Below are 57671 nucleotides of genomic sequence, written 5' to 3'. Positions count from 1 at the left end.
ATAAACTCTTCACCAAAGAGTTTCACTGCTTCACTTCCCACTCCTGCTGCACCCAATGTGTGTGCAAAGGTATTGAGCGTTAAAATAGCTCCAATAGAGATATTAATCTGCTCTTTTTGTCTGTACATCAAAGCACCCAATTTTTCATTTTTGCTTTTGACCACTTCAATATGTGAAGCCGTGATACTTAGAAGCACCGCTTCAAGAATGGAACATAAAAAAGAGACTCCCACAGCAATGAGAAAATAAATAAACATCAGCATGCCATTTCCTCTGTATTCTTTCTATCATTATATAAGAGTATATTGAACTTTGCATTAAATATTAACTTTAAAATGTAAGCTTTCAAAAAGTCTGCTTGTGTAATAATTGTATATACAACTAGAAGAGAGCTTTATGAATTATGCATTAAGAAAATCCATCGGTTATAGTTTGAGTAAATGTGCCAATACCATCAATCAAAATTTGAATAAGCTTTTACTCCCTTACGGTATTGCCATAGAACAACGAGCAACATTGGAAATCATCAAGTATGAAAAAGATGTCACTCAAACCATAATTGCGGACATGTTACGTAAAGACAAAACAACGATTTGTCGAACGCTTAATGCTTTAGAAAAGAAAGGTTTCATTACAAAAAGTGATTCTGAAAATGATAAACGAAGTAAGACCATCCAGTTAACTTCTAAAGGTGAAGAGATTTTACAGCAAACACACGCAACCATTTCAGCCTTTAGACAACAACTTAGCAACAAACTTTCACCTGAAGAAATAACGGCTCTTTTTAACTCCCTTGATAAACTCTCTTCTTAGTTGTATTATTTTTACTGAAGGCATGATTTGAAAAAATCCATCAATCATATCTATTTGATCATACTCTTATCGATTTTATCTGCTGTGGCACCCATGTCCATTGATACATATATTCCTTCCATTCCTAATATGGCGCAAGATTTTGCAGTAGGCATTGAAAAAGTGGAACTCACACTCTCTATTTTTCTTATCGGGTTTGCGTTAGGTCAAATCTTTGGAGGCGTGGTCTCAGATAGAATTGGGCGACGAAAAAGTTCACTTATTGGACTGCTTGGTTTTGCCTTTTTCAGCTTTATCATTGTCTTTTCTACCAATATTTACGAACTTTGGTTGTATCGATTTATTGAAGCCTTTTTTGGTGGTTTAATTGTAGTCAATGCCAATGCCGTTGTACGAGACATTTTTCATGGTCAAGAAGCCGCTAAAATCTTCTCACTTATTGGAAGCATACGAAGCATTGCACCGCTTGTAGCACCTGCAATTGGTGCCTTTATTATTCACTTTTTTCCGTGGGAAGGTATTTTTATCTTTTTAGGATTATATGCCTTAATTGTGGCATTAATGATCTACAAAGATTTACAAGAGAGCTACACTTATGTCAAAACCAAAGCGTTGGAGTCGTATAAAATAGTCTTTAAAAACAGAAATGCCATGCTAATCATGCTGGTTTTAGGATTGGGGTTTTCAGGGATGTTCATACTCATTGCAAAATCCTCATTTATTTATATTGAGTATTATGGCATTTCAACGGATATGTTCCCTTTTTTCTTTGGCTTTAGTATTGTGGTCTTGATGGTGATGATTCAGTTCAATATCAAACTGCTCAAACAGTATACCGCACGAACCTTAGTACAGTTTGCTTTGAGTATTCAACTGATTTTAGCGGCATGTTTTATCGCCGTTTCACACGATATTTCCCTGCCATTGGCAATGTTTTTTATTTCCCTTTATATGGGACTTACAGGCTTTATTTATGGAAATTGTACGGCTTTGGCCATGGAAGATTTTTCTAAAAATGCAGGCGTGGCATCCTCTGTAATTGGAGTGGTGCAGTTTGGAATAGGGGCGTTGATTTCTGCAGTGGTGCTTCTGTTTCACACCCCCACACTCACCCCTATTGCCATCAGTATTTTTCTTATTTCACTGATAGGACTCTTCTTGCTTCATTTTTATAAGAAGTAATTACTTTTTGTTGTCCATATATGTTCGGCAATCAATGCAATACACCGCATGTGGTTTGACACGTAAACGTGCAAGCGTGATTTCGCTATCACACATCTCACACAGACCATCGTATGCCCCGCTTGCAATTTTAGCTAACGCTCGGTTAATCGCTGCAAGTTCTGCCATTTGTTGTTTTTGAATATTCACATCCGTGACATAATCTCGACTTGCTGCTGCAAAATCTGCTTCGTCGTTTAAGTCCATTTCACTTAAAGACTCGTACTCACCATTGATTCTTTCTAAGACCGATTCAATTTTTTGTTTATTTGCTAATAAAAGTTCTTTTATTTCTTCAACGTGTTTAACACTTAATCCTCGTTTTTTCATAGTCAACCTTAAAAAAATTTGTGGGATTATACTTAAACGCAACTAAGTTGCAGTTTAAATGTGTCATAAATTTTACATTCTATGCACATAATCGTGATTTTGTTTGGGTATACTAAAATAAAAAGGAGTCTCTTTATGTTACGAATACTAGTGATAATTTCATTTTTTATTACCCTTCTGCTCTCAAAAGATTTAAACAATCCCGCAAAGATTTATACGAAAAAATGTTTGATGTGTCATGCAGTTAATGCCCCAGAAAATGAGCGAGAGCAAGCCCTTATGGCGGCACCTTATATCACACTTGCAATGAAAAGCGTGAGTTATGGAGTGGATGCCATTGAAGAGCCTAAAAATAATAAAGAATTACGTAAATTGGTGATTGAACATATTGAAGATTATATCTTTAACCCAAGCCAAGATAAAAGTTACTGTGAGCAGATTATTTTTGATCAGTTCAGAAATATGCCCTCTTTAAAAGGGTTTATTTCACAAAAAGAGGCCCAGCTCGTTGCTCCATGGATTTACGACAACTTTGCACCTGAAAAATACAAAGTAGAAGAATAACTTTACTCTAAAAGTTGTTTGGCCAAACTCTCTAAAGCAAGGTCTTGTTGAAATATATTAAACGTCAACAGCATCATGCCCATGTTCGCATGGGCATTGGAAAGCAGTTCAAAAAGTTCTTCTTCTTTAAATGAACTCTCAATGACATTTCCAGTTTCATTGAACTGTCGTCCGATTTGCTCCATGCCGCCATGTGTCATGCTGTTTAAAAGTGTGGCATTCTCTTCTAACACGGTATAAAAGGTATCATCGCCAATGACTTCATCGATGGCTTTGGCTAAAATATATTGAGATTTAAAACTGAACTCTTTGTTGCGATTAAAGGCTTCCACCTCATCATCGGTTGCGGCAACTCCCAACCATGTTCCACGATACAACGCCTCTAACATAGGTCGTCCTAAAGCAAATGCCGAACTGTACAATCCGTTTGCTATAAGCACGCGAATGGCTTTGTGGTGTTGCTGTACCAAAGATAAATAACCTGCAACGATGCTCTCTCGTTCACTGTTACATGTACGACCTGCAAGGACATGGGTGATTTCATCTTCAATTTGTTTTGATGTCTCTATGTATGTGGTGATGTTCATATGTTTCCTCAGTTTATAAAGTGTATTTTATACGCTTTCAAATATACTATCACTTAAAGGCACTGTGTTGAATATAGAAGAGCGATTTATTTTAAAAGCGATTGAAGAGAGAAACTACATCTCTTTTATGTACGAAAACAGGAGTTTCCAACGTCTGAAACCCTTGAAACTGCACAATCATATTGTTCACACAGACAAGGGTACATTTGAAAAAGCAAAACTCAAAAAACTTACGGTTTTAAAGGAGCGGTTTTAATTTTCTATCAACAAGAGTGTTTTTCTTTGTCAAACATATTGTTCCATTTTTGATGGTTTATATATTAAGAGGTCTGAGAGAGGAAAAGTGTGACAGAAACTTAAATTTTAACCTTATTCTAAATTATTTACATTGAAAAGCTTAATTAAATTAATAGCTGCAAAAAAGTATTTAAGTTTTATTACATCACATTTAAAAACATATTAATATTTAATCTTTAATAAATTTATTTTTTAATATTATTGAATTCATCTAAGTATTAGGAAATAGAATGACTGAATTTGAAAAGAATGAAATTTTAAAAAAAGCAAAACAATGGTTTAAAAATACTATCATTAAAAAACATATTAAAAATATGAATAAATTATCTAAAGAAAATGAATTTAATATAAACCCTTTTTTATTAACCTATCTTTCAAATTTTCTGGAAGGTGACAGTGAACCTAAAAGTATAGCAAAGGCACTTATATATCCAAGAGTATTAGGAACATCAATAAATACATCTTTTGGTACAAATATTCAAGAGTTTACATCTACTGCATTATCTTCATTAGGGAGTGCCGTATCAGGTATAGATATAGAGTTTATAGATCAGATAGATGGAAAAAAGAAATATTGTCAACTTAAGTCGGGTCCCAATACTATAAATAAAGATGATATTAAAACCATTATTGATCATTTTCAATCAGTAAGAAACTTATCAAGAACAAATAATCTCAATATTGGTTTTGACGATTTAATTGTAGGTATTATTTATGGTGAACAATCCGAACTTAATGCTCATTATAAAAAAATCAATGCAAACCATTATAATGTTATTATTGGGGAAGACTTCTGGCATAGACTTACAGGAGATAAAGATTTTTACTTTGATTTAATCAAAGCTATCAATGAAGTCGCAAAAGAAACTAATTATAAAAAAGAGTTAGATAAAATTATTATTAAGCTCTCTCAAACCAATTATATCAAAGAACTTTCAAAAGAACTAAATACTTAAGTATTGCAATTTGAAATATTTTTAATAACTATTAAAAAAAGCCTATATAATCCCACTATAATTTTATTTTAGTTATAATAACCATGTATAATGTTATATAAGGTGGGTATGTGAATCAAAGAATTTTTACTTTAAGTGAAACAGCTGAAATATTAAACGTTGATAAAGAGACTTTACGACGTTGGGATAATTCTGGTAAATTAAAAAGTATAAGAAATCCTATTAATAATTACCGTGAATATAGAAAAGAAGATATTACCATTTTTGAAAAAGGTAAAATTTACTTTAATGAAAATAACCACAATCATGTAAATTCAATTAAGCCATATAAAAGTATTGAGCTATTTGCAGGAGCTGGTGGCTTAGCACTTGGACTTGAAAAAGCTGGTATTCATCATAGCTTACTTAATGAAATTGACAAATATGCAGTACAAACACTAAAAAAGAATAGACCAAGATGGAATATAAAACAAGGGGATATTCAAGATATTTGTTTTAAAAAATACAAAAACAAAATAGATCTTTTAACAGGAGGATTTCCCTGTCAAGCATTTAGTTATGCCGGTAAAAAACTCGGCTTTGAAGACACAAGAGGTACCTTGTTTTTTGAGTTTGCTAGAGCTTTAAAAGAAACTAATGCACCAGTGTTTTTAGCAGAGAATGTAAAAGGTCTACTAAGTCATGAGAAGGGCAAGACTTTAGAAACTATGATTGATGTTCTAGACGAATTGGGTTATCATGTTTTTAAACCCCAAGTTCTAAAAGCTATACACTACAAGGTACCTCAAAAAAGAGAACGTCTAATTATTATAGGAATGAAAAAGGAATATCTAGAACAAGTATCTTATAGTTATCCAGAACCATATGAAAAGATATATACTCTAAAAGATGCTTTAAAAAAAGGTGAACTTTTTGATTGTGATGTACCTCAGTCAGTTGGACAAAAGTATCCAGAGCGAAAAAAAGCGATTTTAGATATGGTACCTCCGGGAGGATATTGGAGAGACTTACCGTTAGATATCCAAAAAGAATATATGCAAAAAAGTTTCTACTTAGGTGGTGGAAAAACAGGAATGGCAAGACGTATTAGTTGGGATGAGCCATCTTTAACTCTTACTTGTTCTCCTGCACAAAAACAAACTGAAAGATGTCACCCCGATGAAACAAGACCGTTTCAAGTAAGAGAGTATGCAAGAATCCAAACTTTTCCAGATGATTGGATTTTTGAAGGTTCACAAAGTCAACAGTATAAGCAAATAGGAAATGCTGTTCCTGTAAATCTAGCTGAAGAAATCGGTTATTCTATTATTAAACTATTAAATGATATTGAAAAATTAAAAAATAGTAAATTTTGTTAAAGTTCAAGGCCAGAGGAGAAATTTAGGGAGGAGTTTACTTACAGTAAATGACTCTCTGAATTTTGACGATAACGCCGAAATTTAGCAAAAGAACTATTTCCCCTTTGCTAGACTAAGTCCAGCTAAATACCCACTCGCCCATGCAAAATGCAGATTATATCCCCCACGCTTTCCTGTTATATCCAGCACCTCCCCCGCAAAGTAAAGTCCACTCACCTTCTTACTCTCATACCTCTTCGCATCCACTTCAGCCACTCTCACACCGCCACCACTCACTTCAGCGTGTTTATACCCTTGAGTTCCTGTGATTTCTAACTTCCAGTGTTGCAGTTGGTTCACCAGTGTACGCATCTGTTTGGCATTAATCTCCCCTGCTTTGATATCTTTATCAAACCCACACACTTCAAGTAAGACTGCCCCCAGTTTATTGGGCAACAATCCACCTAAAACGACACTGGCATGTTCTTGTGTTTGTGCACTCAATACGGTTTGCAGTTTTGAAAGCAGTTCGTTTTTATTGAGTATTGGAAAGAAATTGATCTCTATATCCACAGCTTGATACAAGCTCAGATAGTATGACGCCCATTGTGAAACATCTAAAATGGCAAAGCCCGAAACCCCATATTTGGTGAACAGCACATCACCTGTGAGTGTTTGCTCTTTTTGCCCGTTGATGAGCAGACTCACACCCACCTCTTTTTTCACCCCTTGCAGTTTATGATGATAGTTTGAATCCACATGAAGCCCTACCAAACTCGGGTAAGTGGGATTAATAGTGTGTCCAAAACTTTGTGCAAAACTCAATCCATCTTCACTGGAACGAAGTTGCGGAGCTGCTTGTAAACCAGAAGCAATAAGCACTTTATCAAAAAAAGTGAAGCTTTCATTTTCACTTTTAATGACAAACTTCTCATCTTTTTTATGTATTGAAGTAATCACCGTGTCGTATTGAGTGGTGATATTTAAAGCGTTGATTTTACTTTCAAAGAGATTGACCACCGATTTTGCTTCATTAGAAAGGGGATAAACTTTGCCATCACTTTTAATGTCCAATACCAATCCTAAAGAGGCACAAAAGGTTTTAAAGGCTTTAAAGTGAAACTGCTCCAAAGCATATGAAGCAAAGTTCACATCTTCACCCATATAGTAGTCACATCCATTATGGATATTTGAGATATTGCACCGTCCATTTCCACTTGCAAGTATCTTTTTACCTAAGCTTATATTGCTGTCAAACAGTGTGATGTCTAAAGAAGCATTGAGTTGTTTAGCAGTAATAGCCGCAGTCAAACCTGCTGCACCTGCTCCTATGATTGCAATTTTCAAGTAGTGCCTTTTTGTCTGATAAAAGGATTATAACACTCTTTGAGTAAGGAAGTCGTTAATTCACTTCAATAAAAGACAGCTAGCCACACCGTAGGTTCAGCCGTACTGGTGTACTTTACTCGATGTTTTTTGCGCGCAGGGATATTCACCGCATCGCCAGGGTTTAACTCCATGACTTCATCTTCAAACTCTAAAAAAGCGTGCCCTTTTAAAACCATGACAAACTCATTTTCACTCTGGTCATACCAGAAGTTTTCTGCCGATTTTTGTCCATTTGAGACGATTTTTTCAATACGCACTTTCTCATTGGATAAAATTTTAAAAAAAATTTCATTCTCTGTCAGACGTGGAATATCATTATAAAAACTTATCTTATCCATTTTTATAAATCCTCTTAGAATATTGAATTTATGGAAGTTTTGAGTCAATCAAACCATCACCTCAGTTTTAATTCATACTAATTTAGTATGGTATCTTAAACTACCCTATTTTAAACATGATTAGATTAATCACTATTAATTTACTTGACATTAGTAAAAAAATAGTATACAATTTCATCATATTAACATAATTCATAAAAAAAGGAAACAGGATGCAAAAAGAGACGATTGCAGTTCACGGAGGATATGACAACAAAGAGGGTTGGGGGACAATGAGTGTTCCAATCGCTCAAACGACTGCGTATGCTTTCAGAGATGCAGAGCACGCAGCAAACCTATTTGCATTAAAAGAGTTGGGACCAATCTATTCACGATTGACCAACCCAACCAATGAGGTTTTAGAAAAGAGATTTGCCGAGCTTGAAGGTGGAGCAGCAGCGATTTGTGTGGCTTCAGGACAATCTGCAATTTTTTATGCGATTGCAAATGTAGCTGAGGCAGGAGATAACATTATTATCTCTGACAAACTGTATGGAGGTGCGGTAACACTTTTAGCCCATACCATTAAACGATTTGGAATTACAGCTAAAGTGTTTAAAAGTGCCGATGCTTCTGACTTAGAAGAGTTGATTGACGAAAATACAAAAGCGATTTTCTTTGAGTCACTCTCTAACCCACAAATTGCCATCACTGATGTGGAAAAAGTGGTTGAAATTGCACAAAAACATGGAGTAATTACGGTGTGTGATAACACCGTTGCAACAGCATCACTCTTTAACCCAATTCAATGGGGTGTAGATATTGTTGTACACTCTACAAGTAAATACACAAACGGTCAAGGAACAGCGATTGGTGGAATTGTTGTGGAAAGAGATGGTTTGAATGATTTCTTTAAAGATTCAAAACGATATTACCATTTCAATACACCAGATGAATCATACCATGGATTGGTCTATACAGACCTACCACTTCCATGCTTTTGTTTAAGAATCAGACTGGCTCTTTTACGAGATATTGGTGCAGCTCAGTCACCATTTAACTCTTGGTTACTGCTACAAGGTTTAGAGACCTTGGCACTGAGAATGGAGAAAGTCTCTGACAACACTTTAGTGATTGCAAAATATTTAGAGGCACACCCTAAAGTAAAATCAGTGAACTATCCAGGATTAACAAACAGCAGTGAGTATGCTAAAGCGCAAAAATACTTCAAAGATGGAAAAGCTTCAGGGCTTGTGTCGTTTGAAGCAGAGTCTTACGAAGCAGCGAAAAGTATCATTGATTCAGTGAAACTCTTCTCTGTTGTTGTAAACATTGGGGATTCTAAATCACTCATTACACACCCAGCAAGTACCACTCACTCACAAATTCCTCAAGAAAAGTTGAGTAAAGCGGGTATCAACCCAGCAACAGTGAGATTGAGTATTGGACTTGAAGATACACAAGATTTAATTGCTGATTTAGAGCAAGCCTTCGCATAAGGAACAATTATGCCGTTAATTTCGTCAAAAGGGATGTATGGTCTGAGTGCCATGCAAGAGTTGTATCAAAACAAAACAGATGAACCCATGCAAATCAGAGAGATATCTTCAAACGCAGATATCCCTCAAAACTACTTGGAACAACTCTTAAGTAAACTTCGAAGAGCGAAGTTGGTTAAGAGTATTCGAGGTTCACGGGGTGGGTATATGTTGGCAAAAGATGCTGAAGAGATTTTGGTCAAAGACATTTTAATCGCACTCGAAGATGATATTAAAATTGCCGACACCAAAAGCAGTAACCCTGTTTTGAACATCTTTATCGATGAGACAAAACAGAAAGTTGAGAAGATTTTTAATCTCTCTTTAAAAGATTTAGAAGCATACGAAACAAAGTACAACGAGTACTTACATTACAGTATTTAAATTAATATTAGGAGAATAACATGAAATTCGCAGAAGATTTAACAGGTTTAATTGGGAACACGCCTTTAGTAAAGTTACAAAAAGCAAGTTCAACAGGTGCATTGGTTTTAGGAAAATGTGAATTTATGAACCCAACTCATTCAGTAAAAGACAGAATTGGGTACAACATGATCAACGAAGCGTTAAAAGCAGGATTAATCAGCGAAGATACAACAGTAATTGAGCCAACCAGTGGTAACACAGGGATTGCTTTAGCATCTGTGTGTGCAGCTAAGGGGATAAAACTCATACTTACAATGCCAAGTTCAATGAGTTTAGAGAGACGAAAACTGCTTCAAGCACTCGGAGCTGAACTTGTTTTAACAGAACCAGAAAAAGGAATGAAAGGGGCTGTGGATAAAGCAGATGAGTTAAGCAAAACCATTGATAACTCGTTTGTACCACAACAATTCGCAAATGCTGCGAACCCAGCAATTCACAGAAAAACAACGGCACAAGAGATTCTTTCTGATACCGATAGGAAAGTAGATATCTTAGTAGCTGCAATTGGTACAGGTGGATCCATCACGGGGATTGGTGAAGTATTAAAAGAGCACAACCCAAATATCCAAGTGATTGCAGTTGAGCCTACAGCATCACCAGTATTAAGCGGTGGAAAACCAGGTCCTCACAAAATCCAAGGGATTGGTGCAGGGTTTGTTCCAGATGTATTAAACACCAAAGTATACGATGAAGTGATTCAAGTATCAAATGAAGATGCCATTGCAACTTCAAGAGCATTGGCAAAAGAAGAGGGGATTTTAGTAGGTATCTCTGCAGGTGCAAACGCATTTATTGCAGGTCAAATTGCAGCTAAACCAGAGAACAAAGGTAAAACAATCGTTACTATCCTTTGTGATACAGGTGAGCGATACTTAAGCGCGGGGTTATATGACGAATAAGTCATACCCTTATAACAGATTAAAGGACACAGATGCAAGAAAAAGCTTATCGCTCAGTGGTTAAGACGATTTCTTGGAGAACTTTAGGGACACTGGATACGATTATTATTTCCTATTTTATTACGGGAAATCTTACTATGGCCGCATCCATTGGTTCCATTGAAGTGATTACGAAGATGGTTTTATATTACTTTCATGAAAGAGCATGGAACAGAATTCCTTTAGGAAAAACAGAAGCTCCAGATTATCAGATTTAGGAAAATAGAAGAATGCAGAAAAGATTAGAAGAGTTAAATGCCCAGTTTGAAAATGCACAACCTCAAGAGGTTCTAGAGTACTTTTTAAAAGAGTATAAAGGGAAAATTGCACTTTCAAGCAGCTTTGGTGCTGAAGATCAAGCTCTTACACATATGATGTTAAGCATCGACAAAGAGGCTACGATTTTTACCCTTGACACAGGACGGCTTCCTTATGAAACGTACAGTGTGATGGACTACACCAATTTAAAATATGACATCAAAGTGGATGTCTATTTTCCAAATGCACAAGAGGTCGAAGCTTTATATAAAAAACAAGGTATCAATGGCTTTTATGAGAGTATCGATAACCGCAAAGCCTGTTGTTATGTTCGAAAAATCGAACCACTAAAACGGGCGTTAAAAGGATTGGATGTTTGGATTACAGGATTAAGAGCTTCTCAAAGTATAACACGAGAAGCAATGAAACTTGTAGAGTACGATGAAGATAACCAAGTGATTAAACTCAACGCTTTATTAAAATGGAGTGAAGAGGATGTTTGGGCGTTCATCAAAGCAAACAACGTTCCTTATAACAAACTGCACGACCAAGGGTATCCAAGTATTGGATGTGCACCCTGTACGCGAGCAGTTAAAGAAGGTGAAGATATACGAAGCGGACGATGGTGGTGGGAAAACCCTGAACATAAAGAGTGTGGGTTACACGCTAAATAAAGAAATTGGAGAAATTTTATGATAAGTAATGAACGACTTACCCATTTAAAACAACTGGAAGCAGAGTCAATGCACATCATGAGAGAAGTGATTGCAGAGTTTCAAAACCCAGCAATGCTTTACTCAGTGGGGAAAGACAGCTCAGTGATGTTGCATATTTTACAAAAAGCGTTTTATCCAGCACCTCCTCCTCTTCCATTGGTACACGTAGATACCAAATGGAAGTTTAAAGAGATGATTGAGTTCAGAGACAGACGAGCCAAAGAAGTAGGAATGGAGTTGATTGTTTACTCAAACCCTAAAGGTCTTGAAATGGACATTTCACCCTTTACTCATGGAAGTGCTGTTCATACAGACATCATGAAAACGGAAGGGCTTAAAAACATGCTGGATATGCAGAAGTTTGATGCTGTGTTTGGTGGGGCACGAAGAGATGAAGAGAAGTCTCGAGCCAAAGAGAGAATCTACTCATTCAGAGATGAAAACCACCGATGGGACCCAAAAAACCAACGACCAGAGCTTTGGAACATCTATAACGGGCGACATAAAAAAGGGGAATCAATTCGAGTTTTCCCTTTATCAAACTGGACAGAGCTTGATATTTGGCAATACATCTATTTAGAAGCCATTCCGATTCCTGATCTGTATTTCTCAAAAGAGAGAGAAGTGGTGGAGTACATGGGGACTAAAATCATGGTCGATGATGAGAGAATGCCAGAAGATTTAAGAAAAACAGCAAAAAAAGAGAAAGTACGGTTCAGAACACTGGGATGTTATCCACTCACTGGTGCAGTAAACTCTGAAGCAACCACATTGCCTGAGATTATTCAAGAGATGTTGGTATGTACCACAAGTGAGCGACAAGGACGATTGATTGACAGTGATGGTGAAGCATCAATGGAGAAAAAGAAACAAGAGGGGTATTTTTAATGGCACACCAGTCAGATTTGATTGCTACTAATATAGAAGCATATTTAAAAGAACACGAAAACAAAGAGATCTTACGATTTATCACGTGTGGTTCAGTGGATGATGGGAAAAGTACCCTTATTGGACGACTGCTTTACGATTCAAAGATGATTTTTGAAGACCAATTGGCGTCAATTGAGAAAGACTCGAAAAAGTCAGGTACTACGGGTGATAAGATTGACTTAGCACTGTTAGTGGATGGTTTAGCAAGTGAGAGAGAACAAGGTATTACAATTGATGTAGCCTACCGATTCTTCTCAACTGATAAACGAAAGTTTATCATTGCAGACACTCCAGGGCATGAGCAGTACACAAGAAACATGGCCACAGGTGCAAGTACAGCAGACTTAGCGATTATTCTTATAGATGCGCGACAAGGGGTATTGACTCAAACAAAACGACACTCCTATATTGCGAGTCTGTTAGGGATAAAAAACCTGATTGTTGCGATTAACAAAATGGACTTAGTGGAGTTTAGCCAAGAGCGATTTGAAGAGATTAAAAAAGATTATGAACAAGTGATTCCAAACTTGCCACACAATGAGGACATCAACTTTAGCTATATCCCAATCTCAGCACTTGATGGAGACAACATCATCTCAAATTCACCAAAATGTAGTTGGTATGAGGGTCTTCCATTAATGCAACTCTTAGACACGGTTGAGATTCACCATGATGAGAACGACGACTTCAGATTGCCAGTGCAGTACGTCAACCGACCGCACTTAAACTTCCGAGGTTTCTCTGGTACAATTGCCAGCGGCAAAATCTCTGTGGGTGATGAAATCACTGTTTTACCTTCACGTAAAACTTCTGTGGTAAAATCTATAGTATCCAATGATGTAAAAGATTTACGACCCATTGGAAAAGATGAAACGGTCGAAACCATTGAGACTGCATTTGCTCCAATGGCAACAACGATTACACTTAAAGATGAAATTGATATTTCACGTGGAGATATGATTGTAAAATCAAACTCTATTCCAAAAGTATCAAACAAATTAGAAGTGATGGTCGTATGGATGAACGAAGCACCATTAGAGTTAAACGGTAATTACATCATCAAAAGAGCAACATCAGTAATTAACGGTTCATTTAAATCCATTGAGTTCAAAAAAGACATCAATACGTTTAAAGAGATTGCAACGGATAAGTTAGAGTTAAATGACATTGCAAAATGTACTCTCTCTTTAGACAGACAAATTGCAGTGGATCCATACCATGAAAACCGACACACAGGTAGTTTCATTATCATTGATCGATACAATAATACCACCGTAGGGGCAGGTATGATTGTGGATTCAATCGCAAGCAATGGTGCAGATGAAGAGACGAAAATAAGAGAGTATACGAAAGCAGAGATTGAACTGAATGCGTATATCAGAAATAACTTCCCAGAATGGGGTTGTAAAGAGATTTAAGGCAGATTATTATGGCAAAAGAGACAGCAGCTCAAAGAGTAGAGCGAATTAAAAAAGAAAAAGACGGCTTAAAGGTATTAGAAGATATCTATGTATATGCCGTCTTAGGTGAAGCAATCAACCCTGAAGATATCGACCGTTTCAAGTGGTATGGTCTGTATACTCAAAACAGAAATTTACAAGCTGAAGATGATGAAACATTATACTTCATGCTTCGTGTTAAACTGCCAAATGGAGAGATGAACTTAGAGCAAATCCAAGCAGTGGCGAATATCTCTAAAGAGTTTGCACGAGGTACGGCTGATTTTACCACGCGACAAGATGTACAGTTTCACTACATCACGGTACGTGACCTGCCAGCAATATTTAAACAACTCAATGATGTGGGCTTAAGTACCGTATTTGCTGCGGGAGACGTTCCAAGAAACGTGGTAACGTGTGCAGTCAATGGGATTGACCATGACCAAATCATGGATGTACGACCATTGGTTGAAAAAGTAAATGCCTATTTTGATGGAAACAAAAATCTCTCTAACTTACCAAGAAAGTATAAAGTGGCCATCAGTGGATGTAACAAACACTGTATTTCACATGAGATTCAAGATTTGAGTTTCACTGCAACCAAAGTGTCTGATACAAAAATCTTGTTTGATGTACACGTTGGTGGTGGTTTGGCTTCAAATAAACAAGTGGCGCAACACATTGGTTATGTAACACCATCACAAGTTTTACCAATGGTCAAAGCGGTCACAAAACTCTATAAAGAGTATGGTTTCAGAGATAACCGAAGAAAAGCACGTCTTGGACACGTACTTGCAGAGTGGGGCAAAGAGAAGTTCTTAGAAGTACTTCAAGAGAACATCAACTTTACACTTAAAGAGCAAAAAGTTCAAAACTTCACGCCATATAAACAGCGTGAGCACTTTGGTATTCATGAAAGCACACAAAAAAGCAAAAGCTTTATTGGTGTGGCTATTGATTCAGGACACATTGGGGCAGATGGCTTATTTAAACTTCACGATATTTTAAAATCGTATGGAGCAACCAGCATCAAAGCTACGACAACACAAAACTTTATTGTACAAGATGCGCCAACAGAACAAGCACAAACCTTAGCTGAAGAGTTAAGTAAAGCTGGAATGGTGTATAATCCATCTCCATTTAAAGCTCGGACATTGGCATGTACAGGATTGAATTTCTGTAAGTTTGCCATCAGTGAAACCAAAGGGTTAGCAAAAGAGCTCAGTGACCATTTAGAGAAAACATTCCCTGATTTTGATGAACCTGTATCCATCAGTGTGAATGGTTGTCCAAACTCGTGCGCACACCCGCATATCGTGGATATTGGGCTTATAGGATGTAAACTGAAAGTAGATGGAGAGACCGTTACAGGGTTTGAACTTCTTTTAGGTGGAGACTTAAAAGGGGAGCAAAGCCACTTTGGAGTTAAAACGGGAATAAAATTTGCATCATCTCAAGCATGTGAAGAGGTTGAGAAATTGATTGCAACTTATATCAAAAGCGACTTCACAAATTTTGGAGAGTATGTATTAGCACAAGTCAATGAGTAATAATCTGTTTGCACCGTTTTTTTCACACAATACGAATAAACTGGACTATATTAAATACAATACAATAGGGGACCATAAAACACAATACTTTGATTACACAGCATCAGGGTTGGGTTTTAGACCGATTGAAAACAGAGTCTATAATGTGTTAAAAACCTATGCAAACACTCACTCAAAAGAGGCCTCTATGGCCAACATCACTCACCAACACTACAACATGGCCATTGAGAGTCTGAAAAACTCACTTGAGCTCAATGACGAATTTGCCATCATCCCTACGGGATGTGGTTCAACTGCTGCGATTAAAAAATTTCAAGAACTTTTAGGATTGTATATCCCTCCTGCGACACTTCAACGTTTGAACATGGACATTGATACTTCAAAACTGCCTTTAGTCATTGTAGGTCCTTTTGAACACCACTCAAATGAGGTGAGTTATCGTGAAGCGATGTGTGAAGTGCAACGTATCAAACTCAATGAAGATGGGCTGATGGATTTAATCCAGCTTGAAGAGGTGTTACAAAAGAATCAACACCGTGAAATCATCGCCACTTTTTGTGTCGCTTCAAATGTAACGGGCATCATCACGTGTTACAAAGAGATTTCAACGTTACTTCGAAAATACAACGCAACGGTTTGTTTGGATGCAGCTGCAAGCTCATCTTATATGAACGTGGATTGCAACTATTTTGATGCCATGTTTATCTCCCCTCATAAACTCTTAGGAGGTCCAGGAAGTTGTGGAGTTTTGGTGATTAAAAAATCGCTTGTAGACACCTCACTTGCGCCAAGTTTCTCTGGGGGTGGTACGGTAAAATATGTGAGTCAATCTTCTCAAATCTATGAAGAAGACATCTCTGCAAGGGAAACTGCAGGAACGCCGGGTATTTTACAACTCATTCGAGCGGCATTGGCGTATCAACTGCGAAATGAGATTGGATTTGATTTTATTTTAAAGCGAAAACAAGCGCTGTTAACACAACTACTTGAAGGGTTAAAAACGATTCCAAATATTGTGATTTATGGCAATAAACTGGCTAAAAACATTGGTATTGTTTCATTTAATATTGCCCGACAAGACCCTTATGAGATATGTGAACTGCTTTCACAAAAAGGGATGCAAACACGTGCTGGATGCTCTTGTGCAGGTCCATATGGTCATGATTTATTGGGATTAAAAGATCAAATAGATTTAAAAGATCGTCCAGGATGGGTGAGGGTCTCAATACACTACTCTCAAACCAAAGAGGAAGTGCAAGAGCTCATTGAAGCCATAAGAAGCAGTATTAAATAATACTACTTCTCGACTTCTTGTGTTGAACAGTTCATCTCTCGAAGTCTGTCTAAAAGATTAAATACTTTAAAGGCTGAATCTTCCACATCTTTAGTATAGGTAAATATCTCTTCATTGCTTGCACCTTGTGCATACAAGTCAACTGTTTTTTGAACTTTACTGTGAACATCTTCATGCACTATTAAAAGCTCTTTCCACTCTTGTGTTTGTGCAAATGGCCGCTCTTTATTTTCATCAATCCATTTACCCAAATCACACTCATGATGATTTTTAACGGTGAAATTTTTTCCCACTCCACAATTACAAAAGTTGTTATCTTTAAAAACAATATGATCTGATTTGAGTTTATTGAGTCTGAAAATCATATCGGGTTCACAAATACGTTTTTTCGAAGCTTCACTGAAAGTGGTATTGCTTACGGCTTCTCGAAGTTGCTCTACAAGGTTTTGCGTGTTTTCTGCCATTGTGCTGATGGTTGCAGCCAAGGAGGCATTCTCTTGGGTTGCTTTATCCAGTGAGTTCACAGTATCATTGATTTGAGAGATGGCGGTTTGTTGCTCTTTGGCTGCATTGGCAACCTCTTCAATAAGACCGATGGTTTGATTGATGTTATCATCTAAGGCATTGTATCCTTGAAGCATCTTATCCGTGACCTCTTTAGAGCTGTTGGCTTTAATGGTTGCACTCTCAACAATCTCTTTAATCTCTTTAGCAGCTTCCGCACTTCGTGATGCAAGATTTCGAACCTCTTGTGCAACCACGGCGAAGCCTTTTCCTGCTTCTCCTGCAGTGGCTGCTTCCACCGCAGCATTGAGTGATAAAATATTGGTTTGGAAGGCAATTTGGTCAATCACTGTAATCGCTTCTAAAATAGAGTTGACTTCATCACTGAGTTCATCCATCGCGGTTACCGTTTGATTGGCTAAATTTCGCCCCACTTCGTTGGCTTTCGTGACACTTTGTGCATGATTGGTCATTTTTTGTGCATTATCGCTGCTTTGTTTAATCGTGGAAGCAATCTCTTCAATGGCTGCTGCAGTCTCTTCTAAAGAGACCGCTTGTAAGTTAGATGATTCACTTAATCGTTTTGAAGCATCCGAAAGCTCTTTTGAACTGCTTTCTAACTTGGTGTTTGAGCTGTCAATAAGAGCCATCACTTCAGACATGGTTGCTTGTGTAACTCGAATACCATTAAACAGTGAAGCAATCAGACCCGTCATGCCTTCAATTCTAGGAATGTTAAGATCATATTTTGCATGAGAGAGTTCCACCAATGTTTGAGAAAGCGTTAATAGATTGTTTTTAGTTTTTACAATCATGTCATTAATCACACCAATGAGCATTGCTACTTCTTTAGAGTTGGCCTCTTGTTTAATCTGATCATTAAATAATCCCGAATTGACTTTTTCAATCACCACACGAGCTTCATCAATCACGGTTTTATCTTTTTCCATACCCGCTTTAATACTGCCTAAATACTCATTAAAGCTTTTAACCACATCTCCTATTTCATCATTGTTTTGCACTTCAATATACGATGATTTGGTTCGACTCTCTTTCACACTGTCAATCGCCTCTTTTAAATCATTGATAGGTCCAATAATGAACTTCTTCATCACAAACAGTGAAGCCACTAAGGTAACAATCAATGCTCCAGCTAAAATCATCAATGAAATCACAATCAGTTTTGTGGCCGTATTAATAGCATTGTGTACGACATCATAGGGTTCACCCACCAATGCCATTCCTATGACGTTGCCTTCAAAATCTTTGATGTCCACATACGTATACGTATAGGCTTGTGTATTTAGAATTTTATTGGCTTTAAGCTCTTTAAAGTCAATCGTTTTGGCATCATTTAAAAAAGCTTTGTTCACAAATTTTTGAGAAATCACATACTCTTTTAGTTTATTGGCTTCATCAATTTTAGCAACAGCCAATGAGGCATCCATTAAAAGAAGAAAGCCTTCTTGGTTTTGGTCAAACAATTTTGCAACCGAATTGATTCCTTGCATAAACTCTAATGAACCGACATGTTCATTATTTTCAGAAAATACAGGTACCACAGAACGGATACTAAGCCCAGCTTTTCCTACTTCTAATGTATTTACAACCCCTTGGGAAGCATTGACCTTGACCACACTTTTTCTAAATGAACTTAAATCATCCCCAAATTTTTCAGGCACCCAACTTCTTAAAAAAGAGTGGTTGTTTTTAGTGTGAATGTGTACTTTGATATTTTTAAAAGGCGTGTTGGCTTTCATATTGGCAGAAAGATTAGACAATGCCGCAATGGCCAACTCTCTGTTATTGGTAGCCAAAGCCTCTTTAATATAGTGATCATTGGCTATTGATATAGCATTTGAAATCCCTACGTCCAACTTTGCATTCATTCTATCGTGAGTCATATCTTGTAACTCATGAACGATTGAAGCATACTCTTGCTCAATCAAGTTTTGCTTATAATTGTTTAACAGTAAGTATCCTATAAGTAAGGATACAAATGTCACAGTTAAAGACAAAAATGTAAATTTCTTTGAAATGGTTAATGATTTCATGCGCTCTCCTATCAAGTCATAGCGCAATTATAACTTTTCCAATCTTTAGCTAAAATTTTATTTATACATTATTTTATTATTATATAATTTTGTATGAATTTTTTACTATTCGCAACAATTTTTATATCAGTTTTTATAATAATTACACTTTACATCTCTAAACGATTGGTTAAAAAGCTGCATTTTAAGCAGCGTTATAAAAACTATTTTAACGCTTTTTTAATCCTCAATTTATTGGGGGTTTTTGGTTATATGGTTTTCAGATATTATCCGATTATTCCAAACAGTGTTTATTTTTTATTGAGTATTCCCATAGGGGTCATTTTTCTGTTATTTAGCACAACAGTTATTTATGATATCTTTTCTTTTATCATTGAAAAAGGGATTCCCAATGAAAAACGTCGAACTTTTCTTAAAAAATCTCTGGATTTTTCTTCAGTTGCTCTTGCAGGAAGCATCAATGCCAAAGCAATGTACAACGCCAAACACATTGAACAAGAAAATGTCACTGTTAAAATTAAGAATTTACCGCAATCATATAACTTGGTTCAAATCAGTGATGTCCATATAGGAGGACTGATTGACCAAGATTTTATTGCTTCTTTGGTGCAAAGAATCAATGCACTCAACGCTGAAGTGGTCGTTATCACAGGGGATTTAATTGATACGGATATTCGTTTTGCTCAAAAAGCTGTGGATGAACTTAAAAACATTCAAAGCACTTATGGTACCTATTTCGTCACGGGCAATCACGAGTATTTTCATAAAGTTGATGTGCTCATAGAGTATCTTAAGTCCATTGGTATTTACGTATTAGAAAACGAAACGGTCTATATTGGTCAAGATGACAAAGGATTTAACCTTGCAGGAGTTCATGACCTTTTTGGTTACCGCATGGAACAGTATGAACCCAATATTGAAGCGGCGCTTCAAGAGAGCAATCCTAATGCACCAACCATTCTGTTAGCCCATCAGCCAAAATTTATAAAAGAGGTTCCGAACAGTGTGGATTTAGTACTCAGTGGACACACTCATGGAGGACAACTCATCCCTTTTAATCTTTTAGTGCGTTTAGCGCAACCTTATATCAAAGGCTTGCATCAGCACAATGAACATACTCAAATCTATGTCAATAAAGGAACAGGTTTTTGGGGCCCTCCCATGCGTTTAGGCGCAAGCAGTGAAATCACACATTTTACTTTAGTTCCGGCATAAAAAAAGGAGGCAAATGCCTCCTTGCTCAAAAAATAGGTGCTTAAGTTTTTTATATGAGTATCAGAATTGCTTCTTTCTTCATACCTCCTACTTAGTGATTTACAAAAATAAATGTACTTAAAATCATAACCGTATATATCGTCATTAAGATGTAATAATCGTTTCTGTTCTCTTTTATTCTTTGCATATAACTCTTCTCCTAACCTAAGAGAAGCCATATACTCCTCTTATTTGATTTTTACTATCTTTTTGTGTTTTTCTTCAGAGAGTTTTGGAATAACAATCTCTAAAACGCCATCTTGGCTTGAAGCTTCAATATTTTCAACATCTGCATTTTCTGGCAGATTGAAGCTTCGTGAGAATTTTCCAAATGAGGTTTCCACCTTATAGTAGTCCTCCTCTTTAATTTCTTCTTTTGTTTTTCGTTCACCCGAAATGGTTAAAATATCTTTGTGAATGTCCACTTTAATGTCATCTTTTTTAACTCCAGGAAGATCTACGTCAATGTGATAAGCAAACTCTCCTTCTCTGGTATTAACAATAGGGACAAAACCACTTACCCCATCATCCATTCGGTAAGGATAAAAATTTTTTTCAAATTCTTTCATCTGTTTAAAAGGATCAAATCGTGTCAGTAACATCATCAACTCCTTAGATTTTTATTTTCTTGATATTATCCTTATCAAGTTAATGAAATTATAGCAAATTTTTCTAGCACTTGTCAATACCAAGTGCTAATATTTTCATAAATTTTTCTCATTTTTAATTAAATATTCCTATTTTATAGCTGTTTTCTCTCTTTAACACTCTTACATATAGAGTGCCATATATTTATATTATTGAATATTTTAATCTGCTCTTTTTTGATTTTTATAACATTTTAATAGCATTTGATGGTTTTAACCCAATCGTGTCATATTTTTAGTATAATCAATTGTATAAACAAATCCTCATATAGGAAAGCATATGGCACTCAAAGTAGTTATTTCCCATAAAACGCAATACAGTTACGACAAAAAGGTTTCGATGTCACCCCACATCATCCGACTGCGACCTGCCCCTCACAGCAGAACTCCTATTGAGGCATACTCTTTAAAAATCAAGCCTGAAAATCACTTTATTAATTGGCAACAAGACCCCTTTGGAAACTATTTGGCTCGTTTGGTTTTTCTTGAACAAACAGACCATTTCAGTGTAGATGTTGAAATCATTGCGGATATGATTACCATCAACCCTTTTGATTTTTTTGTGGAGAATGAGGCAAAGGATTTTCCATTTGAATACAAAAAAGATTTACGTAAAGAGCTCGCACCCTATTTAGAAACTGAAGAGGACTCCAAAACGTTACAAGCCTTTGTAAAAACAATTGATACCTCTAAAAAATCAATTATTGACTTTTTAGTGGAGGTCAACCAACACATCCATAATGCTTTAGACTACACCGTACGTCTGGAACCGGGAGTGCAAACACCCCAAGAAACACTTACTCAAAAGCTGGGAAGTTGTCGAGACTTTGCTTGGCTGTTTGTACAAGTTTTAAGACACTTAGGTTTGGCGGCTCGTTTTGTCTCCGGTTACTTAGTACAACTCACTGCCGATATAAAATCTCTGGATGGTCCAAGTGGTCCAAAAGAGGATTTTACAGACCTGCATGCATGGACAGAAGTCTATGTTCCAGGTGCTGGATGGATTGGTTTAGACAGCACCAGCGGATTGTTTGCAGGCGAAGGTCATATTCCATTGGCATGTACTCCTAACTACAGCAGTGCATATGCCATTGAAGGACTTATGGATCCATGTGAAACCACATTTACATATGAAAACAAAGTGACTCGTATCTTTGAATCACCTCGTGTGACCAAACCTTATAAACAAGAGCAGTGGAATGCTATTTATAAACTGGGTTTTAAAGTGGATGAGGATTTAGAAGCACATGATGTGCGACTGACCATGGGTGGAGAACCCACCTTTGTCTCCATTGATGACATGGAATCAGCTCAATGGAACACCAAAGCAGACGGACCTCACAAACGAGAATTGGCCAATAACCTTTCACGACGTATTTTAAACTCCTCAACCAATGGGGGACTGATTCATCACGCCCAAGGAAAATGGTACCCAGAAGAACCACTTCCAAGATGGCAAACGACAATTTACTGGCGAAAAGATGGCAAACCCGTCTGGCAAAATCCTGACCTGCTTGCCAATATGAACAAGAAATATGACTACACATCTAAAGATGCCAAAAAGTTCCTAAGCACATTGGCTTTAATCTTAGGTGTCAGTGATAAAAACATCATCCCAGCTTACGAAGACCCTGTGTATTACATCATGAAAGAGTTTGAAATGCCTTTGGATATTGATCCCATGAAGTATGATTTAAAAGATTCCTTAGAGCGACGAACCATTGCTCAAAAACTGCAACAAGGATTAAACAGTGAAGTGGGTTATGTCTTACCATTAAGTTTTGGCAAGCGCAAATGGATTACCTCACAATGGGAGTTTCGACGAGGGTATCTTTTTTTAAGTGCAGGTAACTCTCCTTTGGGACTTCGACTGCCTTTAGAATCACTCATTGTAAAACCACACGTAGAGATTGAAAAAAGTTTTGAACCCGATTTGTTCAAAGCATATCCTGCTTTAGGGGATTATATCTCGGAAGTACAAACGCGTGCACAAAATCTTGATGATAAAACCACCGAACAGAACTCTTACAGCGCTTTTGTTCGTACGGCTATCAGTGTTGAAGTACGCGATGATAAACTCTGTGTTTTCCTCCCTCCCATTGAGAGCACAGAAGTCTTTTTAGACCTCATAGCCTCCATTGAGCAAACGGCAAAACAGTTAAATCTGTGTGTGATTTTAGAAGGGTATGAACCCCCACAAGACACTCGAACAGATCGTATAAAAGTGACGCCTGACCCAGGTGTCATTGAAGTCAATATTCAACCTGCCACATCATGGAAAGAGCTCAGTGCTAACATGCTACAACTCTATGAAGATGCCCGACTTTCTCGACTTGGAACAGAAAAATTCATGGTGGATGGAAGACATACGGGTACAGGCGGAGGAAACCACGTCACTATTGGAGCAGCCACACCAAGTGACTCAGCACTCTTACGAAACCCTAATTTACTGCGAAGTCTGATTACTTTTTGGCAACACCATCCGGGGCTTTCATATCTTTTTAGTGGGGCATTTATTGGTCCCACTTCACAAGCCCCAAGGGTGGATGAAGGAAGGCAAGAAAATCTTTACGAACTGGAAATTGCCTTCTCACAAATCCCTGAAGGACAAGATGTTCCATTTTGGTTGACCGACCGACTATTCAGACACATGCTCACTGATATCACAGGGAATACCCATCGAAGTGAGTTCTGCATTGATAAACTCTACTCACCTGACAGCAGTTCTGGACGGTTGGGTATTTTAGAACTGCGCGCATTTGATATGCCACCACACTCACATATGGCACTCTTGCAGATGCTGTTGGTTCGAGCTTTGGTCGCCTCTTTTTGGAAGAACCCTTATAAACACAAATTGGTGCGCTGGGGAACACGTCTGCACGATAAATTTTTGTTGGAGCACTATGTCAAAGAGGACATCAAAGAGGTGGTGGATTACCTCAATGAAAATGGCTATGCCTTTAAACTTGACTGGTTTGACCCCTTCTTTGAGTTCAGGTTTCCATTATATGGCATGACGGTAATTGAAAACATGCCCGTTGAAATTCGAGCTGCCATTGAACCTTGGCATGTATTGGGAGAAGAATCAGGAAGTCAAGGAACATCTCGATATGTGGACTCTTCAGTAGAACGACTTCAAATTAAAATCGAAAACTTTAATACAGAACGTTATACTTTAACATGCAATGGGGTACAAATCCCACTTTCTAAAACCAACATAGAAGGGGAATATGTCAGTGGGGTGAGATACAAAGCATGGCAACCGTGGTCGGCACTGCATCCTACCATTGGAGTAGATACACCATTGACTTTTGATATCATCGATAAATGGAATGATCGTTCAATTGGAGGTTTTAATTATTTTGTTTCACATCCGGGAGGACGAAGTTATGACACCTTCCCCGTAAACTCGTATGAAGCAGAAGCACGAAGGATCAACCGATATTGGGATTTTAACCACTCTCAAGGAGAAGTGCTAGAACATGATCCTATTATCAGCAGTTCAACCAATGCACTTTTTGCCAATGGTGCCACACGAGCGATTGAACCAAAAAAAGGTTTCGAAAAGCTATATTTTCATAAAATGCCAAAGAACAAAGAGTACCCACACACTTTAGATTTAAGACAACGATGGATGAAAAATTAATGGATATATTTGAAAGCTGTAAAAAAGACGCCTCTTTTGATGAGATGTTGGATGAAAACAACATCATAAAACCTCACTGGACTGAAGTCACACAAGCCATAGAGAAATCAGGTTTAGAGAAACTCGAACAAAAACAGACCGAGATTGATTGGCGACTTGAAGATAATGGGGTGACGTACAACGTCTACAATGATCCCGAAGGAACCAATCGACGATGGAACTTAGACCCTATTCCTTTTGTATTGTGTGAAGAAGAGTGGGAGGAAGTCACCAAAGGGTTGCAACAACGAGCCAAACTTTTAAGTCTGATTTTCAAAGATTTATACACCGAACAGCGCTTGATTAAAGAGGGCATTATCCCTGCTGAAATCATCTTTGCACACAAAAGTTTTATGCCTGAAGTCTTTAACTTTGAAAATAAAGAGTATTACACCATGCGTTTTTTTGCTTCAGATATCAGTCGAGGACCCGATGGCAAGTTTTGGATCATCAATGACCGTACACAATCCCCTTCAGGTTTAGGTTACGCGATTGAAAATCGTTTGACGATGAACTCTATTATTCCAGAACTCTACCCCGATGTACATATCAAAAAAATTGCCCCATTTTTGGAAGGCTATAAAGAGATGCTGGTCAACACCGCACACAAAACAAGCGATGCTCCACTGATTGCTCTGTTAACGCCAGGCCCTCACAATGAGACCTATTTTGAACACTCGTATTTAAGTTCCTATTTAAATCTTACCCTTGTACAAGGAGAGGATTTGCTCACTAAAAACAACCAGCTGTGGTTGAAAACGCTCAGTGGTTTAAAACGAGTCGACAGCATGATAAGGCGAGTAGACTCTAAATATTGTGACCCTTTAGAACTTGAACACGACTCTCATTTAGGCGTTGCTGGTTTGGTGAATGTATTGCGAAATAACAATCTTTCAATGATCAATCCCATAGGAATTGGCATTTTAGAAAACGTGGGACTGAATCCTTTTATGAAAAACATTGCCAAATTCTTTTTAGATGAAGATTTAATACTTCCTCAAATTGCGACATGGTGGTGTGGTCAGAAAAAAGAGCTTGATTTTGTTCTTGAAAACCTTGATACTTTGTTGATTAAAAAGATTGACCGAACCGATAATATTGAGATCTATTTTGGCAATCAACTCAATCAAGAAGAGAAAAACAGACTCATTGAAAAAATCAACGCCTCTCCTAACTTTTATGTCGGGCAAGAGATCATTGATTTCTCAACCGTACCTTCGTTTGTCGAAAATAAAATTGAACCAAGAAATGCTGTTATACGTGCCTTTTCCTATCTTTCAGAAGAGGGTTATAAAGTCATGCCAAGTGGTTTGGTGCGCGTATCAAAACAGAAAAACTCACTGGTGGTTTCCAACCAAAAAGGGGGTACGAGCAAAGATTTATGGATTTTAGGACAAGACGAGACCATTGCCCCTGCACAAAACATCAAACGGCATGATTTTTTAGACACACGTTTAGAGAACATCTCAACCAAACGAGCAGAAAATCTTTTCTGGTTAGGCCGATACTTAAGTCGAGCCATTACCACCACACGAATGTTGCGCTTCAATCTTAAAAACATGCTCAATCTTCATCGATATGAAGATAAAAATCTGCTCAAAGAGAGCACACAAATTTTAAACATCTGTTTAACGCATCTAACCATGACTTATCCAGGATTTCTAGAAGAAGAAAAAGAGATCAAACCCTTTAATGAAATCAACTCTGTGATACAAGATGTCACAAGAGTTGGAAGCCTCTCATTTACGCTTTCAATGCTTTCAAACACCAATGCCAGTATCAAAAACCTTTTAAGTATTGATTCTTGGCGCGTCTTTGAACGTATTCAACGAAGTTGGTATGCTTATAATAAACGAAAAATCATCACCAACCGAGAACACATCAATGCTTTGGATAAACTGCTGATTTATCTGCTTGCTTATAAAGAACTCATTGATGAGAGCATCTCGAATGACCAAGGACTTTTACTCTATGAGATTGGTTCGAAACTGGAGACCTCTTTACTGCTTATTTCAAAAATGCGTTCACTGTTAACACGCAAATATGATAAACTTTTAGAGTACGATATTTTAGACTCGATGCTCAACTCTTATGAGAGTTATAATGCCTATCGAGCGCACTATAAATCAAGTTTGGATATTGAAAATGTCATTGAATTTTTACTGTTTAACGCCAAATACTCTAAATCTTTATTATGCCTCATTGAGGAATTATTAAACAGTCTGAAAACACTTCCAAATAGCTCCAACCGAATCTATTTGGACCAATTTGAGCAATCGGTGTTTAAAGTCTACTCGATGTTAAAACTCAATAATGCAAAAAAATTATTGATTTGTGAAGAAGAGGACAGCGTTTATATTCATTTTGATGAATTTTTAGCTAAAATCTCAACTTTATTAGCGCAAACATCTGAAGAGTTAACGAAAACATATTTTGCGCACTATAACGAGTAGAGAATGATATACGAAATATTTCACGAAACCAAATTTGACTACCCTTCCATGGTGACGTTCAGTCATAATATTGCCCGACTGACCCCTAAAAATTGCCAACGGCAACAACTCCTTGAACACACTTTAGAAATAACCCCACTCCCTTTTGAAACCAATGAGTTCACCGATTATTTTGAAAACAAAAACACCTATATGCTCATTCGTGAAGCACACAAAAGACTTAAAATTGTTTCAAAATCCAAAGTACAACTCTTTGAAGATATCATTTCCAACCTGATTGAAAACGCACAACAAACGACCATTACGTATGCGCAACTCAAAGAGCGTTTGAGTGAACACAAAAGTGAAGATGCACAAGCGTTACACTATCTGTTTGAAACCGATGCCATCCCTGTAGCATCTGAAGCAATTAAAGCGTATGCCCTGCAATCGTTTCAAGAGAACATCACACTCTTTAATGCAACGTTTGATTTCATGCAACGCATTTTTAATGACTTTGAGTTTGTCTCTGGCTTTACAGATATTACGACTCCCATTGAAAGAGTTTTTCAACAGAGGAAAGGGGTCTGTCAAGACTTTGCACAATTTGCTATTTCTGCATTAAGAAGTATTGGTGTGCCCACACGATATATGAGTGGATATATTCAAACATATCCTAAAGAAGGAGAAACCAAACTCTTTGGTTCTGATGCTTCTCACGCATGGTTCTCAATTTATATACCCGATTTTGGGTGGGTAGATTTTGACCCAACCAACAATAAAATCCCCAACGAAGAGTACATTGTTTTAGGATATGGACGAGACTATTTGGACATCTCTCCACTTAAAGGGGTGGTCAAAAGCAACGGAGAGAGCAACCTTTCGGTTAAAGTCAACGTACAAATAGTAGAGTAACTATCCTATCTTTGCAATACGAAATGCCACGGCATTTTCATAAATCAATGAGTTATTAAAATGACAAGTAATCATGCCATCGCAAGGGGCTCTAAATTCATGTATCACACACCCTTCAAGCGAATCGATCACTTCCCCAATAACTTGATTCTTGGATATATAACTCCCTGGAATTTCTTTAGAGATAAACAGACCACTCTTTTCACTTTTAAGGGTTTCTATATCTTCACTTGAAATCACCGTTGATTCATAACCGTTAAATATCGAAAAATCGATGATTTTTTGTCGATGCATAAAACGTAAGATGGCCTGTCTGATTTGACTCGATTTTTGTTTGTCAATCTCTTGAGTAATGGGACACATCAAAGAGTACGCTTTTGTACCCCATAATTGCCAGTTATACTGTAAAGAGACCGTTTCAATGGTTTTCATTTTACGATGATGAATGAATTTCAAACCAAATTTTTTGGCCCCTTCTAAATCTTCTAGTTCATTCTCATAAAGTTTAATATACGGCACACAATTCACTGGATCAAAACGACTCTCTAAAATAACCCCATAATCGTACCCTTGCAAAGCATCAAAGAGGCGTTTGGCAATACGTTGAGTCGTTTCACCATGTTCGTATCCTGGAAACATGGTGTTGATATTGGTGTTATCTAAAGGCCAAAATCGTTTCCCCGTATTAAACGCATAGTGGTTAATAGAGGGAATAATCAGCACATCCCCTTTGATTTTTTTCTTCTTTAATTTATTGTTCAAAAAATCCACCAAAGAACTGGCACAATATAAAGGCAAAATACTCTGTGCTTCCATCGCGCCAACTATCGCAATTTTGGGAGCCGTTTTACTGCTGCCTTTAAAGAAAAACCCCTCGACAACCAAAGGTTCTCGACTCAGTGAATCAATACGTAAAATCTCAACTCTCTTCATGTTTCTCTCCAAATATTCGTGCCAAAAGCGAGCCTTCATACACCACAGGATACTCTCTTAACGTGAATAAAATTCCACTGCTCGGAGAGAGCAGTTCACACAATACCTCTCCGCTTAATGGGTCCACAATTTCACCAATTTTTTCCTCTTTTTTAATGATTTCACAGTGATCCAAAGAAGGGACAAACAGCCCACTTTGAGGTGCATTGATATAATAGACTTCCCCTATTTCAGAACTGAATGGTTCACGTACCTCAAACACCTCTTCACTTTCTAACATCTTCTCTTGTTTCATCAAGTTTAAAATCCCCGTAAGAAGTTGCTTCCCATACTCTTTGGTTAAACGCATTCCCACACCCATTTCAACCACTAAGGTGTTGGTTCCTAAGGTATTTAACGTATGAGAAAACGTCGCTTCTAAAACCGTTACTGCATCATGAATCCAGATAAAATCGCAATTCAAAGCTTTGGCTAAAGGGAGTGTTTTTTTCGAAAACTCTTTATTAATACGAATTTGGGGAATCTCTCGTAAAAAGATATTACTGGAGTGAATATCAATGGCAACGTCGCTGCCTTTAACATCTTGGGCTAAAGCATACACCACTTGTCCTGGGAGAAACTCATTCTCCCCACCAGGAAACGCACGATTTAAATCCACATCATAGTTGGGAAAACTTCGTGTAATGGTATCAATCCCTAAAGGATTCGCAGCGGGATAAATATCCACAATGGCATTGAGTTTCTCTTCGTTCTGTTTTAACCATTGTGCCAATAAAAAGATAACCCATTGTCCCTCTAACTCATCTCCGTGAATACCACTGACGATTGAAATTCGTTTGAGTCTTTTTCCTTTTTTATTTAAAGGTTCAAAACGCGTACGTTTAATTGACAACTTCTCACCCACTGGCAATTGCGATGAAAAAATCTCTGTTGTTTTCATTACTGTTCTACTATGATTTTATTTATTTTTGCATTGATGGAGTTCAAAATCGTATCATAGGATTCTCTTTGAGCGTGTGGCACAAACTCTGCATCGGGATTGAGCTGTAATACAATGTTGTCAATCTCTTCCATCACCACCAATGAAAAACTTTTATCTCGTTTCAAACGCAAATGCACATCCACTTTTTCAACCAATTTTCCCAGTCGAATGAAATAATCACTGATATTTCGTTCTTGTTTTCGTGAAAGCTCTCCCCAAATTTCACTCACTCTTGAAGAGAGTTTGTCTAAAAAGGCACAATCAATATCCAAATGGTCATTATTAGCTTGTTTGAGCACTTCATACAACTCCACGATTGATCCAAAGGCATTCAGATCGATATACGCTCGTGAAACAATCGCATTTTCGCGTACATAGCCCAACATAGTATAGATATTGGCTTCATGTTCACCCAATACCGCTTCATATAAAAACTCATTGGCATTTTTATATTTTATCTCCACTTCCAGACGTTTAAAGAGTTTTTTACCTGCTGATTTATCCACATCGATGATTTCATCAAATGTGGCCACGGTTTCCATAAGTATCGATTCAACTCGCTCTAAATATCGTCCCAACCAATACAAGTGTTCTGCCACTTTTGCAGTTAAGAGTTGTTCCATCTTATGCCTCCTCAACGACCCAAGTATCTTTAAACCCTCCACCTTGTGATGAGTTCACCAAATAATTTCCTGCGTCAACAGCATATCGTGTCAAACCACAACTCCATACTTTGGGTTCTTTACTCATGACTACATAGGCTCTGAAGTCCGCTTTTCTTGGAACAATTTCATCATTGATATAACACTCTTCATCATAAAACTCAATAAGCTCTTGCGCGATAAATCGTCTTGGATTGGCTTCAATGATGGTTTTTAAATCTTGCAGTTGAATTTCTGACATCGTGTGTCCAAACATCACGCCATAACCTCCCGCTTCAGCAACATCTTTGATGACCAATTTTTTCATGTTTTCAAAAATGTACTTTTTATCTTTTTCAAAATAGGGCAGATACGTAGGCGCATTTTTTAAAATGGGCTCTTCTTTTAAGTAATACTCAATCATATCAGGAACAAAGTAGTAAATCCCTTTGTCATCGGCAATACCATTTCCTGGTGCATTCATAATCGCCACATTACCCGCCAAATAAGCTTCCATAATACCTGACACACCAATAAGGCTCTCTTCATTAAAAAAAGTGGGATCTAAAAACTCATCGTCCAATCGTCTGTAAATAGCACCCACTTTGATTTTTTCGCCATTATAGTTTTTAAAATAGACCACTTTGTTTTCTACGATTAACTCATTGTTACGTACCAATTGAGCTCCTGTAATTTCAGCTAAATAGGCATGTTCATAATAAGCAGAATTATATCGGCCTGGCGTTAAGACCACATTGATACCTCCGCAATTGACATACTGCATGGACTCTATTAATAAATCGGCATACCCTTTGATGGGTTTAATGCTCATCTTCTCAAAAAAATCGGGATAGATTTTTCGAAATGTATTTCGAATAGACAAAGGATAACTCGCCCCACTGGGTACTCGTAAATTATCTTCTAAAATGATCCACTCATTACTCACACTGTCTTTGACCAAATCGATACCATTGATATGCGTTCGAAGTTTTTGTGGGGGAGAGAAACCTTCAAGCTCTTTTAAATAGCCTTTGGCTTCATAAATAAAGGTCTCTGGTATGATTTTATCTTTGATGATATTTTTAGTGGTATACAAATCTTCTAAAAAAAGATTCAAGGCTTTGATTCGTTGACTCAACCCTTTTTCCAGTGTGTGAAACTCTTTGGCAGTCATGATTCTGGGTATCACATCAAAAGGGAGTGATCGCTCTATAAAATTACCATCTTTATAAAGGTTAAAACTAATTGCAAATTTGTCCATATATTTTTTGAACTCTTGCACCTTTTTTCTGTTTTGGTTAGCAAAAATCTTCCAAAACATCTCAGTAATACTGTTTCTTGTATCTGGCAATGCACACCTCCAAATAATTCTACTAATCATTATAATATAAAGGAGGCTAAATCGTACACTTTTTAATGGATAAAAAATAGTCAAATAAAAAAGGGAGTCGATAATATCGAATCCCTTTGACTTAAACTTTTTTATAAATTTATAACACTTTGTCGTTTTTTTGTTACTTACAACTCAAATTTTTTCTTAATATTGAAGACGTTCACTTCAAATCTCGCTGAACTTTTTTGAAAAGTATTTTCTCAATATTCAAATGCGGTTCAAACTTGAACCGCATTTAAAGTTTCGCTGATTCTCTTTAATAAAGATATTTTCTCAATATTGAAGCAAACTGCTTCAAATCTCGCTGAACTTTTTTTGAAAAGTATTTTCTCAATATTGAAGCAAACTGCTTCAATATTTCGTATTCGCCGGTTTTCGTCTATTCAAATTTCGCTTTTTTAGCGGCTCTTTTTCTTGAAGTTGGGTCAAGGTCTCTTTTTCTTACACGAACAGAGATAGGAGTCACTTCTACCAACTCATCATCTTCAATCCACTCTAACGCATTTTCTAAAGACATGGTTCTTGGTGGTACAAGTTTAATGGCATCATCGCTTCCTGATGCACGAACGTTAGTAAGCTGTTTTCCTTTAATTGGGTTAACATCCAAATCATTCCCTTTGGCATGCTCACCAATCACCATCCCCACATATACTTTATCTTGTGGTTTAATGAACATGATTCCACGCTCTTGTAAGTTAAAAATAGAGTACCCTAATGCTTCACCGTTCTCCATAGAGACCAATGCTCCATATTTTCTAGATTCAACGGTTCCAGAGTATGGTCTGAACTCTAAGAATGAGTGGTTCATAACACCCTCACCTTTTGTTTCAGTTAAGAATTCTGTTCGAATACCAATCAATCCTCGTGCAGGAATTTCAAACTCTAATCGAGTAGACCCACTACCCATTGGTACCATGTTGGTCATATTGGCTTTTCTTTTCCCCAGTTTCTCAATGATGGCTCCTGAGAACTCATCTGGCGTATCAATTACTAAATGCTCGAATGGTTCCATTTTCACACCGTTTTCTTCTTTAGTAATAACTTCTGGTCGACCAATTGAGAACTCAAACCCTTCTCGTCTCATGTTCTCAGCTAAAATCGTAATTTGAAGTTCACCTCTTCCGTTTACTTTAAATTTACCCTCACCAATTTGCTCATAATTCATTGCAATATTGGTGTTCATCTCTGCTGCAAGTCTTTCATCAATTTTATTTGAAGTTACATACTTCCCTTCTGTTCCAGCTAATGGAGAGTCATTAACAGCAAACGTAACAGAAAGAGTTGGTTCTTCAATGTGCATAGGATCTAATGGCATTGGGTTTGCAGGATCACATAAAGAGTCCCCTACATCAACCGTTTCAAAACCAGCAACGGCACAAATATCACCTGCACCTACAGTTTTAACTTCGATTCGCTCTAAACCTTTAAATCCAATCAGTTTGGTCACACGTCCTCTGACTTTTTCGCCGTCGGCTTTACATAAAAGAACCGTTTCACCTTGAGAGATGGTTCCATTAAAGATACGTGCAATCCCGATTTTTCCAATGAAGTTATCATAATCCAATGTGAATACTTGAAGTTGTAATCCATTCTCTTCACTGCCATCTGGTTTTGGAACGTGTGTTAAGATGGTTTCAAACAGTGGTTTTAAATCCATGTTTCCATCTTCTGCATCGTATCGTGCATACCCATCACGAGCTGCTGCGTAAATGACTGGGAATTCAAGTTGCTCTTCTGTTGCATCCATTTGTGCAAACAGGTCAAACACTTCATCCACCACTCTGTCTGGTTCAGCAGCTGGTTTATCAATTTTGTTCACCACTACGATTGGTTTGTGTCCCAATGAAAGTGCTTTTTTAACCACGAATTTTGTTTGTGGCATAACACCCTCTTGTGCATCTACAAGAAGAAGTACACAGTCAACCATCTTTAAAACCCGCTCAACTTCTCCACCAAAGTCGGCGTGCCCTGGAGTGTCGATGATGTTGATTCGTACACCTTCGTAATCAATGGCTGTATTTTTTGAAAGGATGGTAATCCCTCTCTCTTTTTCGATGTCATTGCTGTCCATCACACGCTCATCCACTTCTTGGTGTGCTGAAAATGTTCCTGATTGTTTCAATAATTCATCGACTAATGTTGTTTTACCGTGGTCAACGTGTGCGATAACGGCAATATTTCTGATATCTCTCATTCATTCTCTTTAGTTTAAAATTTTCGCGATTATACTAAAAGTTTGCTTAATTTACTGTGTTGTTTTAAGATTAATGCTCGATTTTACCGTTAAAAAGAAATATGAACAAAAATTCATAATCATTTCATAATCGTTTCATATACATTTTATAGACTTTCAACATATTAAGGAAAGGAAGTTAATGAGACAAGCATTAAAGGCACTAAAAGCGAACCGCCTCAAAACACTTTTGATATATTTGAGCTTGATTTTTTCAATCACCTCGATATTTTTAATTACGGCCATATCAAACGGTGTTATCTCTATGTACTCCTCCATTTTGAAAAGCGACGGTGATATCATCGTCACACAAGCCAAAATCTCAGATACTTTCTTTTCTAATGTCAATATTCAACTGCTTGATAAAATCGATCAAATAGAAGGGGTAGTCAAAAGCTCTGCCATTATTGTAGGAGCCACACCCGTAGAACAACTCCCCATTGTTGCTGTTTATGGGGTAAGCCAAAATCGTTTTTCAAACTACACCTTAACCCAAGGCAATTATCCTCAAAACAACGAAGTGATGTTAGGTGAGTCTGTGTATAAAAACCTTATGAATAAAACCCAAGTCACTATTGCCAACAAGTCTTATAAAATCGCAGGTGTTTTTAAAAGCGATATTGGGTTTGAAAATGGGGGTGTGGTTTTAAACATTGAAGATGCCAGTGCATTGTTTAACAAAAGCGCCTCCATGCTCATGGTCAATACCCAACTTGAAAGCAACATTGATGACATCAAATCTGAAATTGAAGCCTTAAGCAGTGAGATTGAAGCCACATCAACTCAAAACTTTGTAGAGAATTATAATCAGTTTAAAATCATTAAAACCTCATCCTATGCGGTTTCACTTATTGCATTTTGCATGGGTTTATTGAGCATTGTCAGCATCATGAGTATCACCATCAATCAAAGAAAAACGGAGTTTGGCATCAAAAGAGCCATTGGTATATCCATGCGAAAAATCATTGCTCAAATTGTATCTGAGAGTTTTATCTTAGGCTTTTTAAGTTACATCAGTGCTTTTTTTATTGCGCATATCGTGCTTTTTATCATCAAACAAAGCACCACCTTACAAGGATATGTCAACGGCGAAATTTCGTCAAGTTTAGCACTGTTTATTTTTAGTGCATCCATTGCCATGTCCATCATTGGATCTATTATTCCAGCACTGAATGCTTCTAAAACAGACCCCGTGATTTTAATTCAAGGAACAAAGATATGATACGAGCACAAAACCTTTATCACTCATATAACCATGACATGGCCTTGGATAACATCAATTTACAAATCAATAAAGGAGATTTCATTGCTATCACAGGTGAGAGTGGCAGTGGGAAATCAACGCTTCTGAGTATTCTTTCAACGCTTCTTAAACCAAGCAAGGGTGAACTCTTTTTTGAACAAACCAACTATAAAGACATAACCAATATTGACACATTCAGACAACAAAACATTGGTTTTATTTTTCAATTTCACTACTTAATCAACTACTTAACGCTTCAAGAGAACATCCAAATTGCAAACGAACAGGCAACTTCAAAAGAGATTGAAGCTTTATTTGAGCGTTTGGACATTCAAAACATTCAAAAACGTTTTCCCAATGAAGTCTCAGGAGGACAAAAACAACGAGCAGCGATTGCACGAGCCTTGATTAATCAGCCCAAAGTCATCTTTGCAGATGAACCCACAGGAAACTTAGACTCACACAATTCGCTTAATGTTTTTAATCTCTTTAAAGAGTTAAGTGACAAGGGTACGACCATTGTGGTTGCAACACACGATTTAAAATTGGCCCAATTGGCCAACAACGTTTACGAGGTAAAAGATGGACAACTTCAATAGTTTTATTCAACGGCATTTCCAAATATCCTTGGCATTTTTTGCAGTGGGGTTATTGTTTGGTTTGATTTATTCAATCAATTTATTAGGCTACAACCTTGATTCAACCATACTTCTGCCATCCAATATGCGTTCACTGCATATTTCCTTGATGCTGTATGGTTTTGTGCCTTTGATGCTTTCGTATTTGCCGTTTTTATTGATTTACAAAGAAGCGGGGAATTCCCAAGATGGATTGCGATATTTAAACTTATACACACTCTTTTGGTATATCTTTTTAATTTTTATGATGAGTGCTTTGCTTTTTGGAAACACTCGAGGTTTGGCTTTTTATGATTTCCCTTATGAACTCAATTTTCTTTTAGCAATGGCAGGACTTTTTTATATTGTGGCATTGTATAAATTCATTCAACTTTACAAAGTTAAACCACTGTGGGTGAAGGTCTGTTTACGTATTGTTTTTATTGCACCGTTTGCTCTTTTGATTTTAATGAATCCAATTATTGGACAAGTGGAAAGCACGGTTACTGGACCTCATGGAGACAACACCTTGGGCATGAGCTTGTCCTTGATTCCAATTTATTATCTGATTATTAAACTTTTAAACGATGAACCGTTTATCGCCCGATGGAATGCCCTTTGGATTATTCCAACAGTCTTTTACTTTGGTTCAGTGTTGTACCGAAGTTTTGTGGATGCGTTAACGTATAACCAAGAGTGGTTTTTACAATACTTGACCCTTTTGTATGTGCCATTACTCTACCGATGGTTAAAAGATTCCAAGATGTCAAATGCCTCTTTTTATGCTCTTTTGATTTCAGTGGGGGCTTTTTTGTTTGTGGATATACAAGGCAATATTCTGTTTATTCCAGAGCTTAGATGGGTCTTTCACCGAAATGATTTGGTGGTTGCTCATGCACATGTCGCCATGGGCATAGGGGTTTTCTTTATGGTCATTTCCATGTTTGCCAACCATATTGATGCACTTAAACAAAAAGCCTTTTATGTTCGTTATTTAATTGGTCTTTTGGGTATCTTTACTGTTTTAACCCTCAATGGTTTTGTGCAAGCTGATTTTCTCAATATCAGTACAGAACCTCTTTGGATACTTCGAACACTCTTTGGAGGGATTGCCATCTCCAGTTTGCTTACATTTGTCAAGTGCAATTTTGAATTAACTGCGTTGCAGTACTACAATCTATTGGGTGTATTAGCAGATGGTTTGGGAGGTCTGTTTTTAATTCTGTTATCGAGTTTTATCTATCCTCTTTTGGGATTTGATTTCAATGGCTCGTATGAGTATGTGGTATTTGCTTTTGTTTCTATGACCGGTGTGGCACACTACTTGGCATTAAAACACCCAACATACCAACATATTTTAACCCTTTATACCGTGATGGTTCGTATTGTGGTGTCCTCTGTTTTTATGGCACTTTTTTTCAATCAAACGTTGGGCATTGTGGCACTTTTAATTGCTCTTTTTGACCTTGTTTTTGCCTCTGCCTATCTTATTTTGTTTTCACATAAGGAGAGAACATGCAACGAGTAGCGTTAACTTTTTTTATCGCCTTTGAATTGTGCTACTATCTATTAATTGCACAAACAGGCATTGTAGAGTATTTTTCATCCAATATAGTATTAATTGCGCCCCTTCCAATTGGTGGGGTGATTGGTTCATTATTGAGTTTTTATATTAAAACAAGCAACCATCATAAGATAAAACTCTTTTTATCGTTACAACTTTTGATGACGCTGTTTTATCCTAACCTTTCCGTACTGTTTTTGTTTCTTTTGGGTATCTCAGTGGGAGCATTGGCACCTTTATTAATCAATGAACTCAAACGAGCCAATGTGTTTGTGTTAGGTATGGCCTTAGCCATCTCTTACACCGCAGGAACTTTTTTATTCACCTATCCTGTGGAACAAAGAGGCAACATTGCGATTGCATTAACCCTCATAACGTTGTTATGTTCACTCTTTTTACCCGATAAAAAAGTGGTACAACTCAAAAGTGAACCTTTCTCTTTGTTTGCGATGGTATTATGGATATTTTTAGACTCAACACTTTTTGAAACCCTTTCAAGAGACCTCTCTGTCTCAATTTGGAGAGATGGTTACAGTGTTGAAATTGCACTTTTTCACATCCTTGGTGTGGTAGCCGCATTAACACTGACTTTCCACAAAAATCAAAAAGAGCTGATCATTATCTCACTCTTTGCATTGAGTTATTTGTTGTATTTTATGCAAGAACCGTTGTTGCTCTCATTTGTTTATCCTTTTGTGATTTCGTACTACAACGTAGTGATTTTACAAAGCTTAATACAAAAGGAGCTTAAAACACTTGCCGTGTATATGGTCTTTATTGGATGGTTTGCTTCAGGCGCAGGACTTTTTGTTGCTTTAGAAAACCTCACCATTTTTGTACCATTTTTGTTTTTTCTGGCCAGCATTAAACTGATCAGTACTCATTTTATTCACACAAAGGAGACCCCATGTATAAATTAATTCTTGTTGCGCTTTTAGCGCTTTTTTCTCAAGCTTCAGAATGGACCATTCAAGAAGGAGTGATTCAAGCTCACACGGAAGTGTTTGGCGACAGCGATATCAATCCAGCCACCACACAAATCAGTTCACAATTGCATCACGATGATTCAGGCTTAGAGTCTTTACGAGGAGAGGTGAAACTTGATTCAATGAGCCTTAAAAGTGATACGCCTAAACGCGATTTAAATATGTATGAACTGCTCAACACGGCCGTTCATCCCACCATCACTTTTGATATGATCAATGTGCTTAAAAATGATGAGAACTATACGATTGAAGGCTATTTAACACTCAATGGTATTAAGAAGAAAATCACCTCACAAGCCGTTGTAGAACAAAATAACAGTGAACTTAAACTCAATGGAGCTTTTGATATTTTATTGACCGATTTTGGAATGGAACCGCCTACCCTTCTATTTTTAACTGTACGAAATAAAATTGACATCACCTATACCCTTAGCTATACAAAGGAGCCATAATGTTACGATTTCTTCTGCCAATAATCTTTGCTTCAACAGTGTTATTGGCTCAACCTTTTAAGGTGCATGATACGATTGCACCTTTTTCATTGGCGAATCAATTTGATGTCAAAAAAAGTGTGGGCAAAAACCTCAAACTCTTATTGGTCTCTTTTGAAAAAAGCACGGGTGCTGAAGTGAATGAGTTTTTATCCAAGCAACCTGCGGGCTTTTTAACCCAACATCAAGCAGCGTTTATCGCCAATATTTCAGGAATGCCTATGATCATTACAAAAATGTTTGCATTGCCGAAAATGAGAGGTTATCCGCACCAAATTCTGCTTATTTATGATGAAAACGATACACGTTTTATGCAAAAAGAGGGCAAAACAACCCTTTACAAACTCAATAATGGTGTGATTCAAGACATCACGTTCATCACCAAAGAACAACTGCCACAGGTCTTTAATTAAATGAAACTACCAACGCCTCAAACCATTGACGTATCAACATCGTATAAAGCATTTGATGGACTTCGCATCTTGCACTTAAGTGATTTGCACATCAATAAAAAAACCACTCAAAGTGACATAGAGGCGTTGGTGAAGTTATGCCATACATTAGAGTATGACTTTGCAGTGATTACAGGCGATATCATTGATTGTTCGGTTAAACACATATTGCCCCAACTCAAACTGCTCAATCAAATTAAAAAGTGTTACTATATCAGTGGGAATCATGACTTGGTGTATGGTTTGAATGATTTAAAAAAAGCCTTACACGAACTCATCTATTTGGACAATACCACCGCACTGATTTCACACAACAATGAGCTTATATTACTGGCCGGTTTAAGTGATCGTTTCTCGAAATTTTTTAAACTCCAACGTCAAGAGGATGCCATAAAAAAAGAACTGTCAAGTCATGCTCACACCATCTTACTTGCGCATCAACCCAAAGATTATAAACTCGCCGTTGAAACCAATAGTGCTTTGTTTTTATGCGGACACACGCATGGGGGTCAAATCTACCCGTTTCATTATGTGGTCAAACTCTTTCAACCTTTTTTAAATGGATTGTTTTATAAAAACAGAACTGCTATCTATGTCAACAGTGGTTTAGGCACATGGGGCATTGACATGCGCTTTAAATCTCACAGCGAAATCACACTGTTAAAATTAACGTCAAAAAGTGTACAATACTCAAAAGGAATGGTATGAAAATATTGGTCATTGAAGATGATGAAAAAATCGTAAACTTCTTAAAAAAAGGGCTTGAAGAGGAGTCATATAGCGTTGATTATGCGCTTAATGGAGATGAAGGTCTTTATTTAGCGAGTGTCAATACTTATGACCTGATTTTATTGGACATCATGTTGCCCATTAAAGATGGCATAGAGGTGTGTCGAACCCTTCGAACCAATAAAATTTTTACCCCCATTATCATGCTCACAGCCAAAGATACCACCGAAGATAAAATCAAAGGTTTGGATATTGGTGCCAATGACTATTTGCCCAAACCCTTCTCATTTTCTGAACTGCTCGCACGAATTCGTGTGCAACTTCGAACCCAAGAGATGCCTCAAACCAGACTGAAAGTCGATGATTTGGAATTGGATTTACTGAGCAAAACTGCCAGAAGAGGTGAAGATATCATTGCCTTGACGGCCAAAGAGTTTTCACTTTTGGAGTTTTTAATCAAAAACAAAGACCGCGTCTTATCAGAAAGTGTTATCAGTGAAAACCTAAGCAATATGGATGATGACAACATCAGTAATGTGGTCAATGTCTATATCTATCGATTGCGTAATAAAATCGATAAACCGTATGAGAAGAAACTCATTAAAACCATTCGAGGATTGGGGTTTAAAATAAGCGATGCGTAAACTCTCTATCAAACGAAAACTGCTCATATACAACATCATCATTCAACTGTTGATTTTAATTGCATTCTCTTTTTCGTTGTACAAAACCCTACAAATCTCAACTTTGGACAAAGTGGAATCAACCCTCAAAGTGATTGTCTTGGATATTTTAGATGATGTGATTGAACACAAAGAGGAGATAGAACAGCGCGCATTTGATGAAGAGAAAGAGTATCGATTTGAGCCCTTGCACATTCGGCTTGCACAAATTGATGAAGGTTTTAAAGTGATTCAAGAGACCAATTTTGGTCTGACACTGCATAATGACCTTGAAAAACTCAAAGCACTCAAACAAGATGTGATCTATTTTGAAGAGTATGAAACAATTCTGGTCAGTCGTATCCGTTTTGTAATGGATGAAAAAAACTACGTCATTGAAGTTGCTACAAATTATGACTATTTAAACAGCACCATGGAGAATCTCTTTTATATCTTGTTATTTATTGTACCCATCATTCTCATTTTCTCTATCATTGGCGGATATTTCCTCATTTATAAATCGCTTCTGCCTATTGAGATGATGCTTAAAAACCTCAAACAAATAAGCGCTTCAAGTCTCTCTAAACGGTTAGAAACCAGCAACAACAATGATGAGATTGACCAACTTGCACATGAAATCAACAGTCTGCTCACACGGCTTGAAATCTCTTTTGAAAAAATTTCACAGTTCAGCAGTGATGCTTCACATGAACTCAAAACACCACTGACCATCATACGAGGTGAAATCGAGGTGGCTTTACGAAAAGAGCGTACACCACAAGAGTACATCCAAACTCTTCAAAGTTCTTTGGATGAGATACTCATCATCCAACAAACCGTCGATGACCTTCTGTTTTTAGCCAAAAACGAAAGCGATTTACACTATGATGAAATCATCTATTTAGATGAAATCAGTTTAGAATCCATCAAAGAGTTAAGCTGTTTAGCCGAACTTAAAAAAGTAGAACTGGAAGCCGATATTAAAATGCCACTTCAAGTCTTTGGCCACAGTAAATTGCTTAAGATTGCATTGAAAAATCTGCTTAAAAATGCGATTAATTTCTCGTTTGAGAACCAAAAGGTCATTGTAAAAAACTACAGCGATGAGGCATTTATCTATTTAGAAGTAGAAGATTTTGGCATTGGCATAAAAAAAGAGGAACAAAAGAAAATATTTGAGAAGTTTTATCGTACCGATAAGAGTAGAAACAAAGACTCAGGAGGTACGGGCTTAGGTATGGCCATTGTAGAAAAAATCATTCACATTCATGAAGCAAGCATTGAAGTAAAAAGTGAAGAGAACAAAGGCACAACCATGACCATCAAATTTAAAAAGGCAAAAGAGGACGCATGAATATCAAACGCTTAGTCAAACTCAGTTTTATCATTGTTTCTGTGTTGGTTTTTTTAATTTTCAGTGCCAACACTATTGCCCTTCATAAAATTCAAGAGAACAATCTTTCCAAAAGAAATATCTCTGAACTGGTTTTGATGCAAGAGAACATGAATACACTTGTTGAAGAGATTCTAAGTGCCAACTCCAACGAAGAGTTACAACGCATTGAAAAAGAGTTTGATGCGTTTGAAAAATCATTTGAAAACATCAATCAAAACTTCTTTATCAAAGATGAAGATGATATTTTAGACCAGCTCATCAAAGACATCCACCGCTATCCTATTATTTTTAACAGCTTAGAAAAACTCTCTCTCAATGAAGAAGCCATTGAAGTTGCCTTTGAAAAAATTTTTGAAACTCAAAAAAATAAAATTGAACTTCAAGAGACATTTAATCGACTCTATCCCAAAGAGAGTCTCATTCGAAACAGAATTGAAGAGGCCATCTTACAGCACCAAAATATCACCTTAGTCAAAGATTTAGGCGACATGAAATACTACAGTAAAGAGATGCTCTTTCAACACAAAAATGAAGAGTATTTTAAAAAGTGGTTGTCTAAAATTGATACGTTAAATCAACACTTAGCCCTAAAAGAGTTTAAAGAGTATAAACAAACGGCGCAACTTATTGGGGAAACGGTGTTAGCTCTTGAAGCAATTAATCGAACAGAAGAGAGCTTGGTCAAACACATCTCAACCATCATAGACTCAAGCCAAAACATCAATCTGAAAATAGAGCAAGACATTGAGGTGCTCTCTGAAAACTTTTTAGACAAAGTCTATTTTATTGTAACAGTCATTTTCATCATCACCATTTTATTCATCATTATTTTGTCCTATAAAGTCAATAGAAACGTTGCTTTAAGTGTTGATGAAATTGAACACAAAGTAGAAGAAGGACTAAAAGAGATTAAAAACCTCAACAAAGAGATTGAAGAGACACAAAAAGAGGTTATCTTTACCATGGGTGCGATTGGTGAAAGCCGAAGCAAAGAGACTGGAAACCATGTCAAAAGGGTAGCACAATACTCTAAAATCTTAGCCCTGCATTATGGATTGTCTTCAAAAGAGGCCAATATGCTCAAACAAGCCAGTCCCATGCACGATATTGGTAAAGTGGCCATTCCTGATGCCATTTTAAATAAACCGGGACGTTTTGATGAAGCTGAGCGTACCATCATGGAAACGCATGCCGAATTGGGTTATAGCATGCTCAAACACTCGGACAGACCACTGCTTAAAATGGCCGCCATTATCTCCAATGAACACCATGAAAAATGGGATGGTACAGGTTATCCTCAGGGGAAAAAAGGAGAAGACATTCACATCTATGGACGAATTACAGCCGTTGCAGATGTGTTTGATGCACTAGGAAGCGACCGATGTTATAAAAAAGCGTGGGATGATGAACGTATTTTCAAACTCTTTAAAGAGGAACGTGGAAAACAGTTTGACCCCAAACTTGTGGATATTTTCTTTGAGCATCTCGATGAGTTTTTAAAAATACGCGAGACCTTTAAAGATTAAGAAATATGAACAAAAGTTCATAAAGTGTTAAAGCTTTATTAACTCTTTGTTAACGCCTTATTGAGCTTCATTTACTATAATCTTTTTTTAATTAAAAGGAACTCTATGAAATCTGTTACTCAGTATAAACTTATTGTTTACACCTCGCTGTTACTCACGCTGTTTTATAACACCTCATTTTTTAAAAATCTGCTGGGCATTTACTCTTTTAGTGGCCTCAATATTCTTTACTGTATCTCTGTGTTTGTAACGCTGTTTTTGTTCATCACTTTTGTTCTGTCACTGTTCAGTTCACGATACATACTCAAACCTTTTCTAATCACAGTTGTGATGGTATCTGCCTTTACTGCTTATTTTATGAATACCTATAACGTTGTCATTGACCACAGCATGATACGAAATGCCATGGAGACCAACTTCAATGAGTCGTATGATTTACTCAGTTTTGAACTCATTGTATATGTGATTTTACTGGGTTTGATTCCAAGCTTTTTTATTTACAAAATACCTGTAGAATATGGCACTTTTAAACAAGAGAGTTTTCGAAAAATTAAAACACTGCTGATTACTTTTGTGTTAATTGCTGTGACGATTTTGGCATTCAGTAAATTTTACACCTCTTTTTTCAGAGAGCATAAAAGTATTAAATACTATGCCAACCCAACGTACTGGATGTTCAGTATTGGAAACTATACCAAACGCACCTATTTTAAATCAAAAAATGTTTTAAAACCTCAAGGGGAAGATGCTGCCATTCATGAAACCGATGAAGAGAAAAAAGAGTTGGTCATTTTGGTTGTAGGAGAAGCAACACGAGCCGACCGTTTTTCACTTAATGGTTACGAAAAAGAGACCAATCCATTGCTTAAACAACAAGAGATTTATAACTTCTCCAAAATTGCCTCATGTGGTACATCAACCGCACATTCAGTGCCTTGTATGTTCTCGATGTTTGACCGTGATAAATACTCTTACAAAAAAGGTATTTCCAATGAAAATGTTTTGGATGTATTAACGCATACCAAACAAGTGCATATTTTATGGAGAGACAACAACTCCAGTTCCAAAGGGGTTGCATTACGTGTGCAATATGAAGATTATCGTTCTTCAAAAACCAATACCATCTGTGAAAAAGATGGGGAGTGTCGAGATGAAGGAATGCTTGTAGGATTAGAGGATTACATTGAAAAAAACAAAAACGAAGATATCTTAATTGTACTGCATCAAATGGGGAACCATGGACCTGCTTATTACAAACGATACCCCAAAGAGTTTGAAAAGTTTACCCCTGTGTGTAAAACCAATCAGCTTGAAAAATGCACCAAAGAGGAGATTGGCAATGCCTATGACAATGCCATTTTACACACCGATGCCTTCTTATCTAAAGTGATTAACTTTTTAAAACCCTACTCAAAAACTCATGAAACGGCGATGCTTTATATGTCAGATCATGGAGAGAGTTTAGGAGAAGATGGTCTTTATTTACACGGTATGCCTTACTTTATGGCTCCTAATACACAAACGCATGTGGCATCGGTGATGTGGTTTGGAGAAGGGATGAAAGAGGACTTTGACATCAAGAAACTTGAAAGAATAAAAGAGCAACCGTTTTCACAAGACAACCTTTTTCATACCCTTTTAGGCATGTTTGAAGTTGAGACGCATCTGTATAAAAAAGAGATGGACATTCTCTCTTCTGTTCGTACAGAGTGATTGCTTGTTAATTTAAAATTGTCAAGAAAATGTTAAGAGAAATGACATCGCATCTTAAATAATATCCTTTATACTGTCATTATATAAAAGACCAAAGGAGAAAAGATGCGGTTATTCATTTTTATTTGCACCGCCTTAACATTCAGTTTTGCAAATGTCAGTGATGATTACTTATCACAACTGGAACAAAAGATTGAAAATTTTAAAGGGTTTGATGCCAAACGAGGAGAAACCATTTTTACCTCAACCCACATGGGAAAAAAAGGAAAAGCCATCTCATGTACCTCATGTCATGGTACCAACCTCAATGAATCACATAAAAACTTTTTTACAGGAAAAGTGATTGAGCCCCTTTCACCTAAAGCGAATCCTGAGCGCTTAACAAAAATTAAAAACATTGAGAAATGGCTCATGAGAAATTTTAAAGATGTGTATAACAGAGAAGGAACAGCACAAGAAAAAGGGGATGTAATTACTTATATCCTATCAAAGGATTAACCATGAAACCCTTTCTTTTTTTAATTATACCTCTATTTGTTTTTGCCGATGGTTATTCCTCAAAACGAATCGATGTGGCCCCAGTGAATAATGCTTTATATATTCAAGAGTGTGGGGCATGTCATTTTGCATATCAGCCAGGGTTATTGCCTGAAAATGCTTGGAATACAATGATGAATGAATTGGATAACCACTTTGGAGTGGATGCCTCTTTATTACATGAAGATTTTCAAACCATTTCAGCGTATCTGCAACAAAACAGTGCCGAAAAAAACATGCAGTATAAACGAAGCCGTAAAATTGTACAAAGTTTGCCTAAAAACAGCATTGCAAAGTCAATTTCAACGACACCATATATGATACGAAAACATGATGAGATACGCCCTTCTCTCATCACTCAACCAGAAGTCAAAGGCCTGTTTAACTGCAAAGCTTGCCATACCACGGCTCAAAAGGGTATATACAGTGAACGAGATATTAACATCCCCAACTTTGGGCGATGGGAAGATTAAGGAGATAAAATGATGAAATCATATATTTGGAGCCTGCCTACACGGGTCTTCCACTGGCTGTTTGCCCTGCTGATTTTGTTGGCATTTTTAACAGACGATGACCACTTGTTAGATTATCATGCCGTTATTGGATACAGTTTATTAATCATACTTTTATTCAGATTGGTTTGGGGAATTGTGGGTCCCAAGTATTCAAAATTTAAGGATTTTAACCTCAGCAAAGAGGCTTTAAAAAAGTTTGTCAAAAATCCCATCAAAGCAGACCACAGTAATGCAGGACATAATCCTGCCGCTTCTTATTTGATGATTACCATGATCGTCGTAGCCATTTTAGTAATTGCTACAGGTGCATTGGCCTTTGGTATTCAAGAAGGCAAAGGAATTTTTTCTTTTTTAAATGACTCTTTTTTTAAAAAAATGAAACTCTTTAAAGAGATACATGAAACCTTGGCCAACTTCTTTATCTTTTTGATTGTTGTGCACTTAGGTGGAGTAATAATGGACAAACTCTTTCATCCTCAATATGAAACACTCAAATCAATTTTTACAGGTTATAAACACCTTGATGAAGATAAAAGCATCAAGACCACTATTTTTCAAAAAGCCGTTGCTTTTATCTTTTTGATTGCCTTAGTTGCATTTCTTGTTTATAATCTTATCAACCCTAAAAATGTACTGATTGCTTCTTCCTATGAACCCGTGGATTATTCAAAGCAAAATGAGGTGTTCGTTTCAGAGTGTGGCTCGTGTCACACTCTGTATCCCTCCCAATCTATTGCCTAAACACTCATGGACTGCATTGATGAATGACTTGGAGAATCACTTTGGAGATGATGCCTCACTGGATGAGCAAACCCATCAAACCATTTTGGCTTTTTTGGTCAAAAACAGTGCAGAAAGTTCGACAAAAGAAGCAAGTTTGTCGTTTTTGAATTCGATTGGAAATAAAGATATAATTGCAATGACACACACCTCTTTTTGGAAACATGCACACCAAGAGGTACCAACAACACTCTTTGCACATGAAAAAATAAAAAGCAAAGCCAACTGCAAAGCGTGTCACAGTGATGTTGAAAAAGGATTGATAGAAGATGATAAAATTAAAAATATCTCTGATTTTAACTAGTCTGCTTTTATGCTCTTTTGTTTGGGCTAAAAAGCCCTCAGAACATACTCATATTTATAAAAATTTAGACTATTTAGAGCTTTCTTCTGCACAACATGAACGTATGAAACAAATTCTTTTAGAGTATAAAAAAAAGTTTGACCACTACTATGAAAAACGTAAAAAAGAGGAGAAAAAACTTCAAAAACTGATGCAAAAAGAGCACTTTGATAAAGAGGAATATGAAGAGATTGCTGAAGAGATTTATGAAGACAGCATCGAACTTGAAGCCAAAACGTTGAAAAAAATACATGGGGTATTAACACCCCAACAACGAGAACTCTTTTCACACTATTTAAAGGAGTGGCAAGTTGAATAAAAAAGTACTGCTCATTGAAGATGATCCACAAATGCAACGGCTTATACAAGAGTATTTAGAAGAGTATCACTTTAGCACCGATGCCTATTCAAACCCTAAAGAGGCTTTAAAATCACTTGAACACACACCTCGTGATTATATCATTGTTATTTTAGACTTGATGTTGCCCCAAATGGACGGCTTTGATGTTTTTAAAAAGATTAAAGGCATCTGCAATGTTCCTGTGATTATCTCTTCAGCCAGAGGAGATATTGGCAACAAAATCTTAGGTTTTGAGCTAGGAGCAGAGGACTATTTAGCCAAACCTTATGAGCCCAGAGAGCTGGTTTTACGCATTGAGCATATCTTAAAGCGTCGACCAACTAAAGAATTTAAGGTGGGTGATTTCATCATTGATGAAGCCAATCGAACGGTCATTTTAGATAATTACAGTATCGACTTAACAAAAGTAGAGTTTGAGATTTTTCTTTTTTTAATTCACCACCTCAACAAAGTCACTTCAAGAGAGCAAATACTGCATGCTACTTCACTGGATGAAAATACCAAAAACCGCACCATTGACACTCACATTTCAAACATTCGCCATAAAATTGGTGATGATTCCAAAGAGCCACAATACATCAAATCCATTTGGGGTATTGGGTATAAATTTATAGGTTAACTCATGAGCATTACTAAAAAGATTTCTCTTCTTTTCATTGCAAGTTTGATACTCATGAGCATCATTGGTTTATGGATCGATGACATCAATACCAAACGTTTGGACGCTTTAATCAAAGATAAATATCTTAAAATCAGCAATGAGCTTTTTAGCCACATTGAAGACCCTGAACAGTTTGAAAACATCATCACACGTTATGAGCTTAAAAGAGTTAAAAACCTCTCATATAAACACTTAGAGAGACTCTATTTTCAACAACACACTTTTGGTTATATCAAAATAGAGAAACCCTCTTTCGATGATGAATTTATCATACATCTTGTTTTTCTCGATGAACACATCATTTTAAAGACACCGGATGTAAATAACATCAATGACAAAATCAAACTCAATGCGCTTATTTTTTTAGATGTTTTTGTTTTGATTTTAATCTTTTTATATATCCTGAAACTTTTATGGCCTTTGAAAAAAATCACCCAAGAGATCAATAACTTTGCCAATGGAAATTTAAGCAGTCGTATTCCCATAAAATCCAATGATGAAATAGGAACTTTGGCCAAAACATTTAATACCATGGCGTCAAGACTGGAAGAGCTCATACAGACTCGACAAGAACTCTTAAGAGATATTGGGCATGAACTGCATACCCCTATAGCAAAAGGAAAGTTTGCGATTGAAAAGATTGAAAATAAATCACAAAAAGAGTTCTTGCATAAAATTTTTTCAGATTTAGAGCATTTAACCAATGAACTTATACAATTAGAAAAACTCAATGCCTTTGAACTCACAAAAAGCAGTTTTGATGCAGAGACTTTAATAATTGAGTCGCTCAATCGGCTCTATATTGATGAGTCCAAAATCACATTAGACCTGCAAGAAGAGTTTAAAATCAATGGGGATTTAGAGTATTTAAGCATTGCACTAAAAAACCTCATTGATAACGCTTTGAAATATGCTTCATCTTTGCCCATTTGTATTAAAACCACTGCCCATGAGATTCATGTCATTAATGAAGGAAAAAAACTCAATAAAAAGTTGGCGTATTACCTCAAACCATTCACACAAGAGTTGACTCAAAGAGACGGATTTGGATTGGGATTAAGCATTGTGCATAAAATTTTACAACGTCATGATTTCAAGCTTGAATATCTGCATGAAAATAAAAAAAATATATTTAAAATCATCATTCAATAATAAAAGCAAATTTTTTGTATAATCAAACCCATATTAACAAAAAAGGGTGAACGAATGATAGAATTGATGAACAAAATTGAGAACATATTTGGGGATGACATTGCCTTTGTAGAGCAGTGGGATTTCTCTAAAGCCAACTTAAACGAAGAGAATCGTATTTTAGCGATTACACAAGTGGCCTCAATTTGTTATCAATCCCCCAAAGCATTGGGAAGTGAGAGCCTGTACAACCGATTGATGGCTGAGAGTATGGGTCTTCCAAGTTCATCTTTTGAGTTTGTTCCTATGCTTCTTGACCCTAAAAACCCTCAACATCAAGAGGTGCTTGCATTGGAGTACAGCAACGCTAAAAAGTTTGGTGAAATGGTTGAAAACAACCAATATTTGCTCACAAACTATCGAGCATTGGTCTATGATTATGAGAATAATCCAGGTGCTTACAGCTTCGATATTCGAACCCTTTATAATACCCAAGAAGAGTGTGAAATCATCAAAAAACACTTCAAAGTATTCTTATATAAAATCGACCTACCAACACGAAGTCAAATGGTGCGGCACAGAATCAATTGGCAAGAGCTTTCACGACGATACGTCAGCGGAAAAAGAGTGCCGTTTGATTTTTATATCTCTGAAAAAATGAAAGAGATCAAAGCAAACAACAAAACCACTCAAGAGCTGATTGATATGTGCGTTGAGCACTACTACACTGCTCTTGATGCGGGTGTAAAACCGCAAGAAGCACGACGAATCATCCCACAAGCAGCTTACTCACAAATTTGGGGTGGGTTCATGCCAACGCAACTGGAAAACTACTTCAAACTTCGTTTAGACTCACATGCACAATGGGAGATTCGAAAAACAGCTGAGGCCATGAAAGAGCTTATTGGTTAAATCTGATGCCAAACTATGCTGACATTTTAAAAGAGATTGAAGAGGAGATTCAACCTCTTTTTTCACAAGGAAAAGTTGCAGACTATATTCCTGCCCTTTCCACTGTAAACGCTGAAGATTTTGCCATGAGCATTCAGCTTTTATATGGAAAGTCGTATCACATTGGAAACACCCAACACAAATTCTCAATACAAAGTATCTCAAAAGTTTTCACCTTTACATTAGCACTTAAAGCGTATGGAAAAGAGTTGTATAAAAGAGTCAACCACGAACCATCTGGAAATCCTTTTAATTCACTCGTGCAATTGGAGTATGAAAACGGTATTCCAAGAAATCCTTTTATCAACGCAGGTGCGATTGTAACCACCGATGCACTTACAAGCATTTATAAAGAGAATACCTTTCATACTATTTTAGAGTTCATTCACACTCTCACCAATGACAGCAGTATACAGTACGATGAAACCATTTTTTGTTCTGAATACCAACATGGTTATCGAAATATGGCCTTAATTAACATGATAAAAAGCTATAAAAACATTCACAACGAAATTGATGATGTGATGCAGACCTATTTTAAACAGTGCTCTGTTATGATGAACACTCAACAACTCGCACAATCGATGCTTTTTTTAGCCAATCATGGGACAAATCCAAAGGCCAATGAAGCGCTTATTACCCCATCACAAGCCAAACGTATCAACGCTTTGATGCTCACATGTGGTCATTATGATGCTTCAGGAGATTTTGCATACAAAGTGGGGCTTCCGGGCAAAAGTGGTGTGGGCGGAGGCATCGTTGCAGTCGTACCTCAAAAAATGGCCATTTGTGTCTATTCACCCAAACTCAACTCTCAAGGAAACTCCTTGATTGGAACCAAAGCTTTAGAGCTTTTTACCACTAAAACCAACTTATCTATTTTTTAAGGGAACCAACATGAGTGCGTTAGAAGTTGCTGATATCATTGGAATCATCTCATTTGCTTTGAGTGGTTTTTTAATTGCCGTGCACTATAAACTTGATATTCTGGGGATATTTATCTCCTCTTTTTTAACCGCGTTGGGTGGAGGAATCATTCGTGATACCATTGCCAATAAAACGCCCTATGTGTTTGATGCCAATCTGCCTATTTTGCTTGTAATTGCCACGTTGGTGGTGTCATTTATTTTTAAACTGCATCACATCACCAACTTTGAAGGAAAAACCGCCTTTATTATCTCCGATGCCATAGGATTATGCTCTTTTGCGATTACAGGTTCTTTGATTGCCATTGAATCCCATTTCAATTTTTTAGGTGTGTTAATGTTGGCATTTTTAACGGCCGTTGGAGGAGGAACGCTCAGAGATATTTTAATCAACAAAGTGCCCTCTATTTTAGTGAGTGAATTTTATGGTACGGTTGCCATTATTGTAGGGTTAATCACCTATGTTTTACATTTGTTTACACAAGTCAATTTATTTAATCTTACTTTACTGTTTATTTGTGGAGTGAGTCTGCGACTTTTGGCCTATTATAAGAAGTGGCAACTGCCAAAGCTTTGAGTTTAAATGATATGTAGAGTTTGATCATCCATACTGTAAGTATTAAAGAGTTTATCATATTTAGATGCTCCTAAATACTCTTCAGTGATGACTTTATTACGCCCATGCGTTTTGGCCACATAAAGACATTTATCTGCACGTGAAATAGTGTGTTCGATGTCATTTTCATCAAACGTTTTATCAAATCGTGATACTCCAAATGAAGCCGTAAAGTGAATTGCACCTTCACTGGTTGATATGGCAATATCTTGAATATCTTCTCGAATTTTTTCTGCAACCAATTTGGCATTTTTAATATCGGAGTTATACAACAATATCACAAACTCTTCACCCCCAAATCGTGCAATGACATCGGATTTGCGTGTGTGTGTTTCCAAATTCTTTGCCAAAGCAATGATGACTTCATCCCCAATAGAGTGTCCATAGGTATCATTGATATCTTTAAACTTGTCAATATCCATAATCACAATACAACAACTCTTCTCTTCTCGATTGGCTAAAGAGAGCAATCGGGTGGCCTCTTCATAGAAATATCGTCGGTTATACGCATGTGTCATAGGATCACGATAAGACAACTCTTTGAGTTCACCATTAAGCACTTCAAGTTGGGCATTGGTTTCACACAATGAAGTTTTATCATAGATATAGACTGCCACCAATCGCTCCTCTTTTTTATAAGGAGCAATGGTGACGTCTTGTTGCATGTATTCATAAATGGCATTGGTGATATTACTGAGTCGTATTTTGATTAAATAGCGATGGGGATCCACCGAATAAAAAGAGGAGTTATTTGTAACCAAAACTGATTTAATTTTTCGTTTTAATTTTTTTTCATCAATTGAAGGAAAGAGTTCACACAAATTCTTATCTTGAACCGCCTCTAAATTCATACAGGTGTGTATCTCTAACCATCGGTTCCAAGCTCGTATTTTTAGGTCTTCATCTAAAATTAAAATACCATTATTGATGGTATTAAAAATAATATCATTTTTCAAATTATCCATAAGTGACCTTTGAACTTTTGATGCTATATTATAAGTTTATTGAATGCTTCAATAATAGCAACTGATTCCAGTGATTTAATTTTATTTTCTAAGCTTTCTACAGTTTCGTCACTTTTTATTTCAATGCTTTTTTGTAAAATATATTCACCTTCATCATAATGTTCATTGACAAAATGAATGGTACACCCTGAAATCTTCTCTTTTGCATTTAAAACGGCTTCATGAACGTTTCTTCCGTACATCCCTTTACCACCAAATTTCGGTAAAAGTGCCGGATGTGCATTGATAATTCTGTTTTCAAAGGTACTAACAAGCTCTTTTTCAAGCTTTTTCATATAGCCCGATAAGAAGATATAATCGCACTCATGTTCTAAAAAAAGTTTGGTTATTTTTTCATCTAGGTTATCATGGGGATAGAGTTTTGTATTGACCACACACGCTTCAATTTCTCTGCTGTGTGCTTTTTGTAAAACAGCGGCTTCACTGTTGTTTGAAACGACCAATACCACTTTGGCATCGAGTCTGTTATCAACGCAAGCTTGCCATATTGCATCAAACCCACTGCCGTTGTGAGATGCCAATATTCCTATTTTTTTCATCATTTCCCTTGTAATTAAAAGCGCCATTATAGTCAAAAAGGACTGATATGTAAAATGAATTGAAGCTGTTAGTTTAAAAAGCTAAGACAAATGCTATCGAAGTCGTTGAGCATGGGTCAAAGCAATGGCAATAGCATCGGTGATATCCAACGGTTTAATCTCTTGTTTGATGCCCAACAAACGTTTTACCATAAAGGCCACTTGCTCTTTGGTCGCTTTTCCATTTCCTGTTACGGCTTGTTTGACTTGAAGTGGTGTATACTCATTGAAGTTTCCAAACTCTTGCAGCACTTTTAAAGAGATGGCCCCTCTAAATTGCGCCAGTTTAATCACCGTTTTTGGGTTAAATGCATAAAACATGTCCTCAATAGAGACTTCACTGATGGTGTGTTTTTTAAAAATTAAATCCAGACCTTCGGTCATCTCTACAATTTGTTCTTGCAAGATTTTGGTCTTAATTTTAATTAAGCCTGCTTCAATGAGTTTAAGGTTTCGACCCTCTTTTTCTAATACAGCATAACCACAATTTCGTGTCCCTGGATCAATACCTAAAATCTTCATACTCAAACTGCTTTTCCTTTATTTTATTCACACTCTTCACACATATTCAACCAAACTATTCACATATGAAAGTTGCGATATATTCATACATTTTCTATAAAAGTTAACTTAAATTAAAAAATTATTCACATAAATATAGCAAAAAAATGTCGCTTAGAAATAATTTTATAAAACTTTAGATATAATATCTACCAATATTATAATAAAAGAGTTGATTTTATATGACGAATAAAGATATTTTATCTGTTTTAAAACAAGAGACCACATCAGTTGACTATGAACGCTTTTTAAAACAACTGAATTACAAAAAAAATATGTCAGATGACAATGTGGCGGTTTTTGAAGTAGCAAATAAATATATAGCAAACTGGATAAAGACAAAATACACCAATACCATTCAACAATGCTTTGAAACACTCAATGGAAGCAAACCAAAAATTGATATTCGATTAACCGGTGAGAAGAAAAAAACCAAAAAAGAGATGGTCGAACAAGAGAAGGCATGCACAGCAGAAAGTACCATGCTGAACCCTTCTTATACCTTTGACTCTTTTGTTTTAGGGCCATCAAATCAAATGGCCTACAACGCTTCATTGGCTGTGAGTAAAAAACCCGGCATTCAATACAATCCACTGTTTATTTATGGGGGTACAGGTTTAGGAAAAACACACCTGCTTCAATCCATTGGTAACAGTGCCATTGAACAAGGTAAAACCGTTATTTATGTAACGATTGAACAGTTTATGAATGACTTTACGTTTTCAATCAAAAGTAAAAACATGGAGCATTTCAGGGATAAATATCGAAAATGCGATATACTGCTGATTGATGATATTCAATTTTTAAGCGGAAAAGAGCAGACGCAAGAAGAATTTTTTCACACCTTTAATGAACTGCATAATGCCAAAAAACAGATTGTAATGACTTCCGATCGACTGCCTTCACAAATTGCAGGTTTGGTTGACCGTTTAAAATCTCGATTTGAGTGGGGATTAACAGCCGACATTCAAATCCCAGGATTAGAGACAAAAATTGCCATTATTGAGAAAAAATCCGAACTCAATGGTATTGAGCTCACACGAGATGTTATTAACTATATTGCCACCAATTTAGACAGCTCTATTCGAGAGATTGAGGGTGTACTTATTCGTATCAATGCCAGTGCAAACTTGCTTAATCAAGAGATTAATTTAGAGTTGGCACAAAGTCTGTTAAAAGAGCAAATCAAAGAGCAAAAAGAGAACATCAAATTGCCTGATATCATCACCGTAGTTGCAGCAGAACTGAACATCAAGCCAAGTGATATTAAATCGCGTAAAAGAACGGCCATTGTTGCTAATGCCAGACGTGTAGTAATCTATCTTGCACGAGAGTTAACACACAACTCAATGCCAGACATTGCAAAGTTTTTAGGAATGAAAGATCACAGCTCAATTTCGCACAATATCAAAAAAGCCAATGAGCTGATTGAAAAAGATGAAAACTTCAAACTGATCATTGAAAATTTAAAAAATAAAATTATAAATAAGGAGTGGTAGAAAAAAGTTTTAAACGCTTATGTGAATAGGTGTGAATATTTATCAAAAGTTGTTCATGCTTTTAAAGTATGATATAATCAGCTTTTTATAACTGTTTTCATCTATTCACATAGCCTACTTCTGCTACTAAAAAATAAATATAATAAAGGGGTAAAAATGAAGTTTGTAATTACCAAAAGCATTATTGAAAATATCATTTCATCCATGCAACCATTTTTAGAGAAAAAAGATGCAAGCTCAATCACATCTCACATCTATTTGGAAGTAACCAATTCAACACTGGTTTTAAAAGCCACAGATTATGAAATTGGTTTACAATCAACCATTACAGATTTAATTGAGAGTCAAGATGGTAAAGCCACAGTTAATGGACAAAATCTATTAAACATTATTAAACGATTAAAAGAGAGTGATATTATTCTTGAAACCGTTGATAATTCACTTGTAATTAAACAAAGCAGATCAAACTTTAAATTACCAATGTATGATGCCAATGAGTATCCAAGTTTTCCTAAAACAGAAAACCTTTCACCACTGAACATCAATAATATCAATTTAATTAATTCAATTAAAAAAATCACACCTGCCATTGATAATAACAATCCAAAATTTGAACTTAATGGTGCATTAGTAGATATCAAAGAAGATAAAATCAACTTTGTAGCAACCGATACACGAAGATTAGCTGTAACGTACTTACAAAATATGTCAAATAATGTCAACCAATTTATTATTCCTAAAAAAGCCATCATTGAAATTCAAAAACTCTTTTTAGATGAAATTAAAATTGCATATGATGATACCAACATGGTTATCTCTACAAACAACACCCTTTTCTTTACAAAATTAATTAATGGTAAATTCCCTGATTATGAACGAATCATTCCAAGTTCACTGCGATATAACTTCACCGTTCAAAAAGCAGTATTAGTAGAATCGATTAAATTAGTAACTTCACTCTTTTCAAACATCAAAGTTACTTTTTCTCCACACTCAATTATATTTGAATCATTAGATGAAGAGAGCGAATCTAAAACACAAGTCGATATTGATTTAAGTATTGACTCTGAATTCTATATTGCAGTCAATGCAAAATATCTATTGGACTTTTTAAGTATGTCAAATAATGAAAAAATTAAAATTGGATTTAATGAATCAAATCTACCATTCTATTTAGAAGATGAAAAATTCTATACAATTGTTATGCCAATTGTGTTAGATAAATAAAAAAGGAT

57 protein-coding genes (1 of these 57 only partly in view) are annotated in these 57671 nt (G+C 36.6%); 42 read left to right on the top strand and 15 right to left on the bottom strand.

Annotation, left to right across the window (positions count from 1 at the left end; translation table 11 throughout):
* Positions 1–263, bottom strand: partial view of a CNNM domain-containing protein gene (locus CRV04_RS06650; RefSeq protein WP_128996044.1) — the 5' end (the start) only. The gene continues 799 nt to the left of window position 1, outside the view; only the first 263 of its 1062 coding nucleotides appear in the window; its start codon is at positions 261–263; its stop codon lies beyond the left edge, outside the window.
* A 133-nt stretch (positions 264–396) separates the two neighbouring features.
* On the opposite strand from CRV04_RS06650, the gene CRV04_RS06645 reads away from it, so the two are divergent.
* A complete protein-coding gene (locus CRV04_RS06645; protein WP_128996043.1) occupies positions 397–813 on the top strand; it encodes a MarR family winged helix-turn-helix transcriptional regulator in 417 nt (138 codons plus the stop codon).
* Positions 814–840: 27 nt separating this feature from the next.
* Positions 841–1995 carry a multidrug effflux MFS transporter gene (locus CRV04_RS06640; RefSeq protein WP_128996042.1) on the top strand — a complete coding sequence of 385 codons (1155 nt, stop codon included), beginning with the start codon at positions 841–843 and terminating at the stop codon, positions 1993–1995.
* Here the strand turns inward: CRV04_RS06640 and dksA are convergent, their stop codons facing one another.
* A complete protein-coding gene (gene dksA, locus CRV04_RS06635) occupies positions 1996–2364 on the bottom strand; it encodes an RNA polymerase-binding protein DksA (RefSeq protein WP_128996041.1) in 369 nt (122 codons plus the stop codon).
* Positions 2365–2499: 135 nt separating this feature from the next.
* On the opposite strand from dksA, the gene CRV04_RS06630 reads away from it, so the two are divergent.
* The gene (locus tag CRV04_RS06630) at positions 2500–2928 is read left to right on the top strand and encodes a hypothetical protein (protein WP_128996040.1); all 429 of its coding nucleotides are present in this window, start codon (positions 2500–2502) and stop codon (positions 2926–2928) included.
* A gap of 2 nt (positions 2929–2930) precedes the next feature.
* Here CRV04_RS06630 and CRV04_RS06625 read toward each other — a convergent pair whose 3' ends face one another.
* Entirely contained in the window at positions 2931–3515 is a 585-nt protein-coding gene (locus CRV04_RS06625) for a DUF6988 family protein (protein ID WP_128996039.1), read from the bottom strand.
* A 67-nt stretch (positions 3516–3582) separates the two neighbouring features.
* On the opposite strand from CRV04_RS06625, the gene CRV04_RS06620 reads away from it, so the two are divergent.
* The 3 genes from CRV04_RS06620 to dcm all read left to right on the top strand — a co-directional run bounded on the left by CRV04_RS06620 (position 3583) and on the right by dcm (position 6126).
* Positions 3583–3771 (top strand): hypothetical protein, encoded by a 189-nt coding sequence (locus CRV04_RS06620; protein WP_128996038.1) that lies wholly within the window; start codon positions 3583–3585, stop codon positions 3769–3771.
* A 271-nt stretch (positions 3772–4042) separates the two neighbouring features.
* A complete protein-coding gene (locus tag CRV04_RS06615; RefSeq protein ID WP_128996037.1) occupies positions 4043–4768 on the top strand; it encodes a PmeII family type II restriction endonuclease in 726 nt (241 codons plus the stop codon).
* A 110-nt stretch (positions 4769–4878) separates the two neighbouring features.
* The gene (dcm, locus tag CRV04_RS06610; RefSeq protein WP_128996036.1) at positions 4879–6126 is read left to right on the top strand and encodes a DNA (cytosine-5-)-methyltransferase; all 1248 of its coding nucleotides are present in this window, start codon (positions 4879–4881) and stop codon (positions 6124–6126) included.
* Between the two features lie 93 nt (positions 6127–6219).
* Here the strand turns inward: dcm and CRV04_RS06605 are convergent, their stop codons facing one another.
* Positions 6220–7452 (bottom strand): BaiN/RdsA family NAD(P)/FAD-dependent oxidoreductase, encoded by a 1233-nt coding sequence (locus CRV04_RS06605; RefSeq protein WP_128996035.1) that lies wholly within the window; start codon positions 7450–7452, stop codon positions 6220–6222.
* A gap of 65 nt (positions 7453–7517) precedes the next feature.
* Positions 7518–7832 carry a cupin domain-containing protein gene (locus CRV04_RS06600; RefSeq protein ID WP_128996034.1) on the bottom strand — a complete coding sequence of 105 codons (315 nt, stop codon included), beginning with the start codon at positions 7830–7832 and terminating at the stop codon, positions 7518–7520.
* Between the two features lie 212 nt (positions 7833–8044).
* On the opposite strand from CRV04_RS06600, the gene CRV04_RS06595 reads away from it, so the two are divergent.
* From CRV04_RS06595 to CRV04_RS06555, 9 genes are read left to right on the top strand one after another with little or no spacing between them, the layout of a single operon-like run.
* Complete coding sequence (locus tag CRV04_RS06595; protein WP_128996033.1) at positions 8045–9310, top strand: O-acetylhomoserine aminocarboxypropyltransferase/cysteine synthase family protein; 1266 nt, start codon at positions 8045–8047, stop codon at positions 9308–9310.
* 9 nt (positions 9311–9319) lie between these two features.
* Positions 9320–9733, top strand: coding sequence for an RrF2 family transcriptional regulator (locus tag CRV04_RS06590; RefSeq protein WP_128996032.1), 414 nt, complete (start codon positions 9320–9322; stop codon positions 9731–9733).
* Between the two features lie 20 nt (positions 9734–9753).
* Positions 9754–10674 (top strand): cysteine synthase A, encoded by a 921-nt coding sequence (gene cysK, locus CRV04_RS06585; protein ID WP_128996031.1) that lies wholly within the window; start codon positions 9754–9756, stop codon positions 10672–10674.
* A gap of 32 nt (positions 10675–10706) precedes the next feature.
* A complete protein-coding gene (locus tag CRV04_RS06580; RefSeq protein WP_128996030.1) occupies positions 10707–10931 on the top strand; it encodes a DUF2061 domain-containing protein in 225 nt (74 codons plus the stop codon).
* 12 nt (positions 10932–10943) lie between these two features.
* Positions 10944–11645: a phosphoadenylyl-sulfate reductase gene (locus tag CRV04_RS06575; RefSeq protein WP_128996029.1), complete on the top strand. Its 702-nt coding sequence runs from the start codon at positions 10944–10946 to the stop codon at positions 11643–11645.
* 18 nt (positions 11646–11663) lie between these two features.
* Positions 11664–12575 carry a sulfate adenylyltransferase subunit CysD gene (gene cysD / locus CRV04_RS06570; protein ID WP_128996028.1) on the top strand — a complete coding sequence of 304 codons (912 nt, stop codon included), beginning with the start codon at positions 11664–11666 and terminating at the stop codon, positions 12573–12575.
* On the top strand, positions 12575–14035 hold the full coding sequence (gene cysN, locus CRV04_RS06565) for a sulfate adenylyltransferase subunit CysN (RefSeq protein WP_128996027.1): 1461 nt from the start codon (positions 12575–12577) through the stop codon (positions 14033–14035). The genes cysD and cysN overlap by 1 nt, the downstream gene beginning before the upstream one ends.
* Positions 14036–14046: 11 nt before the next feature.
* The gene (locus CRV04_RS06560; protein ID WP_128996026.1) at positions 14047–15606 is read left to right on the top strand and encodes a nitrite/sulfite reductase; all 1560 of its coding nucleotides are present in this window, start codon (positions 14047–14049) and stop codon (positions 15604–15606) included.
* Positions 15599–16900: an aminotransferase class V-fold PLP-dependent enzyme gene (locus CRV04_RS06555; protein WP_128996025.1), complete on the top strand. Its 1302-nt coding sequence runs from the start codon at positions 15599–15601 to the stop codon at positions 16898–16900. Before CRV04_RS06560 ends, CRV04_RS06555 begins: the two co-directional genes overlap by 8 nt.
* Before the next feature lie 2 nt (positions 16901–16902).
* On the opposite strand, the gene CRV04_RS06550 is transcribed toward CRV04_RS06555, so the two are convergent.
* Positions 16903–19458: a methyl-accepting chemotaxis protein gene (locus CRV04_RS06550; RefSeq protein ID WP_128996024.1), complete on the bottom strand. Its 2556-nt coding sequence runs from the start codon at positions 19456–19458 to the stop codon at positions 16903–16905.
* Positions 19459–19551: 93 nt separating this feature from the next.
* Here CRV04_RS06550 and CRV04_RS06545 point away from each other — a divergent pair, with 93 nt between their 5' ends.
* Positions 19552–20673: a metallophosphoesterase gene (locus CRV04_RS06545; protein WP_128996023.1), complete on the top strand. Its 1122-nt coding sequence runs from the start codon at positions 19552–19554 to the stop codon at positions 20671–20673.
* Positions 20674–20900: 227 nt separating this feature from the next.
* Here the strand turns inward: CRV04_RS06545 and CRV04_RS06540 are convergent, their stop codons facing one another.
* Positions 20901–21314 carry an Hsp20/alpha crystallin family protein gene (locus tag CRV04_RS06540; protein ID WP_128996022.1) on the bottom strand — a complete coding sequence of 138 codons (414 nt, stop codon included), beginning with the start codon at positions 21312–21314 and terminating at the stop codon, positions 20901–20903.
* 325 nt (positions 21315–21639) lie between these two features.
* On the opposite strand from CRV04_RS06540, the gene CRV04_RS06535 reads away from it, so the two are divergent.
* The 3 genes from CRV04_RS06535 to CRV04_RS06525 are packed head-to-tail and all read left to right on the top strand — an operon-like array spanning position 21640 to position 28391.
* On the top strand, positions 21640–25005 hold the full coding sequence (locus CRV04_RS06535; RefSeq protein WP_128996021.1) for a transglutaminase family protein: 3366 nt from the start codon (positions 21640–21642) through the stop codon (positions 25003–25005).
* Positions 25005–27497, top strand: coding sequence for a circularly permuted type 2 ATP-grasp protein (locus tag CRV04_RS06530; RefSeq protein WP_128996083.1), 2493 nt, complete (start codon positions 25005–25007; stop codon positions 27495–27497). Before CRV04_RS06535 ends, CRV04_RS06530 begins: the two co-directional genes overlap by 1 nt.
* Positions 27498–27500: 3 nt before the next feature.
* Positions 27501–28391: a transglutaminase family protein gene (locus tag CRV04_RS06525; RefSeq protein ID WP_128996020.1), complete on the top strand. Its 891-nt coding sequence runs from the start codon at positions 27501–27503 to the stop codon at positions 28389–28391.
* On the opposite strand, the gene CRV04_RS06520 is transcribed toward CRV04_RS06525, so the two are convergent.
* From CRV04_RS06520 to typA, 5 genes are all read right to left on the bottom strand, one after another.
* Positions 28392–29324: a M14 family metallopeptidase gene (locus tag CRV04_RS06520; protein ID WP_128996019.1), complete on the bottom strand. Its 933-nt coding sequence runs from the start codon at positions 29322–29324 to the stop codon at positions 28392–28394.
* Positions 29311–30264 carry a M14 family metallopeptidase gene (locus tag CRV04_RS06515; RefSeq protein ID WP_128996018.1) on the bottom strand — a complete coding sequence of 318 codons (954 nt, stop codon included), beginning with the start codon at positions 30262–30264 and terminating at the stop codon, positions 29311–29313. Before CRV04_RS06515 ends, CRV04_RS06520 begins: the two co-directional genes overlap by 14 nt.
* Positions 30264–30929 carry an alpha-E domain-containing protein gene (locus tag CRV04_RS06510; protein ID WP_128996017.1) on the bottom strand — a complete coding sequence of 222 codons (666 nt, stop codon included), beginning with the start codon at positions 30927–30929 and terminating at the stop codon, positions 30264–30266. Before CRV04_RS06510 ends, CRV04_RS06515 begins: the two co-directional genes overlap by 1 nt.
* 1 nt (position 30930) lies before the next feature.
* Positions 30931–32298 (bottom strand): circularly permuted type 2 ATP-grasp protein, encoded by a 1368-nt coding sequence (locus CRV04_RS06505; protein WP_228126494.1) that lies wholly within the window; start codon positions 32296–32298, stop codon positions 30931–30933.
* Positions 32299–32719: 421 nt separating this feature from the next.
* Positions 32720–34534 (bottom strand): translational GTPase TypA, encoded by a 1815-nt coding sequence (gene typA / locus CRV04_RS06500; protein WP_128996015.1) that lies wholly within the window; start codon positions 34532–34534, stop codon positions 32720–32722.
* 181 nt (positions 34535–34715) lie between these two features.
* Between typA and CRV04_RS06495 the strand changes: the two genes are divergently transcribed.
* From CRV04_RS06495 to CRV04_RS06395, 21 genes are all read left to right on the top strand, one after another.
* A complete protein-coding gene (locus CRV04_RS06495) occupies positions 34716–35795 on the top strand; it encodes an ABC transporter permease (protein WP_128996014.1) in 1080 nt (359 codons plus the stop codon).
* A complete protein-coding gene (locus CRV04_RS06490) occupies positions 35792–36415 on the top strand; it encodes an ABC transporter ATP-binding protein (RefSeq protein WP_128996013.1) in 624 nt (207 codons plus the stop codon). The genes CRV04_RS06495 and CRV04_RS06490 overlap by 4 nt, the downstream gene beginning before the upstream one ends.
* Entirely contained in the window at positions 36399–37961 is a 1563-nt protein-coding gene (locus CRV04_RS06485) for a hypothetical protein (RefSeq protein WP_128996012.1), read from the top strand. The genes CRV04_RS06490 and CRV04_RS06485 overlap by 17 nt, the downstream gene beginning before the upstream one ends.
* Positions 37949–38917, top strand: coding sequence for a hypothetical protein (locus tag CRV04_RS06480; protein WP_128996011.1), 969 nt, complete (start codon positions 37949–37951; stop codon positions 38915–38917). The genes CRV04_RS06485 and CRV04_RS06480 overlap by 13 nt, the downstream gene beginning before the upstream one ends.
* Positions 38905–39435: a YceI family protein gene (locus CRV04_RS06475; protein ID WP_128996010.1), complete on the top strand. Its 531-nt coding sequence runs from the start codon at positions 38905–38907 to the stop codon at positions 39433–39435. Before CRV04_RS06480 ends, CRV04_RS06475 begins: the two co-directional genes overlap by 13 nt.
* Positions 39435–39887, top strand: a complete 453-nt coding sequence (locus CRV04_RS06470) for a hypothetical protein (protein WP_128996009.1) — start codon at positions 39435–39437, stop codon at positions 39885–39887. The genes CRV04_RS06475 and CRV04_RS06470 overlap by 1 nt, the downstream gene beginning before the upstream one ends.
* A complete protein-coding gene (locus CRV04_RS06465; RefSeq protein ID WP_128996008.1) occupies positions 39888–40634 on the top strand; it encodes a metallophosphoesterase in 747 nt (248 codons plus the stop codon).
* Positions 40631–41299, top strand: a complete 669-nt coding sequence (locus tag CRV04_RS06460) for a response regulator (protein WP_128996007.1) — start codon at positions 40631–40633, stop codon at positions 41297–41299. Before CRV04_RS06465 ends, CRV04_RS06460 begins: the two co-directional genes overlap by 4 nt.
* Complete coding sequence (locus CRV04_RS06455) at positions 41292–42671, top strand: sensor histidine kinase (RefSeq protein WP_128996006.1); 1380 nt, start codon at positions 41292–41294, stop codon at positions 42669–42671. Before CRV04_RS06460 ends, CRV04_RS06455 begins: the two co-directional genes overlap by 8 nt.
* Positions 42668–44239: an HD-GYP domain-containing protein gene (locus CRV04_RS06450; protein WP_128996005.1), complete on the top strand. Its 1572-nt coding sequence runs from the start codon at positions 42668–42670 to the stop codon at positions 44237–44239. The genes CRV04_RS06455 and CRV04_RS06450 overlap by 4 nt, the downstream gene beginning before the upstream one ends.
* Positions 44240–44344: 105 nt before the next feature.
* The gene (locus CRV04_RS06445; protein ID WP_128996004.1) at positions 44345–45952 is read left to right on the top strand and encodes a phosphoethanolamine transferase; all 1608 of its coding nucleotides are present in this window, start codon (positions 44345–44347) and stop codon (positions 45950–45952) included.
* 105 nt (positions 45953–46057) lie between these two features.
* Positions 46058–46450 carry a DUF1924 domain-containing protein gene (locus CRV04_RS06440; protein ID WP_128996003.1) on the top strand — a complete coding sequence of 131 codons (393 nt, stop codon included), beginning with the start codon at positions 46058–46060 and terminating at the stop codon, positions 46448–46450.
* A 2-nt stretch (positions 46451–46452) separates the two neighbouring features.
* Positions 46453–46962, top strand: a complete 510-nt coding sequence (locus CRV04_RS06435; RefSeq protein WP_128996002.1) for a diheme cytochrome c — start codon at positions 46453–46455, stop codon at positions 46960–46962.
* Between the two features lie 9 nt (positions 46963–46971).
* Entirely contained in the window at positions 46972–47745 is a 774-nt protein-coding gene (locus CRV04_RS06430) for a cytochrome b/b6 domain-containing protein (protein ID WP_128996001.1), read from the top strand.
* 19 nt (positions 47746–47764) lie between these two features.
* Positions 47765–48088 (top strand): cytochrome C, encoded by a 324-nt coding sequence (locus tag CRV04_RS06425; RefSeq protein ID WP_265588973.1) that lies wholly within the window; start codon positions 47765–47767, stop codon positions 48086–48088.
* The gene (locus CRV04_RS06420) at positions 48054–48446 is read left to right on the top strand and encodes a periplasmic heavy metal sensor (RefSeq protein ID WP_128995999.1); all 393 of its coding nucleotides are present in this window, start codon (positions 48054–48056) and stop codon (positions 48444–48446) included. Before CRV04_RS06425 ends, CRV04_RS06420 begins: the two co-directional genes overlap by 35 nt.
* Positions 48439–49107: a response regulator transcription factor gene (locus CRV04_RS06415; protein WP_128995998.1), complete on the top strand. Its 669-nt coding sequence runs from the start codon at positions 48439–48441 to the stop codon at positions 49105–49107. Before CRV04_RS06420 ends, CRV04_RS06415 begins: the two co-directional genes overlap by 8 nt.
* A gap of 3 nt (positions 49108–49110) precedes the next feature.
* Entirely contained in the window at positions 49111–50301 is a 1191-nt protein-coding gene (locus tag CRV04_RS06410; RefSeq protein WP_128995997.1) for an ArsS family sensor histidine kinase, read from the top strand.
* Between the two features lie 54 nt (positions 50302–50355).
* Complete coding sequence (locus CRV04_RS06405; RefSeq protein ID WP_128995996.1) at positions 50356–51192, top strand: FAD-dependent thymidylate synthase; 837 nt, start codon at positions 50356–50358, stop codon at positions 51190–51192.
* A gap of 5 nt (positions 51193–51197) precedes the next feature.
* Entirely contained in the window at positions 51198–52118 is a 921-nt protein-coding gene (locus tag CRV04_RS06400) for a glutaminase (protein WP_128995995.1), read from the top strand.
* A 10-nt stretch (positions 52119–52128) separates the two neighbouring features.
* On the top strand, positions 52129–52734 hold the full coding sequence (locus CRV04_RS06395) for a trimeric intracellular cation channel family protein (RefSeq protein WP_128995994.1): 606 nt from the start codon (positions 52129–52131) through the stop codon (positions 52732–52734).
* Between the two features lie 2 nt (positions 52735–52736).
* On the opposite strand, the gene CRV04_RS06390 is transcribed toward CRV04_RS06395, so the two are convergent.
* The 3 genes from CRV04_RS06390 to ruvC all read right to left on the bottom strand — a co-directional run bounded on the left by CRV04_RS06390 (position 52737) and on the right by ruvC (position 54898).
* Positions 52737–53738, bottom strand: coding sequence for a sensor domain-containing diguanylate cyclase (locus CRV04_RS06390; protein ID WP_128995993.1), 1002 nt, complete (start codon positions 53736–53738; stop codon positions 52737–52739).
* 23 nt (positions 53739–53761) lie between these two features.
* Positions 53762–54337 (bottom strand): phosphoribosylglycinamide formyltransferase, encoded by a 576-nt coding sequence (purN, locus tag CRV04_RS06385; protein WP_128995992.1) that lies wholly within the window; start codon positions 54335–54337, stop codon positions 53762–53764.
* Between the two features lie 93 nt (positions 54338–54430).
* Positions 54431–54898, bottom strand: coding sequence for a crossover junction endodeoxyribonuclease RuvC (ruvC, locus tag CRV04_RS06380; protein WP_128996082.1), 468 nt, complete (start codon positions 54896–54898; stop codon positions 54431–54433).
* Between the two features lie 221 nt (positions 54899–55119).
* Here ruvC and dnaA point away from each other — a divergent pair, with 221 nt between their 5' ends.
* Together dnaA and dnaN are read left to right on the top strand one after the other, a co-directional pair.
* The gene (dnaA, locus tag CRV04_RS06375) at positions 55120–56436 is read left to right on the top strand and encodes a chromosomal replication initiator protein DnaA (protein WP_128995991.1); all 1317 of its coding nucleotides are present in this window, start codon (positions 55120–55122) and stop codon (positions 56434–56436) included.
* 156 nt (positions 56437–56592) lie between these two features.
* Positions 56593–57663: a DNA polymerase III subunit beta gene (gene dnaN, locus CRV04_RS06370; RefSeq protein WP_128995990.1), complete on the top strand. Its 1071-nt coding sequence runs from the start codon at positions 56593–56595 to the stop codon at positions 57661–57663.
* The last annotated feature ends 8 nt before the right edge of the window (positions 57664–57671 follow it).

The organism is Candidatus Marinarcus aquaticus, assembly GCF_004116335.1.
Taxonomy (GTDB): domain Bacteria; phylum Campylobacterota; class Campylobacteria; order Campylobacterales; family Arcobacteraceae; genus Marinarcus; species Marinarcus aquaticus.
Note: the sequence above shows the minus strand (reverse complement) of the source record. Positions and strands in the feature narration are given on the sequence as shown.

Coding starts and splice junctions, on each gene's coding strand:
- CRV04_RS06645 (WP_128996043.1), top strand. CDS start 397: ATGAATTATGCATTAAGAAAATCCATCGGTTATAGTTTGAGTAAATGT.
- dksA (WP_128996041.1), bottom strand. CDS start 2,364: ATGAAAAAACGAGGATTAAGTGTTAAACACGTTGAAGAAATAAAAGAA.
- CRV04_RS06630 (WP_128996040.1), top strand. CDS start 2,500: ATGTTACGAATACTAGTGATAATTTCATTTTTTATTACCCTTCTGCTC.
- CRV04_RS06625 (WP_128996039.1), bottom strand. CDS start 3,515: ATGAACATCACCACATACATAGAGACATCAAAACAAATTGAAGATGAA.
- CRV04_RS06615 (WP_128996037.1), top strand. CDS start 4,043: ATGACTGAATTTGAAAAGAATGAAATTTTAAAAAAAGCAAAACAATGG.
- CRV04_RS06600 (WP_128996034.1), bottom strand. CDS start 7,832: ATGGATAAGATAAGTTTTTATAATGATATTCCACGTCTGACAGAGAAT.
- CRV04_RS06595 (WP_128996033.1), top strand. CDS start 8,045: ATGCAAAAAGAGACGATTGCAGTTCACGGAGGATATGACAACAAAGAG.
- CRV04_RS06590 (WP_128996032.1), top strand. CDS start 9,320: ATGCCGTTAATTTCGTCAAAAGGGATGTATGGTCTGAGTGCCATGCAA.
- cysK (WP_128996031.1), top strand. CDS start 9,754: ATGAAATTCGCAGAAGATTTAACAGGTTTAATTGGGAACACGCCTTTA.
- CRV04_RS06580 (WP_128996030.1), top strand. CDS start 10,707: ATGCAAGAAAAAGCTTATCGCTCAGTGGTTAAGACGATTTCTTGGAGA.
- CRV04_RS06575 (WP_128996029.1), top strand. CDS start 10,944: ATGCAGAAAAGATTAGAAGAGTTAAATGCCCAGTTTGAAAATGCACAA.
- cysD (WP_128996028.1), top strand. CDS start 11,664: ATGATAAGTAATGAACGACTTACCCATTTAAAACAACTGGAAGCAGAG.
- cysN (WP_128996027.1), top strand. CDS start 12,575: ATGGCACACCAGTCAGATTTGATTGCTACTAATATAGAAGCATATTTA.
- CRV04_RS06560 (WP_128996026.1), top strand. CDS start 14,047: ATGGCAAAAGAGACAGCAGCTCAAAGAGTAGAGCGAATTAAAAAAGAA.
- CRV04_RS06555 (WP_128996025.1), top strand. CDS start 15,599: ATGAGTAATAATCTGTTTGCACCGTTTTTTTCACACAATACGAATAAA.
- CRV04_RS06550 (WP_128996024.1), bottom strand. CDS start 19,458: ATGAAATCATTAACCATTTCAAAGAAATTTACATTTTTGTCTTTAACT.
- CRV04_RS06545 (WP_128996023.1), top strand. CDS start 19,552: ATGAATTTTTTACTATTCGCAACAATTTTTATATCAGTTTTTATAATA.
- CRV04_RS06540 (WP_128996022.1), bottom strand. CDS start 21,314: ATGTTACTGACACGATTTGATCCTTTTAAACAGATGAAAGAATTTGAA.
- CRV04_RS06535 (WP_128996021.1), top strand. CDS start 21,640: ATGGCACTCAAAGTAGTTATTTCCCATAAAACGCAATACAGTTACGAC.
- CRV04_RS06530 (WP_128996083.1), top strand. CDS start 25,005: ATGGATATATTTGAAAGCTGTAAAAAAGACGCCTCTTTTGATGAGATG.
- CRV04_RS06525 (WP_128996020.1), top strand. CDS start 27,501: ATGATATACGAAATATTTCACGAAACCAAATTTGACTACCCTTCCATG.
- CRV04_RS06520 (WP_128996019.1), bottom strand. CDS start 29,324: ATGAAGAGAGTTGAGATTTTACGTATTGATTCACTGAGTCGAGAACCT.
- CRV04_RS06515 (WP_128996018.1), bottom strand. CDS start 30,264: ATGAAAACAACAGAGATTTTTTCATCGCAATTGCCAGTGGGTGAGAAG.
- CRV04_RS06510 (WP_128996017.1), bottom strand. CDS start 30,929: ATGGAACAACTCTTAACTGCAAAAGTGGCAGAACACTTGTATTGGTTG.
- typA (WP_128996015.1), bottom strand. CDS start 34,534: ATGAGAGATATCAGAAATATTGCCGTTATCGCACACGTTGACCACGGT.
- CRV04_RS06495 (WP_128996014.1), top strand. CDS start 34,716: ATGAGACAAGCATTAAAGGCACTAAAAGCGAACCGCCTCAAAACACTT.
- CRV04_RS06490 (WP_128996013.1), top strand. CDS start 35,792: ATGATACGAGCACAAAACCTTTATCACTCATATAACCATGACATGGCC.
- CRV04_RS06485 (WP_128996012.1), top strand. CDS start 36,399: ATGGACAACTTCAATAGTTTTATTCAACGGCATTTCCAAATATCCTTG.
- CRV04_RS06480 (WP_128996011.1), top strand. CDS start 37,949: ATGCAACGAGTAGCGTTAACTTTTTTTATCGCCTTTGAATTGTGCTAC.
- CRV04_RS06475 (WP_128996010.1), top strand. CDS start 38,905: ATGTATAAATTAATTCTTGTTGCGCTTTTAGCGCTTTTTTCTCAAGCT.
- CRV04_RS06470 (WP_128996009.1), top strand. CDS start 39,435: ATGTTACGATTTCTTCTGCCAATAATCTTTGCTTCAACAGTGTTATTG.
- CRV04_RS06465 (WP_128996008.1), top strand. CDS start 39,888: ATGAAACTACCAACGCCTCAAACCATTGACGTATCAACATCGTATAAA.
- CRV04_RS06460 (WP_128996007.1), top strand. CDS start 40,631: ATGAAAATATTGGTCATTGAAGATGATGAAAAAATCGTAAACTTCTTA.
- CRV04_RS06455 (WP_128996006.1), top strand. CDS start 41,292: ATGCGTAAACTCTCTATCAAACGAAAACTGCTCATATACAACATCATC.
- CRV04_RS06450 (WP_128996005.1), top strand. CDS start 42,668: ATGAATATCAAACGCTTAGTCAAACTCAGTTTTATCATTGTTTCTGTG.
- CRV04_RS06445 (WP_128996004.1), top strand. CDS start 44,345: ATGAAATCTGTTACTCAGTATAAACTTATTGTTTACACCTCGCTGTTA.
- CRV04_RS06440 (WP_128996003.1), top strand. CDS start 46,058: ATGCGGTTATTCATTTTTATTTGCACCGCCTTAACATTCAGTTTTGCA.
- CRV04_RS06435 (WP_128996002.1), top strand. CDS start 46,453: ATGAAACCCTTTCTTTTTTTAATTATACCTCTATTTGTTTTTGCCGAT.
- CRV04_RS06430 (WP_128996001.1), top strand. CDS start 46,972: ATGATGAAATCATATATTTGGAGCCTGCCTACACGGGTCTTCCACTGG.
- CRV04_RS06425 (WP_265588973.1), top strand. CDS start 47,765: ATGAATGACTTGGAGAATCACTTTGGAGATGATGCCTCACTGGATGAG.
- CRV04_RS06420 (WP_128995999.1), top strand. CDS start 48,054: ATGATAAAATTAAAAATATCTCTGATTTTAACTAGTCTGCTTTTATGC.
- CRV04_RS06410 (WP_128995997.1), top strand. CDS start 49,111: ATGAGCATTACTAAAAAGATTTCTCTTCTTTTCATTGCAAGTTTGATA.
- CRV04_RS06405 (WP_128995996.1), top strand. CDS start 50,356: ATGATAGAATTGATGAACAAAATTGAGAACATATTTGGGGATGACATT.
- CRV04_RS06400 (WP_128995995.1), top strand. CDS start 51,198: ATGCCAAACTATGCTGACATTTTAAAAGAGATTGAAGAGGAGATTCAA.
- CRV04_RS06395 (WP_128995994.1), top strand. CDS start 52,129: ATGAGTGCGTTAGAAGTTGCTGATATCATTGGAATCATCTCATTTGCT.
- CRV04_RS06390 (WP_128995993.1), bottom strand. CDS start 53,738: ATGGATAATTTGAAAAATGATATTATTTTTAATACCATCAATAATGGT.
- purN (WP_128995992.1), bottom strand. CDS start 54,337: ATGAAAAAAATAGGAATATTGGCATCTCACAACGGCAGTGGGTTTGAT.
- ruvC (WP_128996082.1), bottom strand. CDS start 54,898: ATGAAGATTTTAGGTATTGATCCAGGGACACGAAATTGTGGTTATGCT.
- dnaA (WP_128995991.1), top strand. CDS start 55,120: ATGACGAATAAAGATATTTTATCTGTTTTAAAACAAGAGACCACATCA.
- dnaN (WP_128995990.1), top strand. CDS start 56,593: ATGAAGTTTGTAATTACCAAAAGCATTATTGAAAATATCATTTCATCC.